General features: G+C 67.9%; 50 protein-coding genes (2 of these 50 cut by a window edge). 28 read left to right on the top strand and 22 right to left on the bottom strand.

Features of this window, described 5'->3' with window-relative positions; translation table 11 throughout:
- The 3 genes from H5399_RS11605 to H5399_RS11595 form a co-directional block, all read left to right on the top strand.
- Positions 1 to 94: the final stretch of a sugar ABC transporter ATP-binding protein gene (locus tag H5399_RS11605; protein WP_182783214.1), read on the top strand. Its footprint begins 1406 nt before the window's first position; the window shows 94 of its 1500 coding nt (coding positions 1407-1500); the start codon falls outside the window, past its left edge; its stop codon occupies positions 92 to 94.
- Between the two features lie 17 nt (positions 95 to 111).
- Entirely contained in the window at positions 112 to 1107 is a 996-nt protein-coding gene (locus H5399_RS11600; protein WP_182783213.1) for an ABC transporter permease, read from the top strand.
- A gap of 71 nt (positions 1108 to 1178) precedes the next feature.
- A complete protein-coding gene (locus H5399_RS11595; RefSeq protein ID WP_182783212.1) occupies positions 1179 to 1784 on the top strand; it encodes a histidine phosphatase family protein in 606 nt (201 codons plus the stop codon).
- Positions 1785 to 2842: 1058 nt separating this feature from the next.
- Here H5399_RS11595 and iolG read toward each other — a convergent pair.
- Positions 2843 to 3829 carry an inositol 2-dehydrogenase gene (iolG, locus tag H5399_RS11590; protein WP_182783211.1) on the bottom strand — a complete coding sequence of 329 codons (987 nt, stop codon included), beginning with the start codon at positions 3827 to 3829 and terminating at the stop codon, positions 2843 to 2845.
- Between the two features lie 175 nt (positions 3830 to 4004).
- On the opposite strand from iolG, the gene H5399_RS11585 reads away from it, so the two are divergent.
- Positions 4005 to 4865 (top strand): TIM barrel protein, encoded by an 861-nt coding sequence (locus H5399_RS11585; RefSeq protein ID WP_182783210.1) that lies wholly within the window; start codon positions 4005 to 4007, stop codon positions 4863 to 4865.
- A 69-nt stretch (positions 4866 to 4934) separates the two neighbouring features.
- On the opposite strand, the gene H5399_RS11580 is transcribed toward H5399_RS11585, so the two are convergent.
- From H5399_RS11580 to iolC, 7 genes are all read right to left on the bottom strand, one after another.
- Positions 4935 to 6062, bottom strand: a complete 1128-nt coding sequence (locus tag H5399_RS11580) for a zinc-binding dehydrogenase (protein WP_182783209.1) — start codon at positions 6060 to 6062, stop codon at positions 4935 to 4937.
- A 100-nt stretch (positions 6063 to 6162) separates the two neighbouring features.
- Positions 6163 to 6555: a phage holin family protein gene (locus tag H5399_RS11575; RefSeq protein ID WP_182783208.1), complete on the bottom strand. Its 393-nt coding sequence runs from the start codon at positions 6553 to 6555 to the stop codon at positions 6163 to 6165.
- Between the two features lie 736 nt (positions 6556 to 7291).
- Positions 7292 to 8485 carry a Gfo/Idh/MocA family protein gene (locus tag H5399_RS11570; RefSeq protein ID WP_220490977.1) on the bottom strand — a complete coding sequence of 398 codons (1194 nt, stop codon included), beginning with the start codon at positions 8483 to 8485 and terminating at the stop codon, positions 7292 to 7294.
- 126 nt (positions 8486 to 8611) lie between these two features.
- Positions 8612 to 10117: a CoA-acylating methylmalonate-semialdehyde dehydrogenase gene (locus H5399_RS11565; protein ID WP_182783367.1), complete on the bottom strand. Its 1506-nt coding sequence runs from the start codon at positions 10115 to 10117 to the stop codon at positions 8612 to 8614.
- A 26-nt stretch (positions 10118 to 10143) separates the two neighbouring features.
- Complete coding sequence (gene iolD, locus H5399_RS11560) at positions 10144 to 12024, bottom strand: 3D-(3,5/4)-trihydroxycyclohexane-1,2-dione acylhydrolase (decyclizing) (RefSeq protein WP_182783207.1); 1881 nt, start codon at positions 12022 to 12024, stop codon at positions 10144 to 10146.
- A 19-nt stretch (positions 12025 to 12043) separates the two neighbouring features.
- Positions 12044 to 12916, bottom strand: a complete 873-nt coding sequence (gene iolB, locus H5399_RS11555; RefSeq protein ID WP_182783206.1) for a 5-deoxy-glucuronate isomerase — start codon at positions 12914 to 12916, stop codon at positions 12044 to 12046.
- On the bottom strand, positions 12916 to 13911 hold the full coding sequence (gene iolC, locus H5399_RS11550; RefSeq protein ID WP_182783205.1) for a 5-dehydro-2-deoxygluconokinase: 996 nt from the start codon (positions 13909 to 13911) through the stop codon (positions 12916 to 12918). Before iolC ends, iolB begins: the two co-directional genes overlap by 1 nt.
- A 147-nt stretch (positions 13912 to 14058) precedes the next feature.
- On the opposite strand from iolC, the gene H5399_RS11545 reads away from it, so the two are divergent.
- Positions 14059 to 14805 carry a GntR family transcriptional regulator gene (locus H5399_RS11545; RefSeq protein WP_182783204.1) on the top strand — a complete coding sequence of 249 codons (747 nt, stop codon included), beginning with the start codon at positions 14059 to 14061 and terminating at the stop codon, positions 14803 to 14805.
- Positions 14806 to 14952: 147 nt separating this feature from the next.
- A complete protein-coding gene (locus tag H5399_RS11540) occupies positions 14953 to 16029 on the top strand; it encodes a transaldolase family protein (protein ID WP_182783203.1) in 1077 nt (358 codons plus the stop codon).
- 244 nt (positions 16030 to 16273) lie between these two features.
- On the opposite strand, the gene H5399_RS11535 is transcribed toward H5399_RS11540, so the two are convergent.
- Complete coding sequence (locus H5399_RS11535) at positions 16274 to 16702, bottom strand: hypothetical protein (protein WP_182783202.1); 429 nt, start codon at positions 16700 to 16702, stop codon at positions 16274 to 16276.
- A 66-nt stretch (positions 16703 to 16768) separates the two neighbouring features.
- Here H5399_RS11535 and H5399_RS11530 point away from each other — a divergent pair, with 66 nt between their 5' ends.
- Positions 16769 to 18205, top strand: coding sequence for an alpha-amylase family protein (locus H5399_RS11530; RefSeq protein ID WP_182783201.1), 1437 nt, complete (start codon positions 16769 to 16771; stop codon positions 18203 to 18205).
- Between the two features lie 716 nt (positions 18206 to 18921).
- Here H5399_RS11530 and H5399_RS11525 read toward each other — a convergent pair.
- From H5399_RS11525 to H5399_RS11505, 5 genes are all read right to left on the bottom strand, one after another.
- Positions 18922 to 19947: a LacI family DNA-binding transcriptional regulator gene (locus tag H5399_RS11525; protein ID WP_220490976.1), complete on the bottom strand. Its 1026-nt coding sequence runs from the start codon at positions 19945 to 19947 to the stop codon at positions 18922 to 18924.
- Positions 19948 to 19957: 10 nt separating this feature from the next.
- Positions 19958 to 20821 carry a sugar phosphate isomerase/epimerase gene (locus tag H5399_RS11520; protein ID WP_255422277.1) on the bottom strand — a complete coding sequence of 288 codons (864 nt, stop codon included), beginning with the start codon at positions 20819 to 20821 and terminating at the stop codon, positions 19958 to 19960.
- Between the two features lie 3 nt (positions 20822 to 20824).
- The gene (locus tag H5399_RS11515; RefSeq protein ID WP_370585759.1) at positions 20825 to 22027 is read right to left on the bottom strand and encodes a Gfo/Idh/MocA family protein; all 1203 of its coding nucleotides are present in this window, start codon (positions 22025 to 22027) and stop codon (positions 20825 to 20827) included.
- Positions 22028 to 22188: 161 nt separating this feature from the next.
- The gene (locus tag H5399_RS11510; protein WP_182783199.1) at positions 22189 to 23298 is read right to left on the bottom strand and encodes a Gfo/Idh/MocA family protein; all 1110 of its coding nucleotides are present in this window, start codon (positions 23296 to 23298) and stop codon (positions 22189 to 22191) included.
- Positions 23295 to 24203, bottom strand: a complete 909-nt coding sequence (locus tag H5399_RS11505; protein WP_182783198.1) for a PmoA family protein — start codon at positions 24201 to 24203, stop codon at positions 23295 to 23297. Before H5399_RS11505 ends, H5399_RS11510 begins: the two co-directional genes overlap by 4 nt.
- 123 nt (positions 24204 to 24326) lie before the next feature.
- On the opposite strand from H5399_RS11505, the gene eda reads away from it, so the two are divergent.
- Together eda and H5399_RS11495 are read left to right on the top strand one after the other, a co-directional pair.
- Positions 24327 to 24953 (top strand): bifunctional 4-hydroxy-2-oxoglutarate aldolase/2-dehydro-3-deoxy-phosphogluconate aldolase, encoded by a 627-nt coding sequence (gene eda / locus H5399_RS11500; RefSeq protein ID WP_182783197.1) that lies wholly within the window; start codon positions 24327 to 24329, stop codon positions 24951 to 24953.
- 1 nt (position 24954) lies between these two features.
- The gene (locus H5399_RS11495) at positions 24955 to 26058 is read left to right on the top strand and encodes a sugar kinase (RefSeq protein ID WP_182783196.1); all 1104 of its coding nucleotides are present in this window, start codon (positions 24955 to 24957) and stop codon (positions 26056 to 26058) included.
- 304 nt (positions 26059 to 26362) lie between these two features.
- Here H5399_RS11495 and H5399_RS11490 read toward each other — a convergent pair whose 3' ends face one another.
- The gene (locus H5399_RS11490; RefSeq protein WP_182783195.1) at positions 26363 to 27508 is read right to left on the bottom strand and encodes a Gfo/Idh/MocA family oxidoreductase; all 1146 of its coding nucleotides are present in this window, start codon (positions 27506 to 27508) and stop codon (positions 26363 to 26365) included.
- A gap of 92 nt (positions 27509 to 27600) precedes the next feature.
- On the opposite strand from H5399_RS11490, the gene folP reads away from it, so the two are divergent.
- The 3 genes from folP (at position 27601) to scpA (ending at position 32654) form a co-directional block, all read left to right on the top strand.
- Positions 27601 to 28488, top strand: coding sequence for a dihydropteroate synthase (gene folP, locus H5399_RS11485; RefSeq protein WP_370585758.1), 888 nt, complete (start codon positions 27601 to 27603; stop codon positions 28486 to 28488).
- 111 nt (positions 28489 to 28599) lie between these two features.
- The gene (gene mutA / locus H5399_RS11480; protein WP_182783194.1) at positions 28600 to 30471 is read left to right on the top strand and encodes a methylmalonyl-CoA mutase small subunit; all 1872 of its coding nucleotides are present in this window, start codon (positions 28600 to 28602) and stop codon (positions 30469 to 30471) included.
- 2 nt (positions 30472 to 30473) lie between these two features.
- On the top strand, positions 30474 to 32654 hold the full coding sequence (gene scpA / locus H5399_RS11475) for a methylmalonyl-CoA mutase (RefSeq protein ID WP_182783193.1): 2181 nt from the start codon (positions 30474 to 30476) through the stop codon (positions 32652 to 32654).
- 393 nt (positions 32655 to 33047) lie between these two features.
- Here the strand turns inward: scpA and H5399_RS11470 are convergent, their stop codons facing one another.
- Positions 33048 to 33233, bottom strand: coding sequence for a DUF5302 domain-containing protein (locus tag H5399_RS11470; RefSeq protein ID WP_182783192.1), 186 nt, complete (start codon positions 33231 to 33233; stop codon positions 33048 to 33050).
- 424 nt (positions 33234 to 33657) lie between these two features.
- On the opposite strand from H5399_RS11470, the gene H5399_RS11465 reads away from it, so the two are divergent.
- The 3 genes from H5399_RS11465 to H5399_RS11455 all read left to right on the top strand — a co-directional run bounded on the left by H5399_RS11465 (position 33658) and on the right by H5399_RS11455 (position 36281).
- Positions 33658 to 34734, top strand: a complete 1077-nt coding sequence (locus H5399_RS11465; RefSeq protein ID WP_182783191.1) for an NADH:flavin oxidoreductase — start codon at positions 33658 to 33660, stop codon at positions 34732 to 34734.
- Complete coding sequence (locus H5399_RS11460) at positions 34710 to 35414, top strand: ThuA domain-containing protein (RefSeq protein WP_182783190.1); 705 nt, start codon at positions 34710 to 34712, stop codon at positions 35412 to 35414. Before H5399_RS11465 ends, H5399_RS11460 begins: the two co-directional genes overlap by 25 nt.
- A gap of 87 nt (positions 35415 to 35501) precedes the next feature.
- Positions 35502 to 36281 carry a helix-turn-helix transcriptional regulator gene (locus H5399_RS11455; RefSeq protein WP_182783189.1) on the top strand — a complete coding sequence of 260 codons (780 nt, stop codon included), beginning with the start codon at positions 35502 to 35504 and terminating at the stop codon, positions 36279 to 36281.
- Here the strand turns inward: H5399_RS11455 and H5399_RS11450 are convergent.
- The 3 genes from H5399_RS11450 to H5399_RS11440 form a co-directional block, all read right to left on the bottom strand.
- Positions 36245 to 36670 carry a hypothetical protein gene (locus tag H5399_RS11450; protein WP_182783188.1) on the bottom strand — a complete coding sequence of 142 codons (426 nt, stop codon included), beginning with the start codon at positions 36668 to 36670 and terminating at the stop codon, positions 36245 to 36247. The two genes, H5399_RS11455 and H5399_RS11450, sit on opposite strands and share 37 nt — an antisense overlap.
- A gap of 97 nt (positions 36671 to 36767) precedes the next feature.
- Positions 36768 to 37721: a ribokinase gene (locus H5399_RS11445; protein WP_255422276.1), complete on the bottom strand. Its 954-nt coding sequence runs from the start codon at positions 37719 to 37721 to the stop codon at positions 36768 to 36770.
- Positions 37718 to 38665, bottom strand: a complete 948-nt coding sequence (locus H5399_RS11440) for a sugar-binding transcriptional regulator (RefSeq protein WP_182783187.1) — start codon at positions 38663 to 38665, stop codon at positions 37718 to 37720. The genes H5399_RS11445 and H5399_RS11440 overlap by 4 nt, the downstream gene beginning before the upstream one ends.
- 145 nt (positions 38666 to 38810) lie before the next feature.
- Between H5399_RS11440 and H5399_RS11435 the strand changes: the two genes are divergently transcribed.
- The 10 genes from H5399_RS11435 to H5399_RS11390 all read left to right on the top strand — a co-directional run bounded on the left by H5399_RS11435 (position 38811) and on the right by H5399_RS11390 (position 50906).
- Complete coding sequence (locus H5399_RS11435) at positions 38811 to 40424, top strand: alcohol dehydrogenase catalytic domain-containing protein (RefSeq protein WP_182783186.1); 1614 nt, start codon at positions 38811 to 38813, stop codon at positions 40422 to 40424.
- Between the two features lie 93 nt (positions 40425 to 40517).
- Positions 40518 to 41234 carry a cytidylyltransferase domain-containing protein gene (locus H5399_RS11430; RefSeq protein ID WP_182783185.1) on the top strand — a complete coding sequence of 239 codons (717 nt, stop codon included), beginning with the start codon at positions 40518 to 40520 and terminating at the stop codon, positions 41232 to 41234.
- Positions 41235 to 41417: 183 nt separating this feature from the next.
- Positions 41418 to 42917 (top strand): sugar transferase, encoded by a 1500-nt coding sequence (locus H5399_RS11425; RefSeq protein WP_182783184.1) that lies wholly within the window; start codon positions 41418 to 41420, stop codon positions 42915 to 42917.
- A 141-nt stretch (positions 42918 to 43058) separates the two neighbouring features.
- Positions 43059 to 43610 carry an acyltransferase gene (locus tag H5399_RS11420; protein ID WP_182783183.1) on the top strand — a complete coding sequence of 184 codons (552 nt, stop codon included), beginning with the start codon at positions 43059 to 43061 and terminating at the stop codon, positions 43608 to 43610.
- Between the two features lie 72 nt (positions 43611 to 43682).
- A protein-coding gene (locus H5399_RS11415; protein WP_370585757.1) for an integrase core domain-containing protein occupies positions 43683 to 45055 on the top strand; the annotation gives its coding sequence in 2 pieces (positions 43683 to 44049 and positions 44049 to 45055; 1374 coding nt in all).
- Positions 45056 to 45219: 164 nt separating this feature from the next.
- Positions 45220 to 45717 (top strand): hypothetical protein, encoded by a 498-nt coding sequence (locus H5399_RS11410; RefSeq protein ID WP_182783182.1) that lies wholly within the window; start codon positions 45220 to 45222, stop codon positions 45715 to 45717.
- 46 nt (positions 45718 to 45763) lie between these two features.
- Positions 45764 to 47707: an acyltransferase family protein gene (locus H5399_RS11405; RefSeq protein WP_182783181.1), complete on the top strand. Its 1944-nt coding sequence runs from the start codon at positions 45764 to 45766 to the stop codon at positions 47705 to 47707.
- Between the two features lie 178 nt (positions 47708 to 47885).
- On the top strand, positions 47886 to 48662 hold the full coding sequence (locus H5399_RS11400; RefSeq protein ID WP_182783180.1) for a PIG-L family deacetylase: 777 nt from the start codon (positions 47886 to 47888) through the stop codon (positions 48660 to 48662).
- Complete coding sequence (locus H5399_RS11395) at positions 48662 to 49708, top strand: glycosyltransferase (protein ID WP_182783179.1); 1047 nt, start codon at positions 48662 to 48664, stop codon at positions 49706 to 49708. Before H5399_RS11400 ends, H5399_RS11395 begins: the two co-directional genes overlap by 1 nt.
- Positions 49709 to 49718: 10 nt before the next feature.
- On the top strand, positions 49719 to 50906 hold the full coding sequence (locus H5399_RS11390) for a glycosyltransferase (RefSeq protein WP_182783178.1): 1188 nt from the start codon (positions 49719 to 49721) through the stop codon (positions 50904 to 50906).
- Between the two features lie 63 nt (positions 50907 to 50969).
- Here H5399_RS11390 and H5399_RS11385 read toward each other — a convergent pair whose 3' ends face one another.
- The 3 genes from H5399_RS11385 to H5399_RS11375 all read right to left on the bottom strand — a co-directional run bounded on the left by H5399_RS11385 (position 50970) and on the right by H5399_RS11375 (position 54180).
- On the bottom strand, positions 50970 to 52094 hold the full coding sequence (locus H5399_RS11385) for a glycosyltransferase (protein WP_182783177.1): 1125 nt from the start codon (positions 52092 to 52094) through the stop codon (positions 50970 to 50972).
- A gap of 2 nt (positions 52095 to 52096) precedes the next feature.
- Entirely contained in the window at positions 52097 to 52975 is an 879-nt protein-coding gene (locus H5399_RS11380) for a hypothetical protein (protein WP_182783176.1), read from the bottom strand.
- 45 nt (positions 52976 to 53020) lie between these two features.
- Positions 53021 to 54180 (bottom strand): IS3 family transposase gene (locus tag H5399_RS11375; RefSeq protein ID WP_182783175.1). Its coding sequence is split into 2 segments (ribosomal slippage): positions 53021 to 53899 and positions 53902 to 54180, totalling 1158 coding nucleotides; the frame shifts between segments, so codons are not numbered across the junction.
- A gap of 640 nt (positions 54181 to 54820) precedes the next feature.
- Between H5399_RS11375 and H5399_RS11370 the strand changes: the two genes are divergently transcribed.
- The 3 genes from H5399_RS11370 to H5399_RS11360 all read left to right on the top strand — a co-directional run.
- Entirely contained in the window at positions 54821 to 55456 is a 636-nt protein-coding gene (locus tag H5399_RS11370) for a glycosyltransferase (protein ID WP_182783174.1), read from the top strand.
- 180 nt (positions 55457 to 55636) lie between these two features.
- Complete coding sequence (locus H5399_RS18555) at positions 55637 to 57445, top strand: ABC transporter ATP-binding protein (RefSeq protein WP_182783173.1); 1809 nt, start codon at positions 55637 to 55639, stop codon at positions 57443 to 57445.
- A 60-nt stretch (positions 57446 to 57505) separates the two neighbouring features.
- Positions 57506 to 57671 carry the beginning of a glycosyltransferase family A protein gene (locus tag H5399_RS11360; RefSeq protein ID WP_182783172.1) on the top strand. The gene runs 698 nt beyond the window's last position, so only the first 166 of its 864 coding nucleotides appear in the window; it begins with the start codon at positions 57506 to 57508; the stop codon falls past the right edge of the window.

Here is a 57671-nt window from a genome sequence, read left to right as displayed (position 1 = left end):
GCACGAAGGCCGCATCTCCGGTGAGCTCTCCCGTGCGGAGGCCAACCAGGAGTCCATCATGCAACTCGCCACCGGCGGCACCGCGGCCGCGTAGGAAGGAACCAACTACTCATGTCTGACACCACTGTCGAGGCCAAACCGAAGTTCAACGCGACGGCGGCCATCAAGAAATACGCCATCCTCCTGATCCTCATCGGGTTCATGGTGATCCTCGCCATCGTCACCGGGGGAACGTTCCTGAGGTCACAGAACCTCATCAACGTCGTCGTCCAGGTGGCCCCCATCGGCATCGTCGCCCTCGGCATGATGTTCGCCATCATCACCAAGGGCATCGACCTGTCGGTGGGCTCCACCGTCGCCCTGGTGGCCGTCGTCTCGGCCAGCCTCGCCCAGGTCCAGAGCGACACCGCGATGTTCCCCGGCCTCCCCCCGATGCCGATCTTCGTCTCGATCATCGTGGGCCTGCTCGTCGGCGCCATCGTGGGCGCCATCGTCGGCACCCTCGTCGCCTACTTCCGCATCCCGCCGTTCGTGGCAACACTGGGCATGATGACCGCCGCTCGTGGTCTGGCGAACATCTACACCGGCGGACGCCCCGTCTCCAACCTGGCGGACGGATTCAACTGGCTGGGCCAGGGCGCCATCCTCGGCATCCCGGTGCCGATGATCATCTTCCTCCTGGTGGCCGTGGTCATCTGGGTGGTCCTCAACCGGACCCGCTTCGGCCGGCACACCTACGCCATCGGCGGCAATGAGCAGGCGGCCCGCGTCTCGGGCATCAGCATCGGCAAGGTGCAGTTCCTCATCTACACCCTGATCGGCCTGCTGGCCGGTCTCGCCGGCATGATCCTCGCCGCCCGCATCGGCTCCGGCCAGCCCACCCTGGGCGTCATGCTGGAGCTCGACGCCATCACGGCCGCAGTCATCGGCGGCGTGTCCTTCAACGGTGGCATCGGCGTGGTGTGGGGCGTCGTCGTGGGCGCGCTGATCATCGGCGTCATCAACAACGGCCTGGATCTCATGAACGTCTCCCCGTTCATGCAGATGGTCGTCAAGGGCGCCATCATCGTCATTGCAGTCATCATCGACGAGCGCAAGAACCGCTAGTCAACACAGCAGTTGCAGGGGCGGGGCCGGTGCGGCTCCGCCCCTGTCGCATGCCCCGGTACGGTGGACCCATGCGCCTGATCCTGATCCGTCACGGGGAGACCGAGAGCAACGTCAACCGCCAGCTGGATACCGCATACCCCGGTGCGCCCCTCAACGAGAACGGGCTGACGCAGGCCCAGGCGCTCGTCGAGGCCATCGCGCACGAGCAGATCGAGGCCCTGTACGCCTCCACCCTGACGCGCGCGCAGCAGACCGCCGCGCCGTTGGCGGAGGCCAGGGAGCTGGAGCTCATCATCGCCGACGGGATCCAGGAGATCGCCGCCGGGATCGAGGAGATGAACACGGACTGGAGCGTGTACGTGGGCATGCTCAATTCGTGGGCGCCGCACAACCTCGACGCGGGGCTGGAGGGCGGCGAGACGGCGCGCCAGTTCCTGACGCGGTTCACCAACGCCGTCGCTGCCATGGAGCAGGCGGGCGACGAGGTGGTCGCGCTGGTCAGCCACGGCGCCGCGCTGCGGGTGTGGGCGATCTCTCAGGACCCGTCGATCGGGGTCGAGAACGCACAGCCGCTGCACAACACTCAGTGGATCGTGCTCAACGGGTCGACCACCGACGGGTGGAGGATCGAGCAGTGGGGTGACTACGTCACCTCCACCGACGACACGGACTGACCCTGACACGAGGCCCGTGCGGCCCTTGTCCCCCGTTGGTTGAGCCGCGCCAAGCCGCGAAGCGGCGCAACGCGCGTCGAAACCGACCCGCGCCCGGTGCAGGGGAGCCCTGACTCCCCGACGCTGGTTGAGCCGCGCCAAGCCGCGACTTCTTCCGCTGGGTGAGCCAGCCGCGGCGCGTAGCGCCCGCTGCTGCGTCGAGGCCTCCAGCGCCCGGTGCAGCGAGCCCTGACACGACGCCCGGGCGGCCGTTGTCCACATTCTCCCTGCTGATCGCGGCAGAATCCTTGGCTGGGTAGACGAGGCCGCCCGGGCCTCGTCTCACTGCTCCCTGCACTCGATTCCCTATGGCGTGGTCACTTCCGGGCGTGCGCCGTCAGGGCGGCCCTGGTGACAGTCTGCCCTGGCGGGACGCCAGTCCGGCGATCCCCGACCTGGGCTTCCCGACGCAGAGCCGCCCTGCCGTCCCCCACCCTCGCATTCACGTCCCGTCCCGTGCCGCGACTGGCGCGGTCGCCTGACTGTCACCTCTGGTGCCGTAGCCGACACTGTCGGTGGCACTTCTGATGCCGTAGTCGACCCCAGAAGTGACGGTTAGAGAGTCCACCCGATCAGGTGTCGCGACACCGCCCCAGCTGGATGGGCCGGGTTGAGCACCGACTGAGGCGAACGCTCAGCGGTCATCTCCCGTCCCGCCCACTCGGACGACTTGATGACCGAACGGGGGGTGCGCACGAAGGTGGGGGACGGCAGGTCGGCTGGGCGCAGGGATGCCCAGCCCGCGGGGCACCCAGAAGAACCCGCCTGAGACAGACCCGCACCAGGGCCGACCTGCCGGCACACGCCTGGACCGAACCACGCCACGCAGGTACCAGTGCAGGGAGACGTGACACGAGGCCCGGGCGGCCTCAACTACCCGGCCCCTCACGACCGGCGGTCGAGGAGCACGAGGTGGTCAAGGGCCGCACGGGCCTCGTGGCAGGGCTCCCGGCACCAGACAGCGCCAGGACCCGGCCAGTGGAGGTCAGGGACCAGGGCAAGTAGGGGTGACGCCTCGGTCAGAGGCGGACGGTGCGACCCTCGTGGGCGCTGACGGTCGCGGCCTCGGCCAGCTTGAGCGCCTCAACGCCGTCGATCACGTTGGGCGAGATGTCGCCGTCGGCCACCACCGCGTCGATGAAGGCACCCAGCTCATCGCGGTAGGCCGCCTCGTAGCGGGACAGGAAAAAGTTGAGCACCGGTCCCCTGGCGTCGGTCTGCGTGGCGCTGGCGGCGCGCACGGAGGTGGCCGTGAGGTTGTCGGCCGAGAGGGAGCCGTCGGCGCCGAACGCCTCGAGGCGCTGGTCGTAGCCGTAGGCGCAGGTGCGCGAGTTGACGATCGTGGCGAGGGCGCCGTCGGCGTTGCGCAGGAGGACCATCGCCTGGTCGAAGTCACCGGCGGCCTTGATCTCCTCGTCGGCGTTGGTGCCGAACGCGCTGACCTCGACGATGTCGCCCAGGAAGAAGCGCACCATGTCGAAATCATGGATGGTCATGTCCTTGAAGATGCCACCAGAGCCGGCGACGTAGCTGGCCGGCGGGCCCTGGGGGTCACGGGAGGTGACGGTCAGCTGCTGCAGCGCGCCGATCTCGCCGGCGGCCACGCGGGCGTTGACCTCAGCGAAGGAGGGGTCGAAGCGGCGGTTGAACCCCAGCATGACACGCGAGGCTTCGGCACCCAGCTCGTCCATACAGCGGTTCGCCTCGTCCATGCCCAGCGCGACCGGCTTCTCGCACATGACCCGCTTGCCGCCCTTGACGGAGCCGAGGATCTGCTCGACGTGCATCGCGGTGGGCGAGCCGATGATGACGGCGTCGACGTCGACGGCGTTGTAGACGTCCTCGACGTCCAGGGTGTAGCGCGCCCCGTACGCCTCCGCCAGGCCCTTGGCGGGCGCCTCGAAGGCGTCGTAGACCAGCGCAAGTGTCGCCTGGGGGTGGGACGCAATGGCGCGTGCGTGGACCTGGCCGATGCGTCCGGCCCCGATGATCGCGAAGCGGATCATGTGTGCTCCTGTGGGTTGGGCCGCGCACCAGCGTCACGGCAGTATGTCAGCACATATGATACTAGACCGCGTGGGCGGCACCCATTCTGGGGGTGGCCAAACATTCCCGAGTTTGGCAGGACATAATGGTTCCCAACGAGCCGCGCGAGGCGGCTTGGCTGCGAAGGAGCTGCACATGAAGATTGCCGGCGCACCCATCAGCTGGGGTGTGTGTGAGGTACCGGGCTGGGGCTACCAGATGTCCCCCGAGCGCGTCCTCACCGAGATGAAGGAGATCGGCCTCACCGCCACCGAGTTCGGCCCCCAGGGCTGGCTCCCAGTCGACGCGGAGGAGCGGGCCGCGGTCGTCTCCCAGTTCGGCCTCAAGCCGGTCGGGGCCTTCTTCCTCGCCGTCATGCACGACCCCGAATTCGACCCCATCCCCATGGTGGAGGCCGAGCTCCGCGCCTTCGAGATCGCCGGCGGCGAGTTCCTGGTGCTGGCCGCCGACTCCGGCCAGGACGGCTACGACGCCCGCCCCGAGCTCGACGAGCAGGGCTGGCAGACGCTGTTTTCCAACCTCAGCCGGATCAGCGACGTCTGCAAGGCCAACGGCGTCACCGCCGTCCTCCACCCGCACTGGGGCACCATGGTGCAGAACGTCGACGAGGTGGAGCGCGTGCTGGACAACTCCACCGTCGGCCTGTGCCTGGACACCGGTCACCTTGCCTGCGGCGGCGCCGACGTGGTGGCGCTGGTCACCAAGTACGCGGACCGCGTGGGCATTGTGCACGCCAAGGACGTGCGCCTGGACATGGCCGCCAAGCTGCTGCCGGGCGAGATCACCTGGTCCGAGGGCATCAAGGGCGGCATGTTCGTCCCCATCGGCGATGGCGACATCGACTTCGCCACCATCGTGCGCCTCCTGGATCAGGCCGGCTTCGACGGGTACTGGGTCCTTGAGCAGGACATCATGATTGACGAGGAGCCGCCTGCGGTCGGAGGACCCGTCGACAACGCGGCCAAGTCCTTCGAGGCCCTCAAGGCCCTCGCCTGAGGCATCCCCGGAACGCGCACAGGGGCGGTCACCGTGATGGTGAACCGCCCCTGTCGTATTGCGCAGAGATCAGAGGCTCATGTCGACGATGCCTCGGCCAGACATGGTGCCCGCTCGCAGCTTGTCGTAGCCGATGTTGACGTCGTCCAGGCTGAACACCTGATGCACCACGTCGTCGACCTCGATGAGGCCCCGCGCGGCCATGTCCACCACGGCCGGGAGGTCGACGCGGGTGCGCGCCCCGTACGATCCGATGATCGACTGGCTACGGCGCACCGTGCGGTTGATCTGCACCTCTGCGGACTGCACCCCGGCACCCAGGCCGATGGGCACCATGCGGCCGCCGTCGGCCAGGATGTCCAGTGCGGTGTTCCAGGTGGCCGGCCTGCCGAGCGCCTCGAACGCAACGTCCACGCCGTAACCGTCGGTCATCTCCATCACAGCCTCGCGGGCGTCTCTGTTCAGGAGGTTGACGGTGTGCGTGGCGCCCATCGTCCTCGCCGCCGCGAGCTTGTCGTCGTCGACATCGAGCGCGATGACCTGTCGTGCACCCATCACCTTGGCGAACTTGAGGATCATCGAGCCCACGCCACCAGTGGCGACGACGGCAACCGTCTCCCCAAACCGGAGGTCCGCCCCGCGACGCACGGCGCCGTAGGCGGTCATGGCGGCGCAGCCGAGGATGGCCGTGTTCTTGGGCGAAAGGTTGTCCGGAATGGGCGTGACCGACGTGGCCGGAACCACGCAGTACTCCGCCAGGCCGCCCATGGAGTACATCCAGATGGGGTTGCCGTCGTTGTCGGCGAGTCGGGTCTCACCGTCGTAGAGAACACCCTTGAGGCGGTTGAGCTGGAAGAAGGGGTAGCAGAGATCGTCGCGGCCGGCCCGGCAGGCTTTGCACTGGCCACACGGCATCAGGAATGCGCCGGCCACGTTCTGGCCGACGGCGAGCTCACCGGTGAGCATGCCGGGGCCGAGTTCGACGATGGTGCCCGACACCTCGTGGCCGAGGACGCAGGGCGTGGGGAAGGCGATGGCGCCGCCGAGGACGTGGAGGTCCGAGTGGCAGAGGCCGCAGGCCGCGACCTTCAGCAGCACCTCGTTCGCGCGGGGTCGCGGGGTGGGGATGGTTTCGATCGACAGCGGTTCACCCGGAGCCCGAAGGACTGCGGCGCGCATCGTGGCAGGAATGTCCATGCTGGCTCCTCATTGACTTTGTGTGGACAAACTCAGTATGGACCATGAGACACCGCGTGTCACTAGCGGGGCGAGATAAATCCGCCGCAACTATTTGTTCTTACATGGAATGATTGGTGGAATCGTTTGCACCCAGCGCCGAGGCCACGAGAGCGGAGATCACGGAGATGATCAGGGAGCCGAACACTGCGTTCCAGAACCCGTCGACGTGGAAGCCGAGGCCCAATTCGCCGGCCAGGTATGAGGTCAGCAGCAGCATGCCGGCGTTGATCACGAAGAGGAACAACCCGAACGTGAGGATGATGAAACAGGCGCCCAGGACGAAGGCGAAGGGGCGGACGATCGCGTTGACGAGCCCGAGGATGACGGCGACGCCGAGGAGGGTGAGCGCCTGGTCGACGTTGGAGTCTGCGGTGAGGGTGATGCCGGGGAGCAGCCACACGGCGACGGCGGTCGCGACGGCGGTGGCGACGAGGCGCAGGAAGAGCTTCATGCGTCTGAGCGTAGGGCTCCGGCCTGTCACGCGCCTCAGGGAACCCCCCGACCCGCTCCCTGAGGCGCTCCACCAGCCAAGTCGCCGGCCCCCGTCTGCAACTTGCGATGTGGAGAGCGGTTTGTGTGCATATACACACAAACCGCGCTCCTGATAGCAAGTTGCAGGTTGCAGACCGGTCCCTCCCCAGCGGCGCTGCCGGGCGAAGCTGGCACCGACCGAGCACCCCAACACCACAGTGAGCCAACGTCGGTTTCGACGCGGGCTGCGCCGCTTCGCGGCTCGGCCCGGCTCAACCAGCGGGAATGGGCGAGGGTGCGGGACGGCAGGGCGGGTGTGCGCAGTGCTGCCCAACCCGAGGATCACCTACTGGCGTCCCGCCTCGCCAGACCAGTCCCTCCCCCGGTCCAGCGGCGGTAGAGGCTCCACCATTGAGGGTGCGGGATGGCAGGGCGGGTGTGCGCAGTGATGCCCAACCCGAGGATCACCTACTGGCGTCCCGCCTCGCCAGACCCGACCCAGGCCCGCCCTGCCGTCGCGTACCCGGACCCGACCACGCCACAGGCAGACGAGTGCGGGGAGACGGGAGGCGAGGCCCGGGCGGCCTCGACTACCCAACCACCGACCCGGCTCACCGGAACATCGAGACCATGGACAACGGCCGCCCGGGCGTCGACTCACGGCTCCCCGCACCCGACCACTTTGGTCAACGTCCGAAACGGGGAGGGCGGAGCGGTCAGAGGCCGAAGGTGGTGACCGCCTCGACCGTCGCGACCTCGTGCCACTGGCCGTCGGCGGCGGACGCCACCACCGCCTCGTCGATCTCGGCGGCGGCCCAGCCGTCGCCCGCGGAGGGCGCGACCTGCTCGCCCGTCGTCACGGAGATGAGGAACTTCGCCGCTTCGACGGCCTTGAGGTCGTCGAAGCCCATCGAGGTTCCAGCGCCCGGCTGGAACCGGTCGAAGTCCGGCATGCCTGGACCAGCCATCACGCGGGTGTAGCCCTGGACAGGGCCCTCGCCGCGGCCGATGCACACGTCGACGTGGTTGAGCGACTCGAAGTTCCACCGCACCGACCCCTCCGTGCCGTACACCTCGACGATGTACTCCGCGCGCGGCCCGACCGAAACCCGGCTGGCCTCAAGCACCCCGACGACGCCGCCGTCGAACCGAGCCAGCACCGCGACCCAGTCCTCGTTGCCCACGGGCCCCTTCTCCTCGCCGACGGTGTAGCCGGAGTGCCCGACCCCGCCGGATCCGATCGGGATGGGGCGTTCCTTGATGAACGTGTCCGTCATCGCCGAGACCGACGAGATGCGTCCCACCAGGTACTGGGCCAGGTCCGCGCCGTGCGACAGGAGGTCGCCGACGATCCCGGCCCCCGCCCGCGCCCGGTCGTACCGCCAGGTCAGCGGCCCGTCGGGGCTGGAGGCGTAGTCCGCGATGAACCACACCCGGCAGTTCGTCACCCGTCCGAGCTTCCCGTCGCGGATCAGCTGGCGGGCGTACTGGATGGCCGGCACATGCCGGTAGTTGAAGCCGACGGCGGTGGCCAGCCCTGCACCGGCCGCGGCCTGGGCGATCTCCCGCGACTCCGTCGCGCTGACGCCCATGGGCTTCTCGATCCAGAACGGCTTGCCGGCCTCAGCGGCCGCCAGCGCGATCTCGTGGTGCAGGAAGTTCGGCGCGCAGATGGAGACCACCTCCACCTCGGGATCGGCGAGGAGGTCGCGGTAGTCGGCGTAGGCGCGCTGGAAGCCCGCCACGTCGACGGCCCAGTCTCGCGTGGCCTCCACCGGGTCGCACGCGGCGACCAGGTCACAGGCGAGCCCGAGTTCCGGGTAGCGCTCAGCGAGCGCCTTGTAGCTGCGGGTGTGCAGCCGGCCCATCCAACCGAGAGAGATGACGCCGACGCCGATGCGCTTGTTCATGATGTCCTGCCTGGCCCTCCGGGCCGTGAAAGAGAGCACTCACCGGGGCCGATCCCGACCGGGCAACAGCGCTCGGTCAGGATCGGCCCCAGGGTCAGTGCTCGAGGTGTGGTGCCGCAAGCGGCCTTACTTGGTGGCGACGAAGTCCAGGCCGATCTTGCCGTGGCTGCCGGAGCCGGCCCAGCGCGTCGTGACCACCTTGGTGCGGGTGTAGAAGTTCACGCCCTCCTGGCCGTGGATCTTGTGATCGCCGAGCAGCGAGTTCTTCCAGCCGCCGAACGAGTAGTAGCCCACCGGCACTGGGATGGGCACGTTGATGCCCACCATGCCCGCGTTGACGTCGAGCTGGAACTGACGCGCCACCTGACCGTTCTCCGTGAAGATTGCCGAGCCGTTGCCGAAGGCGCTGGAGTTGACGATCTCGATGGCCTCCTCGTAGGTGTCGGTCTTCACCACGACGAGAACCGGCCCGAAGACCTCCTCGCAGTACAGCTGGGTCTCGAGCGGGACGTTGTCCACGATGGTGGGGCCCACCCAGTTGCCGTTCGCGGTGCCCTCGACCTCGGAGCTGAACCCGCGACCGTCGAGCACCACGTTGGCGCCCTTGGCTTCCGCGTCGTTGATCCAGGAGAGGATCCGCTCACGGGACTTCGACGAGATGACCGGGCCGAGCTCGTTGGCGGGGTCCGAGCCGGGGCCCACCTTCAGGACCTCGGCGCGCGCCTTGACCTTCTCGATGAGGGCGTCGTGCGCGTCACCCACGGCCACAACGACGGGCAGGGCCATGCAGCGCTGGCCGGCCGCGCCGAAGGCGCCGGAGACGATGTGCTGGGCCGCGAAGTCCAGGTTGGCGTCGGGCATCACGATGGCGTGGTTGTTCGCGCCGCCGAGGGCCTGGAACCGCTTGCCGGAGGCGGCGCACCGGCTGGCGACGATCTTGGCCACCGGGGTGGAGCCGACGAAGGAGACGGCGTCGATGCCGGGGTGGTCGAGGATGTGGGAGACCACCTGCTTGTCGCCGCACACCACCTGGAACAGGCCGTCGGGCAGACCGGCCTCCTTGTAGAGCTTGGCCACCATGAGCGACACGGACGGCACCGGGGTGGCGGGCTTGAGGATGACTGCGTTGCCGGTGGCCAGGGCCATGGGGTGCATCCACATCGGCACCATCATCGGGAAGTTGAACGGCACGATGGCGCCGACGACGCCGACGGCCTGGCGGAGGGTGTGCACGTCGACGCCGGTGGCGGCCTCGACGGTGTGGTCGCCCTTCAGCGCGTTCTGGATGCCGCAGGCGAACTCCACGATCTCCAGTCCGCGAGCGATCTCGCCGAGCGCGTCGCCGCGGGTCTTGCCGCCCTCGCGGACGATGACGTCTGCCAGGTCGTCCTGGCGCTCGATGAGCAGCTGGCGGAAGTTGAACATGACGCGGCTGCGCTTGGCCAGCGACGCGCGGCCCCAGATCTTCTGGGCGGCGCGGGCTGACGCGATGGCGCGGTCGATGAGCTCGGTGCTGGCCTCGGCGACGCCGCCGATGACCTCGCCGGTGGCGGGGTTGTCGATGGGCAGAACCTCGACACCCTCCTCGAAGTACTCGGCGCCGTCGATCCAATGGGGCATGGTGATGGACATATCAGTCATTCCTTTAGTGTGCTGGCTCAGAAGAAGCGGCGCTGGCCCTTGACGGCCTCCGCGTACTCTTCGTAGGCCTTCTGGGTGGATTCGAGCGTGGAGGCGGCCGTGACGGGCACGTCCCACCAGCCCGTGGCGGGCGGGTTGGGCCCGTAGAGGTCGGTCTCGATGTGGATCATGGTGGCCTTGTCGGAGGCCACGGCGGTGGCGTAGGCCTCGCGGAAGTCCGCGATGGTGCTGACCTCGATGACGTCCAGGCCCCAGGAGCGGGCGTTGGCGGCGATGTCGACGGGGATCAGCTCGTCGCTGCGCCCACCGTCGGCGGCGCGCATCCGGTACTTGGTGCCGAACCGCTGCGAGCCGCGCGACTCGGACAGGCCACCGATGGAGGCGTAGCCGTGGTTCTGCAGCAGGACGAAGATCACCTTGGCGCGCTCCTGCACGATGGTGGCGAGCTCCATGGGCAGCATCTGGTAGGTGCCGTCGCCGACGATGGCCACCACTTCGGAGTCCGGGGATGCCATCTTGCAGCCCAGCGCCGCGGGGATCTCGTAGCCCATCGTGGAGAAGGCGTACTCCACGTGGTACTGACCCGGGGTGCGGGCGCGCCACAGGGCCTGCAGGTCGCCGGGCATGGAGCCGGCGGCGTTGATGACGATGTCGTCGTCGCCCAGCAGCTCGTTGAGGGCGCCGAACACCTCGGTCTGTGCCGGGAGCGGGCCGTGGCCAAGGTGGTAGCACTTGTCCGTGGCCTCGGCCCAGGCGGCGCGCTCGTCGGCGATCTTCTGGGAGTAGGCCTCGTCGACGCGGTGCCCCTCAAGGGCCTCGGTGAGCGCGGTGAGCGCCTCGCGGGCGTCTGCCACGAGCATCTGGGCGCCCTGCTTGGCCGCGTCGAAGGAGCCGACGTTGATGTTGAGGAACTTCACGTCCGGGTTCTTGAACTGGGTCTGCGAGCCGGTGGTGAAATCGGAGTAGCGGGTGCCGATGCCAATGATGAGGTCTGCCTCGACGGCCAGCGCGTTGGCTGAGCCGGCCCCCGTGGAGCCCACGCCGCCGACGGCGCACTCGTGGTCCCAGTTGATGCCGCCCTTGCCGGCCTGCGTGTCGGCTACCGGGATGCCGGTGGCGGTGGCGAACGCCCGCAGCTCCTCTGTGGCGGCGGAGTAGATGGTGCCTCCGCCGGAGATGACCAGGGGACGCTTCGCCGCACGGATGGCCTCGACGGCGCGCGCGAGGGCTGCGCGGTCCGGCACGCGGCGGTCGATGTGCCACACCTTCTTGGCGAAGAACTCCACCGGCCAGTCATAGGCCTCGGCCTGGACGTCCTCGGGGAGGCAGACGACCGCGGCACCGGTATCGGCGGGGTCCGTGAGCACGCGCATGGCGCGCGGCAGGGAGACCATCAGCTGCTCGGGGCGGTTGACCCGGTCCCAGAACTTCGACACGGGGCGGAACACGTCGTTGGCGCTCACGTCGGGGTTCGTCGGGTCTTCAACCTGCTGCAGGACCGGATCCGGCATGCGGTTGGCGAAGATGTCCGAGGGGAACAGCAGGACGGGGACGCGGTTGGTGGTGGCCAGAGCGGCACCGGTGACCATGTTGAGGGCTCCGGGGCCGATCGAGGAGGTGACTGCGAGGGTCTGCATGCGCTCGGTCTGCTTGGCGAAGGCGGCGGCCACGTGGACCATGCCCTGCTCGTTGCGGCCCATCCAGTACTCGAAGGGCTCGTCGAAGGCCGGGTCGACCTCGTGCTGCAGCAGCGCCTGGCCCACGCCTGCGACGTTGCCGTGACCGAAGATGCCGAACATGCCGGGGATGAAGCGCTGCTCGACGCCGTCGCGCTCGGTGTACTGGTGCGCCAGGTAGCGGACGATGGCTTGCGCGACCGAAAGGCGGATGGTGGTCATGTGAGGATTTCTCGCTTTCTCAGGCGTCGAGCCGGGTGGGTGCGTAAGGGAGGCGGTGATCGACATCGGTGTCATCCCAGGTCTGGCGGAGCCAGCCGTAGCAGGGGTCGTCCACGGAGAGCCAGTCGGGCCCGCCGGGGCCGGCCATCACGTTGAGGTAGTACAGGTCGTAGCCGGGGGCCGCGACGCACGGGCCGTGCCAGCCGTGCGGAACCAGCGCGGTATCGCCCGTGTTGACGCGCAGGGCGACGTCGATGGGCCGCTCGGGCGTGCCGTAGGTGGAGTGGAACGCCATGCCGGGGCCGTGCTCGTCGGCCTTGATCTCGAAGTAGTAGATCTCCTCGAGCTCGCGCTCGTTCTCGGTGGTCTCGTCGTGCTTGTGCGGCGGGTAGCTGGACCAGTTGCCGCCGGGCGTAATCACCTCGCACACCAGCAGGCGGCTGGTCTGCAGCGTGTTGTTGAGGGCGTAGTTGGTGACCTGCCGCGACATTGTGCCGGCGCCGCGGAGGCCGACGGTGGCCTCGTCGGCCGGGCAGTAGCGCACGTCGAGCGTCTCGCTCGCCACCGCGCTGGGCAGGGCGTAGCGGCCGCCGTCGACCGAGGTGAGAGTGGCCTCGGCGCCGCGGGGGAGGTAGAGGTAGTCGGTGACCTCGCCGAAGATGGTGGAGCGCCCGTTGAGCGTGTGGGTCTCCCCGCCGACGGTGACTGTCGCGGCGCCCTCGAGCGGCAGTACCAGGCACTCGGACTCGCCCGTGCCGAATGCGTAGGACTCCCCCGCGGCCAGCACCGCGACCTTGAGGCCGGAGTAGGCCCAGTTGGCGGATTCCGGGCTCACGTCCACGGCGAGCGGCGGCCGCCCGGTGGAGCCGGCGGGCAGGACATGGTCGGTCATCAGTTCTCCTTGACGCGGTGGCGGGTCTTGGTATCGACGGGGTTGCGGCGCACGGCCGCGAGCAGTTCGGGCTCGCTCGGCATCGCCGTCGAGCATTCGAGGCGGGTGGCGACGAGCGCACCGGCGGCCGAGGCGGCCACCAGGGTGTCCACGAGCGGCCATTCCTTGATCAGGCCGAAGCACAGCGCGCCGCCGAAGGCGTCCCCGGCGCCGAGGCCGTTGACCACCTCGATGGGGGTGCCGGCCACCTCGATCACTCTGTCGGCGTCCATCGCGAGCACGCCGTCGGGGCCACGCTTGACCACCGCGACGTCCACGCCGCGGGCCATCAACGCCTCGGCGGCCCGCTCGGGGTCCGACTCGCCGACGGCCACCTCACACTCGGCACTGTTGCCGACGACGATGTCCACGTAGGGCAGCACCTCGGCGATGGCCTCACGCGCGGCCTCCGGCGAGGGCCAGAACTGCTCGCGGTAGTCCAGGTCCAGGATGGTGAACGGCCTGCGCCCGCGGGCCTTGAGCGCAGCCAGGTGGGTGGAACGGCTGGGCTCGCGACTCAGCCCCGTCGTCGTGATCCAGAAGACCTTCGCCTGGACGATGGCGTCGATCGGAAGGTCCTCGGGGCGGAGCCGCAGGTCTGGCGCGGTGGGGCGGCGGTAGAAGTAGAGGGGGAAGTTGTCCGGAGGGAAGATTTCGCAGAAGGTGACCGGGGTGTTGAGGTCGCCGTCGACCTTCACATAGTCGTCGAACACGCCGAGGTGTCCCATCTCCGCGCGACAGAACCGGCCGAAGGGGTCGTCGCCGACGGCGGTGACGACGGCGGCGGAGCGACGGAGGCGCGCGGCGGCCACGGCCACATTGGTGGCGCTGCCGCCGAGGAACTTGCCGAACGAGGTGACGTCCTCGAGGCCCACTCCGTGCTGATGGGGGTAGATGTCCACGCCGATTCGGCCCATGGTCAGCACATCGACGCTGCGCGTGCCGAAAAGTCCCATGATGTGTCCCGCTTCTTCGAGGAGGTGCCCTCTTATCGTAACCAGTGACGGGCATTTGTCAAGACAAACCGTCAACTCCTGACAAAGGTCTAGCTACAACCTGACATTGGCAGTACAATGTGTGCACACGACGACGTGAGAGACCAGATGCCACACAGCGCCCCGTACATCGCGCAGATCGAGATCGATCGCACCAGCGCCACACCGCTCCACGCCCAGATCGCGGAGCCGCTCGCCAGGCTCATCGAGGACGGCACCATCGAACCCGGCACGCGCATCGAGGACGAGGTGTCGATGGCGGAGCGGCTGAAGGTGTCACGGCCGACGGCGCGCCGGGCCATGGAGACCCTCACCAACCGCGGCCTCATCGTGCGACGGCGCGGCGCCGGCACGCAGGTCACCCCCACCCGCGTCCACCGACCCATGGCGCTCAGCTCGCTCAACGACGACCTCGAGAAGTCCGGCGTGGACCCGCGCACCACCGTGCTGGAGTGGGAGATCGAAGGTGCGGCGCCGGGTGTCGCGGCGGCGCTCAACATCGCTCCCGGTTCCGAGGTGGTGCACATGCGACGCCTACGGATGCTCCGGGACGAGCCCCTGGCACTGATGAGCAACTGGCTGCCGGCCACACTCGCCCCGACCCGGGCAGAGCTGGAGTCCGGCGGCCTGTACGCCCGCCTGCGCGAGCGCGGCGTGAAGGTGACGGTGGGCTTCCAGCAGATCAGCGCCCGCCTGGCCACGGCCGACGAGGGCCGCCTCCTCAACGAGCCCACCGGCGCTGCGCTCCTGACCATGCAACGCACGGCCTATGACGAGCAGCACCGGGCGGTGGAGTTCGGCATGCACGTCTACCGCGCCTCGATGTACTCCTACGACCAGACGGTGATGGCCTGAGTCAAGCCCGGCGCCGCCGTCGCCAAGAAAAGTTCGCCTTGACCTGCGATTTGTTCTGACATATCCTTGACAGGACAAACCAATGTAGTGTCCAATGGTGTCAGGCCTCATCGTCGAGACCGCACCACCGCTTGAGAAGGAACCGCCATGACCATCGAGTACACCGAGGGACCGCTCCTGACCGCGGCCCGGACCACCCCTACCGCCCTGTGGAACGACTCGGCCGACCTTGAGGAGCTCCGCCAGTCGATCTCCTACGGCGGCGTGGGAGCCACCTGCAACCCCGTCATCGGCTACACCACCATCAAGCAGCACAAGGACATCTGGGGCCCCCGGATCCAGGCCATCGCCGCCGCCAACCCCACCTGGGGCGAGTCGGAGATCGGCTGGCAGGCCATCAAGGACATGTCTGTGGAGGCCGCCGAGCTGCTGCTGCCGATCTTCAAGGAGACCAACGGGCGCAACGGGCGCCTGTCCGTGCAGACGGACCCCCGTCACCACCGCGACGCGAAGGCCCTGGCCGATCAGGCCGTGGAGTTCTCTGAGCTCGCCCCCAACATCATCGTGAAGATCCCCGCCACCAAGGTGGGCATTGAGGCCATCGAGGACGCCACCTACCGCGGCGTGGTCATGAACGTGACCGTCTCCTTCACCGTCGCCCAGGTTGTCCGCTCCGGCGAGGCCATCGAGCGTGGCCTGCAGCGCCGCGTCGCTGAGGGCAAGTCCATCGACGACATGTGGCCCGTGGTCACCCTCATGGTGGGCCGTCTCGACGACTGGATGAAGGCAGAGGCCGAGCGCACCCAGCTGTTCATCGATCCGGGCCACATGGAGTGGGCGGGTGTCGCGGCCATCAAGAAGGCCTACCAGATCTTCCAGGAGCGCGGCTTCCGCTCCCGCGTGCTGTCCGCAGCGTTCCGCAACGTGCTGCAGTACAGCGAGCTCATCGGTGGCGACCTCGTCGTCTCCCCGCCCTTCAAGTGGGCCAAGCGGATCAACAACTCGGACTACGTGGCCGAGAGCCGGATCGACGTGCCCGTGGATCCGAAGATCATCGAGTCGCTGCAGCGCATCGAGGACTTCAACCGCGCCTACGAGGAGGACGGCCTGAGCATCGAGGAGTTCGAGAACTTCGGCCCCACCCGCAAGACGCTGCGCCAGTTCCTGGGCGCCGACTGCGACCTCGACGCCCTGGTGCGCGACTTCCTCATCGCCCCCGCCTGATCCTTATCCCCGTCCGGGTGTGATCCCCGGAATCCGAGCCGCGCAAGCCCCGGTCCGCTCCTGACGGACCGGGGCCTGCGTGCGTCCGGGGGTGGGTGGGTGGGGTTTGCGTGTGCCCGGGGGTGGGTGGGGTTTGAGCAAATGGCAGGGGTCACGGGTCGGGTCCCGCTCAGTCTGAGCGTGGGCCCTTCGTGACCCCTGCCATTTGCTCAAACCCACAGCCGCAGAAGCCCCCCGGGGTGGGTCAGCTGGCGCGGGGGTCGTCGGCGGGGAGCTGCTTCTGCAACGACGCCAACCTCTGGTTGATCTGCTCCAACAGCTCCGCGGTCTCCGCGTTCAGCGCCTTCATCGCCTTCCGCCTGGTCCCACCGGAGTTCGCTCCCCAGATGAGCTCACCTTGGACACGCAGCGCCTGCGCGTGTCGATGCCAACCCGCGGGCTCCGTCGCCTCCGGGAACGCCAGCTCGACGGCGTCCGCAGCGGTGTCGATGGCCGCCATCTTCGCGTCGAAGCGGATCTTGGGGTTGTTCGCATCCGTGGCCGACTTCAGCTTCCCCACCAGATCATCGAGACTCTTGGCGATCTGCGGATTCTCCCGCAGCGCGGAGACCAGCGTGACGGTGGTGGCGACCGCGGCGCCGGTGGTCTTGATGATGATGCCGAGCTTGCTCATGCGGCCAGTCTAGGTTCGACGCCAGAACCGGGCGTCCGATCCCCGCGACCGCCTACACTGGCCGACATGCGACGACGCGTCCTCACCCCGGTTCTGCTCCTCGGCGCCGCTGCCCTCGGCGCCTGCACCGCGGCCCCCGAGCCCGCCGTCGAGACCACCCCCACCGTCGGGGTTCAGCTCTTCCAGTGGCCGTGGCGATCCGTGGCCCAGGAGTGCACCGAGGTGCTCGGGCCTCACGAGTTCGGGTTCGTCCTCCTCTCCCCCGCGCAGGAGCACATCGACGGTGAGGCCTGGTGGACGTCGTACCAGCCGGTCAGCTACCAGCTGGAGTCCAAGCTGGGCACGCGCGAGGAGTTCGCCGAGATGGTCACCGCGTGTGGGGAGGCCGGTGTGGACGTGATCGCCGATGCCGTGATCAACCACATGGCGGGGATCGACGGCGGCACTGGTGTCGCGGGGACGGACTTCACGCACTACGACTACCCCGGTCTGTACGGTCCAGAGGACTTCCACGACTGCCCCATGACGGTCTCAGGCGACATCGAGAACTACTCGGACCAGCAGCAGGTGCAGGAGTGCGAGCTGGTCAACCTCGCGGATCTGGACACCGGCAGCGAGAAGGTCCGCGACACCATCGCGGCCTACCTCAACGACCTCACCGAGCTCGGCGTGGCGGGGTTCCGGATCGACGCGGCCAAACACATGTCCGCGACCGACGTGGAGGCCATCGTCGGGCGCCTCGACGGCGAGCCTCTGATCGTCTCCGAGGTCATCCGAGGCGGCGGGGAGCCGATCCAGCCGGAGGACTACCTCGACGCAGGCGCGGTGTTCGCATTCCAGGTGGCCAAGGACATCTCCGGCCTGGTGCCGGGCGGAGCGATCGCCAAGGCGCTGGAGCTGCGCGACGGCGAGGTCCCGTCGGAGCAGGCGTTCACGTTCATCACCAACCACGACACCGAGCGCAACGGCCAGACCCTCACCTCCAAGGACGGTGACCAGTTCAGGGTGGCGACAGCCCTGCTCCTCGGCATCGACTACGGCACTCCGATCGTCTACTCCGGCTACGCGTTCTCGGACCGCGACGCCGGGGCGCCGCAGACGGACGGCCGGGTCGACGACGTAGCGTGCGCGGCGCCGTCGGAGGATCCGGAGGATGGTGCCTGGTTGTGTCAGCACCGGGATGTCGCGGGGTTGGCTGAGTGGGTCGCGGTGGTGGGCGACGCGCCCGTCGAGAACGTGTGGAAGCAGGGGTACGCGGTGGCGTTCGATCGAGGCGACCGAGGCCTCATCGCCGTCAACGACACGAGCACCCCGGTCAGCGCCACCCTCACCACGAACCTGCCCGACGGCGCGTACTGCGACGCGGCTGCCTCGCCGGCCCCGCCCACCGCGGAGGATCGCTGCGAGGAGGGCCCGTTCGTGGTGGCCGACGGCAAGGTCACCGTCGAGATGCCCGCGATGGACGCGGTTGCCCTCCACGTCAACCTCCGCGCGGCCGGTTGATCCCTCTCTGTGGTGTTGAGGGCCAGTTGTGGTCTGGTTTGGCGGCGTGTGGTGGGGGCCGGTTGATCCCTGTCCGTGGCGTGGTGGTCGGGTTGGGCGGCGTGTGGTGGGGGCCGGGCCGCCCATGATGCCGGCGGCGGCGCTTCGTGCTGCCATGCCGTCATCAACGCCCACCCAACCTGCCCCGGCCCCCACCACCCACCGCCCTGCTGGCCCGTCCCGTCGCCTGGCTTACGTCCCGACGCCTGCCTTACGCCTCGACGCCCGTCGTACGCCTCGACGCCAGCCCTGTATCACAGGCGGCCCGGAGCCGCCTGACCTATGTTTGGCAGCCGGCGCTGTAGCGCGGGCGGCCAGACTCAACGCAGGCGCCAGAGGACCCGCTGCCTCGAGACGAGCCGAAGGCGAGATGTCCACGAGGGTGGGGGACGGCAGGGCGGCTGCGCGTCGGGGTGCCCAACCCGAGGTTCACCCAACTGGCATCCCGCCACAACAGACCCGAGCCAGGGCCGCCCTGACGGCGCACGCCTGGAATGGACCACGCCACAGGGAAAACGAGTGCAGGGAGCACTGACACGAGGCCCCGGGCGGCCTCATCTACTCAACCAAGGACCATGCCGCGATCAACAGGGAGAATGTGGACAACGGCCGCCCGGGCCTCGTGTCAGGACTCCCGGCACCCGGTGCCGGACTTGTGCCGCCACCGTTGAGCAGGGTCAGACTGTGAGCGGAGGGGTGCTGTTACGCAGGTGAACCTCGAGGGGCAGGGGCGTCGGCACCCAGTCGGCGTCGATCGCCGCCCTGACCGCCTGATAGCCCACCTCCTCCAACGGGATGCGGACCGAGGTCAGCTGCGGGGTCACGTCGCTGGAGGAGGGGATGTCGTCGAACCCCGCCATCGCCACGTCTGACCCGAGCTCGCGACCCTCCTCGCGCAGTTCCCGCACCGCACCCAGCGCCACCGCGTCGCTCAGAGCGAACACCAGCGTGCCCGGCTCGATGCCGACCGCAAGCGCCTCGCGCATCGCGTCCGCACCGCCCTCACGGGTGAACGCCGCGCGGTGCACCCGGACGATCTGACCACCGCCGGAGGTGAAGCCGTCGGTGAAACCCGCCTGGCGTTGGTCCGTGGTGATCAAGCCTCGGGGCGCGGCAAGCACGACCGCCCGACGGTATCCGCGCGCCGCCAGCGCCACGCCGAGCGCCCTGGCCCCGCCCCAGTTGTCGATGAGCACGGAACGAAGCTCTGAGGCGCCAGGGCCCAGCGCGATGACCCGGCCGCCCATCCCGTGGATGGCGTCGATCTCGAGCTGCACAGGCTCATGGGGAAGCGCCATCCGCGAGGCGGCCAGGATGACCCCGCGAGGCCGCTGACCACGCAGCACCCGCAGCAGCGCGGCCTCCTTCTGCGGATCCCGCCCGGTCGTCGCGATGGTGACGAGGAATCCGGCCTCATCCGCCGCGCGTGCGACGCCGGCGGCGACCTGCGCGAAGTAGGGGTCCGCAATGTCAGCCACCAGCAGCGCGATGAGGGCCGAGGCCCCGCTGGCGACGGCCTGCGCAGAGACGTTGACGCTGTAGCCCAGCTTGTCGGCGGCCGCGCGAACCCGCTCCTGATACGACTCGGCCACCTTCCGCGTCGAGCCGTTGAGCACGCGCGACGCCGTGGCCAGCGAGACGCCCGCCTCCTGGGCGACGTCGACGAGGGTGGCGGTACCGTAGCGGCGCTGCTGGTGGTTCACGGTCATGAGTCTAAGGCCGCAGATGCGGGGCGACCCACCGCCCGAAGGCGTCGACGGTGTCACGCGCCACGACCTCGAAATCGGTTGCCCAGATGGTTGCGTTGAAGATCTCCACCTCGACGTCGCCGTCGTAGCCGGTGGCCTCCACTGCGCGGGTGAGGGTCTCGAAGTCGATCACGCCCACGCCGGGCTGATGCCGGGACAGAAGGACGTCGGCTTCGAGGGGGGCCCGCCAGTCGCACACCTGGTACGCGGCGATCCGGCCCTCGCGGCCCGCACGAGCGATCGCCGGCAGAACGTCCGGATCCCACCAGATGTGGAAGGTGTCCACAGTCACCCCCGCGACACTCGAGTCAAGCCCGGACACGAGGTCCAGCGACTGCCCGAGCGTGGAGACGACGGCGCGGTCCGCCGCGTACATCGGGTGGAGCGGCTCGACGGCGAGCGTCACGCCCGCGGCCGCCGCGTCGGGGGCGAGCTCTTCGAGGGCCTCGCGGACCCGGGCGCGCGCGCCGATGAGGTCCCGCGACCCCTCCGGCAGCCCACCGGCGACGAGCACCAGCACCGCCCGCGACCCAGGCGCCCCGGCGGCAGCCAGCACGGCCGTCTCCTCGATGGCGCGACGGTTGTCGTCCAGCGAGTCGCTCCGCTCGGGTCCCGCCACCGCGGTGAAGAAGCCCGCGCGGCAGTAGGACGACATCCGCAGCCCGGAGTCCGACAGCATCGCGGCCGCCTCCCGGAGGCCCACGTCGGCCACCGGTTCTCGCCAGAGCCCGATCGACTGCATGCCGACGGAGGTGGTCACCGTCAGCGCGTCACGGAGGGTGGCGTGCTTGATGGTGGCCTGGTTGATCGAGAGCCTGGGGTGCGTCAAGGATCAGCCCAGCAGCAAATCGTCGAGGACGACCTTGCAACCTTCGCGGCTGGAACGCAGGCCCGCGTCGGCGAGTTGGACTCCGCGGGCGCCGGCGAGCAGGTCGAACGGGTACGGGGTGCCCTGCACGTAGGAGGCGAGGAACTCCTCCCACTGCTGCCGGAAGCCGTTGTCGAACACCTCATTGGTTGGCAGCTCGGCCCAATCCGCGGCGTAATCATGATCATCGGCCAGGTCCGGGTTCCACACCGGCTTCGGCGTCCCCACTCGGTGCTGGATCTTTGCGCCGAACAATCCCACCACAGCGGACCCGTGCGTCCCGTCGACCTGGAACTCCACCAGCTCGTCGCGGTTCACCCGCACCGTCCAGGAGGAATTGATCTCCGCGACGATGCCGCCGTCGAGCTCGAAGATGCCGTACGCGGCATCCTCCGCGGTGGCCTGATATGCCTTCCCAGCCTCATCCCACCGCTCCGGAATATGGATCGCCGCCTGTGCGTAGACGCTGCGCACCGGCCCGAACAGGTTCTCCAGCACATAATTCCAGTGCGGGAACATGTCGACGATGATGCCGCCGCCGTCCTCAGCACGGTAGTTCCACGACGGACGCTGTGCGGGTTGCCAGTCGCCCTCGAAGACCCAATATCCGAACTCCCCGCGCACCGAGAGGATGCGGCCGAAGAAGCCGGAGTCGACGAGGCGCTTCAGCTTCTGGAGGCCGGGCAGGTAGAGCTTGTCGTGGACGACACCGGTCTTCACGCCCGCAGCGGCGGCGAGGCGGGCCAGTTCGAGGGCCTCCTCGACGGACTCGGCCGTCGGCTTCTCCGTGTAGATCGTCTTTCCCGCAGCGATCGCCTTCCGCAGCGCCGCCCCACGCGCCTTCGTCACCAGGAAATCCGAATAGATCTCCCACCGCGGATCCGCCAGAGCAGCATCCAGATCAGTGGTGAGGTCCTCGATGCCGTGCCTGGCGGCCAACTCGGCCAGCTTCGACTCGCTACGGCCCACGAGCAGCGGCCGGACGGTGACACGGGAACCGTCAGAGAGCTCGATGCCTCCCTGATCCCGGATCGCCAGGATCGACCGCACCAAGTGCTGCCGGTAACCCATGCGGCCGGAGACACCATTCATGATGATCCCGATCTCACGCACGGACCCGGATCCCTGCACCATCTCGGCCGGCGGCGGCTTCAAAGTCGTTGACACACTCAGTTCCTATCTATCACTTGCGTTTGGACGACATTGGTAAACGCTTTCCCCTATCCTGACACGTCACTGCCCCGCGACACAAGAGGACGCCCCAGTTTTGTCCCAAGAAGCTTGGTTGTGAGGACCGTCAAGGATCCTGGGAAACGTTTACCATCGGATCACACTGTTCCCCGGTGGTCACGCTCGACCCGCATGTCGGTGACGGGGCTCGTGAACCCGTGCCGGTGAGTGGGGTGGGCTGCGAGATCAGCGGGGGTGATGGCAGCACCCTCAGCTGCGGCGGAGGCATAGATCGCGGCCACCATCTCGATGGAGCGGGCGGGCTGATCGGCCGTGGGTGGAAGCGGCTCTCCGGCAAGAAGCGCGTCGAAGACGTCTCGCAGCAGAGGCGCATGGTCACTGCGCTCCTCGTACTCGGGGAAACGCCACGCCTCGGCCTCGACTTCGAACCCGGGGGCGGGCGTGATCTGCCAGTTCTCGTGCCCGTGGCCGTAGAGGTGCTCGACGGAGACCGTCGCCTTCTGCGTGTCGATCCGCACCGTACTGACCTGGCGCGGAGAGACCGCGCTGGTGACCACCTGAGCCACCGTCCCCCCGGCGAACGTGATGGTCGCGGTGGAGGCGTCCTCGGTCTGGGTCTCGCGGTCCAGCCGCCACAGACGCCCCTGCACACTGGCCCAGTCACCCAGCAGGAAGCCCAGGAGGTCCAGCTGGTGGATGCCGTGCCCCAGCGTGGTGCCGCCACCCTCGGTGGCCCACTTCCCGCGCCACGGCACGGCGAAGTAGTCGGCTCCACGGAACCACAACGTCTCACAGACCGCGATGAGCGGGCGCCCCAGGGCGCCGCGGGTGAGCAGTTCGCGGACATGCGCCGCGGCGGTGCCGGTCCGCTGCTGGAACACCACAGCCAGCTCCTTGCCGGCAGCAGCGGCGGCCGCGCGCATCTCGTCGAGTTCGTCGAGCGACGGCGCCGGAGGCTTCTCGACGACCACGTGCGCACCCGCGGCGAACGACGCGACCGTCTGGTCGCGGTGGACACCCGGCGGAGTGCAGATCAGCACCACATCCGGATGTTCCGCCGCCAGCAGTTCGTCGAGCGTGTCGTAGACGGCCGGGTTGCCCCACTGGGCGGCGAAGGCGTCTCCCTTGGACCGCGTCTGGTTGGTGACCGCAACGAGCTCGGCCTGGGGATGGGCCTCGACGGCCCGCGCGTGGAAATGAGCCACGGCGCCGGTGCCGACGATCGCGCAGCGCAGTGTCTGGGTCATGCGGATGCCTCGGACTCGGGGGCGGCGGTCGGGCCGACCGATCGGAGCTCGGCGACGAGTTCTGCCCCCGCGCCGGATGCATGGGCGGCCACGTCGGCGGTGCCGATGAGGACCGCTGCGGACAGGACCAGCGTCTCGCCCTGCGGCAGGCGGGTCTCGGTGTAGAAGAACGGCGCCGGATTGAGGCCCGCGTACTCCTCACTGCGGGCGAACCACGGGTTCGGCTCTACCGCCCCGTCGAGCATGAGTACGCCTGCGCTGCGGTCAGGGGCCGTGAAGGCCAGCCACGGGCCTGGCTCGCCCCGCGCCTCGTCCCCTGCGGGCCCCGATGGCGCCGTGATCTCCCCGCCGGTGAACGTGGTGGGGCCCCGCCAGAAGATGCCGCAGTACCCGGCGTTCTCCCTGCCCTTCGACGTCGGCGAGCCGAAGCCCAGTGCCTCGCCCGAGACGTTCGTCAGGGCGCTGCGCCAGGTCAGTGCCCACGTGTCCCCGTCGACGGGGCGGGCGGTGAGCAGGCGCTCCTCGGTCAGCACCAGCGAACCGTCCTCCGCCACCCAGTCCAGCCGCTCCACTACTTCCGCGGTGTGGTCGCCGCCCCCGAGCTCGAAGGACCGGTGCACCTGTGTCCCGTTGTTGGGCAACTGCACGTAGCCACTGCCGTGGACGTAGGTGGGGCCGCCCCAGAAGTTGTGGGGGCCCACCACCGGCAAGGCCAGCGAGAGCCCCTTGTGCCAGACGTGGTCGTCGGGGCGATAGGCGGTGACGTCCGCGCCGGCGCGCGTTCGGAGGAGTGCGTAGGGACGCGGGGACTCCAGCTGCGCGTCGGTCGGCTCGTAGACGTACTCGGCGACGGTGACGTCGCCGTCGACCAGCAGGAGCCGGCCTGGCCGGGTGTCGAACTTCATGGAACCTCCACGGTGAGGATGGGCTGGGTGCCCGCCGCAGCGGGCGGTTCACACACTAGAGGAATCCATGGGAAAGCGCTATCCTTGCTGAGACTTCTTCGCACAGAACCCAAAGGAGGGCTCATGCACGTGGCCGACAATCCGATCATCCCGGTGGTGGTCATCAACCGGGCAGACCGCACCGAAGCGCTGGGTGAGGCGCTGGTCGCGGGCGGCATCCCGATCGCCGAGGTGACGTTCCGCACCGAGGCGGCGCCCGAGGCCATCCGACGCATGAGCGCCAACGCGGAGCTGCTGGTGGGTGCCGGCACCGTGCTGAGCGCCGGTCAGGTGGACCAGGCCCTCGACGCCGGCGCCCGGTTCATCGTCAGCCCAGGCTTCAGCGCCGAGGTCGTCAGGCGCGCCCAGCACCACGGGCTGCCCGTCTTCCCCGGCGCGGTCACCCCGTCGGAGATCATGGCCGCGCTCGATCTGGGCCTGACCACCCTGAAGTTCTTCCCCGCCAACATCTACGGCGGTCCCGCCGCCCTCAAGGCGCTGGGTGCGCCGTTCCCGCAGGTGCGGTTCATCCCCACCGGCGGCGTGGCAATGGGCAACCTCGCCGACTTCCTCACGTTGCCCAACGTGGCTGCGGTCGGCGGCTCCTGGATGGTTCCCGCCAATCTGGTTGACGCCAGCGACATGGACACCATCCGCCGCCTCTGCACCGAGGCCTCTGCCGCGGTCGCCTCGTTCGGAAAGGCGGCCTGACATGGGCACCCTCACCCTCCGCCCCGCCGACGAGTGCCGCTACCAGGCCGTCTCGCTCGGCGAGGTCATGCTGCGCCTCGACCCAGGCGACCTGCGCATCCGCACCGCCCGCTCCTTCACCGCCTGGGAGGGCGGCGGCGAGTACAACGTCATCCGCGGCCTCTCCCGCGTGTTCGGCCTGCCCACCGCGGCGGTCACCGCGCTCGTCGACGACGAGGTCGGCCACCTCGTCGAAGGCTTCATCCTCGCCGGCGGCGTCGACGCCCGATGGATCAACTGGGCCAAGAGCGACGGCGTCGGACGCACCGTCCGCAACGGCCTCAACTTCACCGAACGCGGCTTCGGCATGCGCGGCGCCAAGGGCGTCTCCGACCGCGGCCACACCGCCATCTCCCAGCTGCGCCCGGACCAGGTCGACTTCGACCGCCTCTTCGGCGAGCAGGGCGTGCGCTGGCTCCACACCGGAGGCATCTACGCAGCCCTCTCCGAGCAGTCCGCCGAGACCGCGCTCGCCGCGGTGAAGGCCGCCAAGAAGCACGGCACCGCCGTGTCCTACGACCTCAACTACCGCCCCAGCCTGTGGCAGACCATCGGCGGCCAGGCCCGCGCGCAGGAGGTCAACCGCGAGCTGGCCAAGTACGTCGACGTGATGATCGGCAACGAGGAGGACTTCACCGCGGCCCTCGGCTTCGCGGTCGAAGGCGTCGACGAGAACCTCGCGGAACTGCCGATCGAGGGCTTCAAGGCCATGATCGAGCAGGTCGCGGAGGCGTATCCCACCATGGCCGTCATCGCCACCACCCTGCGCACCGTCCGCTCGGCCTCCACCAACGACTGGGGCGCAGTCGCCTGGTCCGCCGACACCAGCCTGGTGCAGGCCACGCACCGCGAAGGCCTGGAGATCCTCGACCGGGTCGGCGGTGGCGACTCCTTCGCCTCCGGTCTGATCTATGGTCTCCTCACCGGGGAGCCGCTCTCCACCTGCGTCGAGTTCGGCGCCGCCCACGGGGCGCTAGCCATGACCACTCCCGGCGACACCTCCATGGTGACCGCCGCCGAGGTCCTCAAGCTCGCCGGCGGCGGCAACGCCCGGGTTGACCGATAGCGGGATCGTTGGCTGAGGTGGCGCGGAGCGGGGCCCCCACCGTTGGCTGAGGCGCCGCGGAGCGGGCCCCCACCGTTGGCTGAGGTGCCGCGGAGCAGCCCACACCGCTGGCTGAGGCGCCGCGGAGCAGCCCACACCGCTGGCTGAGGCGCCGCGGAGCAGCCCACACCGCTGGCTGAGGCGCCGCGAAGCGGCCTCGAAGCCTAAGAGAGTGTCCTTGTCAGCTCGCCTTTCCCAGGCTTCGAGGCTCGTCGCTCCTCAGCCAGCGGGTGCGGTTCGTCACCCAAACTCTGATAACGATGGTCTACGGGACCCAGCGGGTGGGTGCGGTGGTCGCCCAGGGCGCGTCGACGCGCGAGAACGGGCGGCCCTGGCGCACGGCCCGGCCCAGATCGTCGGCGATCCCGTGGATCACGGGGACACGCGCGTCGCCGTCGCCGGACCAGGTCACGAACGCGGGGTCGACGGGCTGCGGCTCCGGAGCGGTCTGGCTGGCCTCCAGGACGCACATGAACGCGCCCGTCTCCACGAGCGGCACCAGGAGCGCGGCACCATGCTCGCGGTGGTCCAGCAGGTTGGCCAGCAGACCCTGCCGCGACACCTGCTCCGTGCGCTCCGGCTCGCCCTCCAGGCGCCACTCCACCTCGTCGTCGGTGTAGCGGAGGACCACGGAACCGCGATCCCCCACCACCGCGACACTCGGCGACGGATCACCCTTGGACTCCGCGCACAGCGTCAGCGCGGCCTGGACCGGGACGCCCACCGTGGTGCCGACCTCAACCCAGGCAGTGTCGTCGGTGTCGATGTCGTGCGCGCGGTACAGCTCGGAGTCCACCCATCGCACCTGGTCAGCGCGTTGTGCTCCAGCGACGGCAAGGGCCGCGGCCACGGCGTGAGCCAGCGGGTTGGTCACCACGCCGTCGGCCACCCGGGCGCCGTTGAAGACGCGATGCCCTGCCCATGGGCTTCGGCTGTAGTAACCGTCGTCGCGGCTCCACTCCCCCCAGGCCACGACGCGCGCATTGCCCCCGACCTTGCCGTCGGCGAGCACCACCTGCAGGATGTCGATCCCGTCCGAGCCGAGCGCCTGGAAGCCCACCTGCACGGCGCGGCCCGTCCGTTCGGCCGCGTCGAGCAGCGTGCGGAACTCGGCAAGCGAAGCGGTGGGCGGCTTCTCGAGCAGCACGTCGGCGCCGTGCTCCAGCGCCAGGACGGCCAGCGCGGCGTGGGCACCGATGGGCGCGGCGATACTCACCAGGTCGGCGGGATGCTCGGACAGCGCTTGCTGGAGGGTGTCGTAGACGGGCGCGGTGTCGAAGGCGCCGGGCTGCGGATCGACGGCGGCCACCAGCTGCGCCCTGCCAAGGGCCTCCATCTCGGCGATGGCCTCGAGGTGATGCCGGCCATATCCATTGACGCCGACCTGGATGATTCGCGCGGGGGTGCTCACGATTCAATCCTGTCACTACTGCCCTTCCGGCGGCCCCGTTCGCCACGCGGCGGCGCCAGCCCGCACGTGGGGCACCCGCCTAGACTTCCGGCGTGATCCTCCCTCAGCCCGCCCCGCTCGTCCTACGCGGCCTCCGCTTCGACGCCTCCCGGCCCGCCGTGATGGGCATCATCAACCGCACGCCCGACTCCTTCTACGCCTCCGCCCGCTACCTCGACGACGATGCAGCCCTCGCCCGCGCCGTCGAGATGGTGGACGAGGGCGTCGACCTCGTCGACGTCGGAGGCGTCCGCGCAGGCCAGGAGGGTGAGTGGATCGACGAGGCCACGGAGATCGCGCGCGTCCGCCCGTTCGTCCTCGCCCTCCGGGAGCGCTTCCCGCGACTCCCGATCAGCCTCGACACCTGGCGCGCCGAGGTCGCACAGGCCTGCGAGGGCGCCGTCGACCTCGTCAACGACACCTGGCAGGGCGCGGACCCGGATCTCGTCCACGTGGCCGCGACACTCGGCGCCGGCTACGTCGTCTCCCACACCGGCGGGCTCCCCCCGCGGACCGATCCCAGCGGAATCGACTACGGCCCCGGTGAGGCTGTCGTTGAAGATGTCCTCCGCGTCCTCCGCGCCGGCGCCCAGAGGGCACTCGACGCCGGGATCCGCCCCGACGGCGTCCTCGTCGACCCCACCCTGGACTTCGGCAAGACCACGCCCAACTCCCTCGCCTTGGTCGGGGCCACGGACCGCGTCGTCGCGCTGGGGTTCCCGGTGCTTCAGGCCATCAGCCGTAAGGACTTCGTCGGCGAGACCCTCGACCTGCCCGCCGACCAGCGGCTCGAGGGCAGCCTGGCCGCCACCGCCGTCGCTGCCTGGCTCGGGGCAACCGTTTTCCGCGCCCACGACGTGCGCGCTACCCGTCGCACCCTCGACATGGTGGCTTCCATCCGCGGCGACCGACCCCCGGCCATGGCCGAACGCGGGCGCTGAGAATACCAGGAGAGGTCGGTCTGACCTATCACCGCCCCAGCCTCGGAGGGGTACCCCGCTGGTTTAGTGTGGTGGCGTGGGTGTAAACCCCCCGAGACAAGACGGAGAGCGATGAGCGATCAAGCCACCAGTGCGGCCGACATCAGCCTGGCCGCAGACTTTGACACTCCCTCCCAGGCGGACTGGGAGAAAGAGGTCCTGAAGGTCCTGAACCGAAAGCGGCCCGAGGGCAAGGAGCTCACAGTCGAGCAGGCGTACAAGCGCCTGTCGAGCTCCACCGTCGACGGCCTCACCATCAAGCCCCTGTACGTGAAGAGCGACGGCGTGGAGGAGCTCGGCTACCCAGGCGTGGCCCCCTTCGTCCGCGGCACCACGGTGCGTGACGGCGAGATGGACGCGTGGCACATCGCCCAGTTGCATGAGGATCCCGACGCGGCCGAGACCCGGCGCGCCATCCTCACCGATCTCGAGCGTGGCGGCACCGCCGTCTACGTGCGCGTTGATCCCGATGCTGTCGCGGTGGCGGACCTGCCGACCGTCCTGGCCGACGTCCTGCTGGACCTCGCCCCGGTCTACCTGACCTCCAAGACGCAGCAGCTCGAGGCAGCCACGGCGCTGGTCGAGTTCCTCGCCGCCTCGGACAAGGACGCGGCCACGCTCACCGGCAACCTCGGCGTTGATCCCATCGGAGCGGCCGCCCTGGCCGGCACCGACGCGGACCTCAGCGTCCTGGCCCAGGCCGTCGAGCTGGCCAAGCCCTACCCGGGCGTGCGGCCGGTCGTCGTGGACGCCACCGTCTACCACAACGCCGGAGCCGGCGACGTGCACGAACTGGCCTACGCCGTGGCCGTGGGCGTCGAATACGTCCGCGCGCTCACCGAGGCGGGCCTCACCGTCGACGAGGCCTTCGACTCACTCATGTTCCGCGTCTCCTCCACCACCGACCAGTTCGCCACCATCGCCCGCCTGCGCGCGCTGCGCGGCCTGTGGTCGCGGGTGGGCGAAGTGCTGGGCGTCACCGAGTCCAAGCGGGGCGCCATCCAGCACGCCGTCACCTCCGAGCGCCAGATCGCGCGCGACGATGCCTACGTCAACATGCTGCGCGGCACCATCTCCTGCTTCGCGGCCTCCGCGGGTGGGGCCGAGATTCAGACCGTCCTTCCCTTCGACACCGCGGCGGGCCTCCCCACGGACTTCTCCCGCCGCACCGCACGCAACACGCAGGTGGTGCTGGCTGAGGAGTCCAACGTCGGGCGCGTCAACGACCCGGCCGGCGGCTCGTGGTTCGTCGAGTCGCTCACCAGGCAGCTCTCCGACAAGGCGTGGGCCGTGTTCCAAGGCCTCGACGGCGAAGGCTTCGCCGCGGCGCTGGCCGACGGCACCGTCAAGGCCCAGCTGGATGAGGTCAACGCCGCCCGCGCGGCCCAGCTGGCCACCCGCAAGATTCAGCTGACCGGCGTGTCGATGTTCCCCAACCACGAGGAGGCCGCGCTCGAGCGCAAGGCCCGCCCCGCGGCACCGGAGCTCGGCGGCCTGAAGGTGGTCCGCGACACCCAGGTGTTCGAGGACCTCCGCGACCGTTCGGCTGCCGCCCGCGAGGCCGGCAACGCGCCGTCGGTGCTGCTGGCCTGCCTCGGCGCCCGCCGCGACTTCGGCGGCCGCGAGGGCTTCACCTCGAACCTGCTCCATGTGGGCGGGCTCGACACCATCGTCGCCGAGGGCGAGACGCCGGAGGACTTCGCGCGGCAGCTCACCGAGTCGGGCGCGAAGGTCGCGGTGCTGTGCTCCAGCGCCAAGGTCTACGCCGCCCAGGGCGTGGCAGTGGCCGAGGCCCTGCGCGCCGCCGGGGCCGAGACCGTCCTGGTCGCCGGCCAGATCAAGGAGCTGGGCGAGGGCGCCGAGGGCGCCGTCGACGGCAACGTGTTCGACGGCATGAACGTGGTCGAACTGCTGACCACCACCCTGAACAAGATGGGAGCCTGAGCATGACCGTCCCCCGTTTCACAGACATCGAGCTGACCGAGGCGGTCTCGGCTGACGCCGCGGCCAAGTTCGAGGCCATCATCGAGTCCACCGGGCACTCCGCCGGGTGGCAGACCCCCGAGCGCATCCTGGTGCCGCCGCTGTACGGCGATACGGACCTCGCCGGGCTCGACTTCCTCGAGACCGCGCCCGGCATCCCGCCGTTCCTCCGCGGCCCCTACGCCACGATGTACGTCAACCAGCCGTGGACGGTCCGCCAGTACGCGGGCTTCTCCACCGCCGAGGAGTCCAACGCGTTCTACCGCCGCAACCTGGCCGCCGGCCAGAAGGGCCTGTCGATCGCGTTCGACCTCGCCACCCACCGCGGCTACGACTCGGACCACCCGCGCGTGGCCGGTGACGTGGGCATGGCCGGCGTCGCCGTCGATTCCATCCTGGACATGCGCCAGTTGTTCGACAAGATCCCGTTGGATCAGATGTCTGTGTCCATGACGATGAACGGCGCGGTGCTGCCGGTGCTGGCGCTGTATGTTGTCGCGGCCGAGGAGCAGGGCGTCAAGCCCGCGCAGCTCGCCGGAACCATTCAGAACGACATTCTGAAGGAGTTCATGGTCCGCAACACCTACATCTATCCGCCGGCTCCGTCGATGAAGATCATCGCCGACATCTTCGCCTACACCTCGGCGAACATGCCCCGGTTCAACTCGATCTCCATCTCCGGCTACCACATGCAGGAGGCCGGGGCGACGGCGGACATCGAGATGGCCTACACCTTGGCCGACGGCGTGGAGTACATCCGCGCCGGCGAGTCGGTGGGCCTCAACGTGGACCAGTTCGCGCCTCGCCTGTCCTTCTTCTGGGCCATCGGCATGAACTTCTACATGGAGGTCGCCAAGATGCGCGCCGCGCGCATCCTGTGGGCAAAGCTGGTGCGTCAGTTCGGGCCGAAGAACCCGAAGTCGATGTCGCTCCGCACCCACTCGCAGACCTCCGGCTGGTCGCTGACCGCGCAGGACGTGTACAACAACGTCGTGCGCACCTGCGTGGAGGCCATGGGCGCCACGCAGGGGCACACGCAGTCGCTGCACACCAACGCCCTCGACGAGGCCATCGCGCTGCCGACGGACTTCTCCGCCCGCATCGCCCGCAACACCCAGCTGTTCCTGCAGCAGGAGTCGGGCACCACCCGCACGGTGGACCCGTGGGCCGGTTCCGCGTATGTGGAGAAGCTCACCGAGCAGCTCGCCCGCAAGGCATGGGAGCGGATCCAGGAAGTGGAGCAGGCCGGCGGTATGGCCAAGGCCATCGAGCAGGGCATCCCGAAGATGCGCATCGAGGAGGCCGCGGCCCGCACTCAGGCCCGCATCGACTCCGGCCGCCAGCCGGTGATCGGCGTCAACAAGTACAACCTCGACAGCGAGGACCCGCTCGAGGTGCTGAAGGTGGACAACAAGTCCGTCCGTGCATCCCAGATCGCCAAGCTGGAGCAGCTCCGCGCCGAGCGCAACGAGGCCGAGACCCAGCAGATGCTGGAGCGCCTCACCTGGGTGGCAGCGAACCCCGACGCGACAGATCCTGACCGCAACCTGCTCAAGGTGGCCATCGACGCAGCCCGCGCGAAGGCCTCCCTCGGCGAAATCTCCGACGCGTTGGAGAAGGTTTACGGCCGCTACACCGCTCAGATCCGTACGATCTCAGGTGTGTACAACACCGAAGCCGGCTCCAACGAGGACATCGAGACAGCCCGCAAGCTCGTCGAGGAGTTCGAGAAGAAGGAGGGGCGCCGCCCGCGCATCCTCGTCGCGAAGATGGGCCAGGACGGTCACGACCGTGGGCAGAAGGTCATCTCCACCGCCTATGCCGATCTCGGCATGGACGTCGACGTCGGCCCGCTGTTCCAGACGCCGGAAGAGGTGGCCCGCCAGGCCGTCGAGTCCGACGTCCACGTGGTAGGTGTCTCCTCCCTGGCCGCCGGTCACCTCACGTTGGTGCCCGCGCTGCGTCAGGAGCTGGACAAGCTGGGCCGCGAAGATCTGATGATCGTCGTGGGTGGCGTGATTCCGGCCCAGGACTTCGACGAGCTCCGCGAGCACGGCGCAGACGCCATCTACCCGCCCGGCACCATCATTCCGGCGGCTGCGATCGATCTGCTGACCAAGCTGAACGAGCGCCTGGCCGACTGATACCCGGCGAACGACGAGTGGCCCGCCCCCTGAGGGGCGGGCCACTTGCCATTTCCGCTGATCGAGCCAACCGGCCCTACTCCGCTGATCGGGCCGGGCCTACACCGCTGGTTGAGTCAGGGTCGCCCCTCGCGGGGCGCCCGTTCAGCGCGGAAAATGCCGTATTCAGCTAATCGAGCTGACTAGGTGCGACGGGGCATTTTCGGATTAGCCAACCGGCGCGAAGCGCCAGCTGCGTCGAAACCGACCCGCGCTTGTTCATGGGGCTTGGACTGGAGCTTGGAAGGCAGCCCCCGCGGTAGGTGTTCCACCAGATCGGGTCTCGAGCTCCTCAGCGACCCGAGGCCCACTCTGGAGGAACACCCACCGCAGGCTGGCGGGGTGCCGCGGTCGTCAGCCGCCCGACTTCCTCCTGAATTCGCGCTTGCCGCCCACCTTGCCGTGGGTGTGGCCCTGGCCGCGGTCCGCCTCGACGCCCTGCGCGGCCGACAGGTGCTCTGCCGCCTTCTTGCGCTCGAGGGCCTGACGCATGGCCTCCTTGGGATCCAACTTCTCTGTGGGTTGTTCTGACTCTGACATGCGGCCCAGCCTACGCGGACGGCGATGGGGCCGCGGCCCAACCGTCGCTCGCTCCCCCGCCCCCTCGGAGGCCTGGCCTCCCCCCTCGTGCACGACACGCCGTCCGACCCGCTCTCCATGCGCACATGCGACGGCGAGAGGCAGGTGCGACGGCGTGTCGTGCACCCAGGTGCGGGCCGCATCAGGGCGGCACCCTGCTGGATGTATGGTTCACCACCTGCTGGATGTATGGATCGCCACCTGCTCGACTATGGTTCGCGACCGCGGATCGCCCCTCACCCCTCTCCCGAGACTCCTTCCGAGTGAGATTCCGGGGAGATAGGGCACATACGGGGCCATCTCCCCGGATTCTCACTCTCTTCGTCGCCGCCAGGACCGTGGGCCCCCGGCGGGGGCCTCGTGCCCGCCAAGTAGTCTCAGTCTCGTGACGCAGCTCTCCGATTCCCTCGATTTCTCGCACGGCCCCGCCTGGCGCAACCGCCTCGCACTGGCGCCGCTCACCAACAAGCAGTCCAACCCCGACGGCACGCTCTCGGACACCGAGATCAACTGGTTGCTCGCCCGCGCCCGCCACGGCTTCGGCATGGTGATGACCGCCGCCGCGTACGTGGCGCAGCCCGGCAAGGCCTGGAACGGGCAGCTCGGAATCAGCGACGAGTCACACCTGGCTGGTCTCGAGCGGCTGGCCGCGGGCATCCGCGAAGCTGGGGCCGCGTCGCTGGTCCAGATCCACCACGGCGGCGCGAAGGCAGACCCGGACGCATCCGGCGAGCCCGCCGTCGGTCCCTTCGACGACGCCAGCACGGGCGCGAGGGCGCTCAGCACGGCCGAGATCGAGGACGTGGTGGCCCGATTCGCGGCAGCCGCCGCCCTTGCCGAGCAGGCCGGATTCGACGGCGTCCAGCTGCATGGGGCCCACGGCTACCTGCTGTGCCAGTTCCTGGACGCGCACAACACCCGCGAGGACGGCTACGGTGGCGACCTCCACGGCAGGTCGCGGATCATCCGCGAGACCATCGCCGCCGTGCGCGCGGCCACCTCGTCGGACTTCCACCTCGGACTCCGGCTCTCGACGGAACGATTCGGCCTGAGTACCCCCGAGATCGCACAGCTCAGTGGCGAGCTGATGGCCGAGGGCGGCCTCGACCACCTCGACCTGTCCCTGTGGGACGTCACCAAGCTCCCCGAGGGGGCGGCCGACGGCGACGCCCCGCTGGTCAGCCACTTCGTCGACCTTCCCCGCGGAGGCACCAGGCTCGGGATCGCGGGCAAGGTGGGCAGCGGCCCCACCGCGACCGCCGCGCTGGTCACCGGCGTCGACTTCGTCGTGGTCGGGCGCGCCGCCATCGCAGACCAGCGGATCGCCGAACGGATCCTGGCCGACGCCCACTACCCCGGGCCGTCGTTCCCCGTCTCCAAGCAGGAGCTCCGCGACAACTGCGTGGGCGAGCCCTTCGTCGAGTACTTCTCGACCGGGTGGCCACAGCTCGTGGCCAGCTGACGGCCGTGCGCGCGCTGATCGCCAGCGGCACCGGCCGCTACGCGGACCCGTGGCACCCCTTCGACCGGACCACGCCCAGTATCGCCGGGGCGCTCGTCGAGGCCGGCTTCATCGTCGAGGTCGACCACGACGTCGACCACGCCATGACCAGCCTCGACGGTGTGGACCTAGTGGTGGTCAATGCCGGCGACCCGTGGGCGGACACCGACCACCGTCTCTCTCCCGATGCCCCGGGACCCGCCGGGCTGGCGGCCGCACTCGACCGGGGCATCGGTGTGCTGGCGGTTCACATCGCGGTGGCGAGCCTCCGCGACTACCCGGACTGGGCGGCCGCCGTCGGCGCGATCTGGGTGCCCGGGCAGTCCTGGCACCCACCGCTCGACACCGCGACAACCCGGCGCGTCCCGATCGAGGAGAGCGGCCGGCCCAGCGAGTTCCGGGTGGAGGACGAGCGCTACCTCAGCCTTCAGTTCGTGGGCTGGAGCCACGTGGTGGCCACTCACGCCGGCCCCGACGGCCCAGAGCCCACCGCCTGGATCCGCCGGCACGGCGCGGCGCGGATCGCCGTCGACCTCCTCGGGCACGACGAGCGCTCCTACGATTCGGCGGGCCACCGCGACCTCCTCCGGGACCTCGCCGTCTGGTCGGCCAGCGGCTCGGGTCCGCTGCACCACCCCTGACGCCTGCCCCTGCTCCTGGGCCCTGAAGGGTCGCGAACGACCTGACAAGGGTCTCGACATGCGTTGAGTCAGATGGCAGGCTGAACCATGGACTCTACCCAGGTGCTGGTCAGAGCGGCGGCGGACGTCCTGGAGGCGCCGGCAGCGGGTATCGCACGCACACGGCTGGCTGCGGCTCTCCGCGACGCGACCGGCACCGACATCGTGTCGCGGGTGAGTTTCACCCGCCGTTCGGTGAGCTTCTTCGTCGACGGCGCCCCGCCAGCGCCGCCGCCACACCTCCTGCCCACCCCAGCAGACCTCGCTCTGCATCCGCTCACGCGCTTCCACGCCGCCGTCGGCTCAGCCACCCCGGCTCTGATGGTGGACGCGCTGCGGTCCGGCCTCGGTCTTCTCCCCTCCACACGAGGCGTCATCGAACGCCTCGGGCTGAGCATCCACCAGCTGAGCGTGCCACTCGACCCGATGTCGACAGCGGCCCCATACACGGGGTGGGTCCTTGTCTCCGACGACCGGATCTCCGAGCGCGCCGTCGAGACGATGTCGGTGTTCCAGCCGCTGCTGCGAGCGCTTGACCGCCACATCGGCGCCCTCGCCACCGTCGGCGAGACCCCTGATGAGGTCAGCCTCACGCCCCGCGAGAAGGTGGTGCTTGAGCTCCTGGCCGATGGGCTCACCGCCCAGGCGATGGCCAGCCGTCTGGCGGTGTCGCGGCGGACGGTCCACAAACACCTCGAACATCTCTACAAGAAGCTCGGGGCCACAGACCGGCTCACCGCGGTGCTTTGGGCGCAGGGGCGGGGATGGCTCCCCGCCCCCATGCCGTCAGGTCAGTCCGGCAGCTCCGACGCGCACTCGGCCACGTAGCCAAGGAGCGATTCCGTCAGAGACCCGAATTGCGCCTCAGTGAGGTAGCTGAACGGCTTGGGCGCCTTGCCCTTGGCGTATGCGCCGCCGCCGGTGATCGCCTTGGAGTGGATGAGGGGCTCCTGCTCGAGGCCCTCTGCCTCCATGAACTCCTGAACCGCGGTGTCGGCGGCCCAGCCGCAGGCCTCCTTGAGGTGGTCGGGGATGAGGAACTCAGCGCCCATGTCGCTCAGCGACACCCACGCGGTCCCTCCCGCCAGGTGGTGCTGGTAGGCGGCGTCTGCCCATTGGTCCTTGTAGCAGTGGTGTGCGGAGGCCACCGTGGTGGTCCCCAGCAGGATGACGGCGCTGGCCGCCGCCGTCTTCAGCAAGATCCTCTTCGCGCTCATGGTGAGCTCCCCTCTCGTGTCGGGCCCGCTGTCCGGGCGTGGCACCACACTCCCCCAGCGGGGGCGCACGGGAAATACGCACAGGTGCGTATCCCGCTCAGGGCAGCACAGGCAGCTGGTCGTCGAGGCCGGGGTAGGAGTCCTGGGCTCCGGGCCGCGTGCAGGCGAAGGCGCCCACACGCGAGGCGAAGCGGGCCGCGTCGACCAGCGTCTCGCCCGCGGCGAGGCGGGAGACGAGTGCGCCCACGAACGCATCACCTGCTCCGGTGGAGTCGACGGCGGTGACCGGGGCCGACGGGACGGCGGTGAGTTCGGTGTCGCGGCCGACGACGAGCGAGCCCTGTGCGCCCAGCGTCATCACCACGGAGGCCACCCCTGCGCCGACCAGGGCACGCGCCGCCTCAGAGTGGGCGTCCTGCTGAGAGGCCTCGCGTTCAGGGCCCAGCATCGCGAGGACCAGCCCCGCCTCGTGCTCGTTGACCACGAGGGGATCGGCGCGACGGATGACCTCCAGCGGGAGGGCGGTCACGGGAGCCAGGTTCAGGACGAAGCGGCCGGCGGTCAGCTCCGCGGCCCGGACTGTGCCGGAGGCCGGGATCTCGCCCTGCGCGACGACGACGTCCGCGGCCCGGATCGTGTCGGCCGCCTCATCGACGAATGCCGTGTCGACGTGCCCGTTCGCACCCGGCACCACGATGATGGAGTTCTCGCCCACCGCGTCGACCACGACGATGGCCAGCCCCGTCGGTCCAGGAACGATCCCCAGGTGCGTCCGGTCGAGCCCGGCCGCGATGATCCCGGACAGCGCCACCTCGGCGTTCGCGTCGTCACCCACGGCGCCCACCATCGCGACGGTAGCCCCGAGCCGGGCGGCAGCGACCGCCTGATTGGCGCCCTTCCCGCCGGGGCGCATCGACGCGTCCCGGCCCGGCAGCGTCTCCCCCGGGGTGGGGTGCCTGGCCACCTCGACGGAGAGGTCCGCGTTGATCGACCCCACCACCACGACGGTGCCCGGCATGGTCTCGGCCAGGGGCTCCGAAGGCGAGGTCATGGGGGCGTCGGCCGGCCCAGCAGGGCCTGCGCCGTCGGCTCGTCGGTGACCAGCACGTCAAGGTAGCGGCCGGCGATGGCGCCGCGGATGGCCTCCACCTTCTCGGCCCCGGCGGCCACACCCACCACGTTCGGCAGGGCCCGCAGCTCGGCGAGGCTGAGCGAGACCGAGCGGTCCGAGGCGGACCCGGAGATCTCCTCGCCGCGCCGCCCGAACCAGTGCCCAAGCATGTCGCCCACCGCCCCGGCGGCGGCGTAGGCCGCGACGTCGTCGTCGGTCACCATCCCCGTCCGCACCGCGGATCCGCCCGGCCGCACCGCGCCGACGCCGGTGAGGGTGAGCGTGGCGCTCCGGGCGAGGTCGAACACCTGCGCGACGGCGTCCTCCGTCCTCAGCGACTCCGCCAGCTCCGCGCTGGAGACGAACATCGGCGACGGCACGGCGCGGAGGCGACGAACCGCCGCGGGGTTCTCGGAGACGAGTTCGGCGACGTTGTCGATGGTGCCGGCGGCCGAGGCCAGCGTCACGCCGTCGAGCGACTCTGCCGAGAGCATGGTGAGCGCGCGTGCGACGGTGTCGCTCCACCCGACCCCCACGACGACGCCGGGATGCAGGTAGCGCCTGGCGTAGGCCGCGAGCGCGGCCGCGACCCTCTCGTTGGTGCGCTCCCGGCTCATCGGCCCGCTGAGCATGGGCACGACGACCGCATCGGTCAGCGGCGTCCGCTCGCGCAGCTGGGTGGCCAGGCCGAGGGCGGCCAGGTAGTTGGCGTCCATCTCGATCCGCACGATGCCCTGCTGGCGCGCCGTCTCGAGCAGCCGTCCCACCGTCTGCCGCGACACATAGAGCCGCGCAGCCACCTGCGCCTGCGTCAGGCCGTCCTCGTAGTAGAGCCAGGCCGCGCGGACGGCGAGGTCGAGATCGCCTGCTTCCGGGGTCAGCATCGCGCCCGGCCTCCTTCGTCGACCACCCCGGCGGCAGCGCCGTGGGCGGATGCCCAATTGCCTGCCGATAGCTTCTCACGGGGGCGACGCTGGCATAGATTCGAGGGCAATACAGCACACAGTCATGCTCGACGAAGGAGTAGCAGTGACGGAGTTCCCGGCCACGCAGCACGCCATCCAGATCACCGGGGTGGATGAGTTCATCCACAATCCGGCCAAGCCGGTCGACCCCGTCGGCCCCACCCAGCTGCTGCTCAAGGTCGAGTCCTGCGGCATCTGCTTCAGCGACACCAAGCTCCTCCACGCCTTCGATTCCCACCCTCGCAAGGCCGAGGTGGTCTCCGGCATCGACCTCGACGCCCTTGCCGAGATCCCCAGCTACCACCCCGGCTCCGCGCCCGTCGTGCCCGGGCACGAGCCGGTGGCCCGCATCGTCGCCGTCGGCGACCAGGTGACCCACTTCGCCGTCGGCGATCGTGTGCTCGTCCAGGCCGACTGGAAGCACCTCAAGACCCCCGCCTCCAACGGCGCCTTCGGGTACAACTTCGACGGCGCCCTGCAGGAGTACGTCGTCGTCGACGAGCGCTGCGTGGTTGCGCCCGACGGCGAGAAGTTCCTCATCCACGTCACCGACGGCCCGTCCGCCGCGGCCGTGGGCCTCATCGAGCCTTGGGCCACCGTCGAGGGTTCGTACGCGTGGGCTGAGCGCAACCATCCAAAGGCCGGCGGCCGGATGCTCGTGGTGGCCGACGGTGAGGTCGAGGGTGTCGCGGCCCTGACCGCCCTGTACGCGCCCGAGGTGATCGTGCAGCAGGACCCTGCCGACGTGGAGACCCTTGCCGGGGAGGGCTTCGACGACATCATCTACCGCGGCCACGACGTCCGGGTCATCGAGCGTCTCGGCGGGCTGCTCGGCATGCGCGGGGTGCTGTGCGTGGTGCTCGACGGGGGCCGCATCGACGGCCCGGTCCAGCTCGACATCGGCCGCGTGCACTACGACTTCATCCGCTTCTGCGGCACCACCGGCTCCGACCCGGCCGACGGGTACGCCTGGATCCCCGCCAACGGCGAGATCCGCGAGGGCGACAAGGTGGCCATCATCGGCGCCGCCGGACCCATGGGGCAGATGCACACCATCCGCGCGCTGACGTCGGGGATCGCGGGGATCTCGGTGGCCGGCACCGACCTGAGCGACGACCGCCTGGCGCACCTCGAGTCGCTGACCCGGCCGGTCGCGGAGAAGGCGGGCATCGAGCTCACCATCATCAACACCGGCACCACCAAGCTCGAGCCCGGCTACACCCACCTCTCCTGCATGGTCCCCGTGCCGGCGCTGGTGGCCCAGGCCGTGGATCTGGCAGCCGAAGGCGCAATCATCAACGCATTCGCCGGCATCCCGGCCGGCACCACAGGTGAGTTCGACCTGCAGGGCATCATCGAGCGACGCATCTTCATGCTCGGCACCAGCGGATCGGACGTGTCCGACATGCGCACGGTGCTGCGGAAGATCGAGGAGGGGATCATCGACACCCACATCTCCCTCGACGCGGTCACCGGCATGGCCGGTTTCCGTGACGCCATCGAGTCGGTGATGAACCGCACCTCGGGCGGCAAGATCATGGTCTACCCGTCGCTGCACGACCTCCCTCTGACCCGCCTCGTGGACATGGCGGAGAAGCTGCCGCACGTCGCGGCGAAGCTGAACAACGGCGTGTGGACGAAGGAAGCGGAGGAGGAGCTGCTGAACTCCGCCGGCTGAGCCAGCCAGGGCGCGCAGCGCCCAGCTGCGTCGAAGCCCCTCGCACCTGGTTCACGCAACTGACATGATGACCCCGCCAGGGAGAGGAGACCGATGACCAACGTGTGCGTCATCCCCGTCCGCGGGGGTTCCAAGGGAATACCGCGCAAGAACCTGCTGCCGATCGCGGGCAAGCCCCTCGTGGTGTGGACTATCGAACAGGCCCTCGCCGTGCCAGGACTGAGGGTGATCGTCTCGACCGAGGACGCCGAGATCGCCGCCGTGTCCCGCGACGCCGGCGCCGAAGTGATCGATCGCCCCACCGAGCTCGCCCAGGACACGACGGCCTCCGAACCCGTGATCGGGCACGCCATCGCGACGCTGACCGAACGCGGCGAGCGGCCCGACGTGGTGATGTTCCTACAGGCCACCTCGCCGGTCAGGCTGCCCGGCACCCTGGCCCGGGCGCTGGCCGAGTTCGAGGCGTCCGGGGCCGACTCGCTCTTGTCTGTCGTGCCCGAGACGCCGTTCCTGTGGAATCCCGGCCACCCGGCGACGGCGGACTATGACTTCACCCGTCGCCCCCGCCGGCAGGACATCGCCCCTGCGGGCATGAAGTACCGCGAGAACGGCTCGCTCTACGTGACACGCACCGAGATTTACGAGACCCTGCACAACCGCTTGGGCGGTCACATCGAACTGTTCGTCCTCGACGAGGTCGAGGCAATCGACATCGACACCCCAGCGGATTTCGCCCGCGCCGAGCAGGTCCTCAGAAGCATCGATGCAGATGCAGCGAGACCAGTCACCGGCCACACATCAGGCATCTGATCCAAAGGTCGGGCCGATTATGGCCGAACGTCTATGCCCTCTAGGATCTGAACAAGATTGGAGCCTGCGAAGCCGGGGCCGCGAAGCGCAAGCGATTCATGTGCGAGACGAGCGAAACCGGGGGGAGTTCACCCTCACATCGCACCGTTCCATGTCGACTCCTATGGGGGGAGCGAAGTCCACATGACCATCCGCGAAGTCTCGGCAGCCCAAGCGCATGCCATTCCTTACCGCTTCGGCGCGACCAAGCTTGGGTCGCTCAGACTGCCCGGCAACATCGCCGTCCCAACCCAGGTCCTCGGCCTCCTGGTTCTCGACGCACTCCTCCTCGCATGTGCCACCGGCGTCGCGCTGTGGGGCAGGTCCCAACTGGGGTTCCTCCCCGACGCCGCCGATGTGGAAGCCAACGTCCGGCCGTGGGCCGTGGTTCTCACCCTGGGATGGCTGACTGCACTGGGCATCAGCGGGGCTTATCAGACCCGGTTCCTGGGTGCCGGAATGCTCGAGTACCGCCGCGTCCTGAACGCCTCCGTGGTGGTGGCCGCCGTCGTCGGCATCGGTGCCTACCTCCTGCAGTACCCCCTGTCGCGGGGCTTCTTCGTGCTGCTCTTCCTCGTGGGCATCCCACTGCTGCTGGTCGGCCGGCTGGGCATGCGTCGCGGCCTCCACACCGCCCGCATGAAGGGCCATCTGATGACGCCCACTCTGATCGCCGGGGATGAGGCCCACATCGACGACCTCGCCCGCGTCCTGCGGCGCGAAAGCTGGCTGGGATTCGAGATCGTCGGCGCACTCTCCAGCACCCCGCAGGGCGCTTACACCGCGGGTGGGATTCCTGTGGTGGGAAGTCCCGAGGAAGCCCCCGTCGTCCTGCGCACCATGGGCGCCGCGGCCGTCATCTTCGCCACTGGCTCCTTCCCGCGGGCTCACATGTTCAACCGCATGGCCCGTGAGCTGGAAGACCACGACGCCCAGATGATCGTGGTCCCGGCCCTGACTGACATTTCGGCCGAACGCCTGCAGGTGCGCCCAGTGGCCGGGATGCCTCTCGTTCACGTCGAGCAGCCGCGGGCTCAGCACGCATCTCGCTGGCTCAAGCGGATCTTCGACGTCGCCGGCTCGGGAGCGTTGCTGTTCCTCTCCCTTCCCCTCACCGTCGCAGTGGCCACCGCGGTCAAACTTGAGGACTCCGGCCCGGTGTTCTTCAAACAGACCCGGGTGGGCCTCAAGGGCGAGCCCTTCAGCTTCTACAAGTTCCGTTCCATGGCCACCGACGCCGAGGAGCGTCTCCAAGCGCTCTTGGCAGAGAACGGTTCGGACGGCGAGGTCCTGTTCAAGATGACCCACGACCCGCGGATCACCCGTGTGGGCAGATTCATCAGGCGCTACTCGATTGATGAGATCCCGCAGTTCTGGAACGTCCTGCGCGGCGAAATGAGTCTGGTCGGCCCCCGCCCCGCCCTCCCCCACGAGGTTGAGCGGTACGACGATCACGTCCTGCGCCGTCTGGACGTCCGCCCCGGCCTGACGGGCCTGTGGCAGGTGTCCGGCCGCTCAGACCTCCCGTGGGAGGATACGGTGCGCCTCGACCTGTACTACGTGGACAACTGGTCGATGCTGCAGGACCTGACGATCCTGGGCCGGACGGTGACCGCAGTGCTGGCCTCGCGCGGCGCCTACTGAGGGCTCAGGTCCGTCACTTTCCACGTGTCCCGTTTCGGATGTGCAGGTGGCCGGACGAAGTAGCTCAACCGCCCCTGCCATGGCTTAGGCTCTCGAGGACGGAGGCGGCAGGCGGCCGCGGGGGGCTTTGAGGGTGAGGCTTTGACAGGATCGGATGACTCAACCGGCACCGTAGTTCGGCGCGAGCCGGGCCCACGGGCGACGCGGGATCGCTCCCTCGACGTGGCGCGCGGGCTCGCGATCATCGGGGTGGTCGTCGGGCACGCGTTACGAGGGCTATTCGCCGCTGGGCTCGCTGACCCGGCGCAGCCGGTCTGGGCTTTCATGGATCGGGCGCTCTACCTTCTGCACCTCCCGGTCTTTGCCTTCGCGACGGGGCTCCTCATGCCGCGCCCCGTCGAGCGCGACGGGCAGGCGCGCTACCTCCGCGAACGACTCTCCTTGCTCCTATACCTGTTCCTGCTCTGGACCCTCATCGAGGGCACGGCAGAGGTCTTGACATCGTCGGTCAAGAACGTCCCCGTGACCTGGGTGGAGGTGCTGAGCATCTGGACACCCCTGGGCCCACTGTGGTTCCTGCCGCTCCTCATGTTGGCGACCGTTGTGGTCGTGGTCCTCGCGCCGTGGCGCGGCCCTGTCTGTCAGGGTTGGGTGAGGCCAGCGGTTCATAGCAAGTCCGCTCGACAGGGCTAGATCAAGGATCGTCCAACCATGAGCATTTCGACACTGTCTTCCCGACCGGCTGTCACCACCGATGATGGGGTGATGACCGATTCTGTACCCGGCCCTCGTGCGGGTGGCCCGACCCGGCGGCGGGTGTTCACCCCGGCCGAGAAGTTGTCCCATCTGGCCGCCTACGACGCCGCATCGCAGCAAGGCCAGGGTGGCGCCTACCTGCGTGCCGAGGGCCTGTACTCCTCACACATGACCGAGTGGCGACGGCTCCGTGACGCCGGGATCTTGGAAGGCAAAGCACCCGGCCAGAAGGTTGGACGGCCCAGCAAGGACCAGACCGAGATCGCCCGGCTCCGCCGCGAGCTCGACCTGGCGCAACGACGCCTGGCCCGCACCAAGACGGCCCTGGACATCATGGGAAAAGCACACGCGCTCTTGGAGGACATCTCCGAGAGCGCGGAGACCGAGAAGCCGCGCAGCACGTCCTGATGGGCGCCTACGACGACCTGATCGCTGCGGGGACCACGACCCGCGACGCAGCCACCCTCACCGGCGTCCCTCGTTCCACCGCCACCCGCCGCCACGACCATCCGACCCTGCTGATCCGGGAGCCGACAGCTCCGGTGAACGCGTTGAGCAAGGCAGAGCGGGAACATGTCCTGGAGGTCCTCAACACGGCAGAGTTCGTCGACCAATCCCCGACCGCGGTCTACGCCACCCTCCTGGCACGCGGCCAATACCTGTGTTCACCAGCCACGATGTACCGGATCCTGGCCGCGAACGCCCAGGTCAAGGAACGCCGCCGCCAAGCCCGCCACCCCGCCCGGGCCCGACCGGAGCTGACCGCAACCGGCCCAGCGCAGGTGTACTCGTGGGACATCACCAAGCTCCACGGGCCGGTCAAGGGCTCCTACTTCGACGCCTACGTGATGATCGACATCTACTCCCGCTACATCGTTGGCGCCCACGTCCACACCCACGAGTCCGGACCCCTGGCCGAGGAAATGATCAAAGAAGTCTTCGGCGTCCACGGCGTCCACGCCGACCGCGGCACCTCCAAGACCGTCGCGACCCTGCTCGCCGACCTGCACGTCACCCGCTCCCACTCCCGCCCCCACGTGTCCAACGACAACCCCTACTCCGAAGCCTGGTTCAAGACCCTCAAGTACGCCCCCGCGTTCCCCGACCGGTTCGGCACCCTCGGAGACGCCCGCGCCTTCCTCACCGAATTCGTCGACTGGTACAACCACGCCCACCAGCACGCCGGCATCGGCCTGCACACCCCCGCCGACGTCCACTACGGCCTCGCCAGCGCCACCCAAGCCCGACGATCCGCGACCCTGGCCGAGGCCCGCACCAGCCACCCCGAACGCTTCACCACCACCACCGACCCGAAGATCCTCAACCTCCCCCAGACCGTCTGGATCAACCAGCCCGAAGCCCCGCCCCCAGCAGCCGCCTAACTCCCACTGGCCCCACCCACCTTGACAAGTTCCGCGGTGGACGGCTTCGTCTAGTCGCCGTGACCCTCACAGTGCTTGCAAGTGTGGCGTTCTGGGGATGGGAAGGCCAGTACGCCTTCACGAGGGTGTTGCCGCTCGTTGCTTGGTTCGTTCTCGGAGCCTTGGTGACGTTCGAACGGTTCACCCAATGGGCGGCAACGTCCCGATCCTCGGCCTTGGTGGTGATCTTTGCGGCCGGCGGAGTGGTGTGGTTATCGGCGGCATCCGTGCCGTGGGTGACAGTCCCAACCATCATCGACCCCGACCGGGGACTCGTGTCGGTGTTGGCCGGCGTGGCCGGTGTGCTGGGCGCGTTAGCGGCCACGCTAGCCGCGTCTATCCTCCTGGCTCGGCTTCAGACGTCGGGGGGCGTCCTTGGCTATCCCGGGCGCCTTTCCCATCAGATCTACCTGTCCCACGTCATCTTCACGGCCGGCACCCGCGTCGCGCTGGTCCGCATCGGCATCGTCGACCCGGCAACCCATCTGGCCCTCGGCACTGCGGCAGGAATCGCCGGGCCTTTGGTGCTCGAACAGGTGACGCGCGGCTTGCCCTGGCTCTTCGCTCCCCCGTGTGCCACCAGGAGAGCGGCCACCACAGTCGCGGGCCCCCGCCATGGGTAGCACCCTGGCACAGCACTCCGAGCCCGTCCCGTTAGGATCAGGGACCATGTCGAGCCCACCCAACAGCCAGCCGACGCGTGCCCGCCTTCGGGACCTCCAAGGCCTGCGCGCAATCGCCGTGCTTGCGGTCATGGCCGGACACGCGGGGCTCGGGTTGAGCGGTGGCTTCATCGGCGTCGATGTCTTCTTCGTCCTCTCCGGTTTCATCATCACGCTGATGCTGCTGCGGGAGCATGCCACCACTGGAACCATCTCCTTCCGCCGCTTCTACATCCGCCGGATCAAACGGCTCGCACCGGCCTTGGCGGTCACCAGCATCGCCACGGTGCTCCTGGCCCTGCTGTTCCTGTCTCCACTGGGGCCGCAGGAGACAACGTTCAAGACCGCGCTGGGCGCCACGTTCGGAGTCGCGAACTGGGTGATCGCGGCCGGCACCGGTGACTACTTCGGGACCGCGGCAGAGCGAAACGCGATGCTGCATACCTGGTCGCTGGCGGTGGAGGAGCAGTTCTACCTGGTCCTACCAGCGCTCATGCTCTTCACGCTCGCCCTGGGCTCCAAGATCGGCAAGCGGTGTGGCTGGCTCGTCCCCTTCTCGATTCTGGGGCTTCTCGCAATAGGCTCCCTCGCCTCGATCCGCGTGGGCACCGTGTTTCCCCTCGGCTACTACGGCCCGGTGACCCGAGCCTGGGAGTTCCTCGCAGGCTGCCTTCTGGCTCTCGTCATCGCCCACGTTCGACAGCTGCCCCGGATTCTCTACCCGCTGTTAGGCCTTGTCGGTCTCGGGCTGATGCTGTGGGGCCTGATCGCGATCACCCCTGAAACGCCGTTCCCAGGCAAGTGGACTCTGGTTCCTGTCGTGGCGACCCTTCTGCTGATCGTTGCAGGCCAGGGAGGCCCGAACATCGTCTCCGGGGTCCTGTCCACGAAACCCATGGTTGCCATCGGCGACTGGTCGTACTCCCTCTACCTGTGGCATTGGCCGTTCATCGTGGTGGCGAAGGCCATCTGGCCCTTCTCCAGCATGGCGCCCATCGCGGCGGCCGCGGTGTCCGTCATTCCGGCGCACCTCAGTTACCGGTACGTGGAGGAACCGTTCCGGCACCTCCAGGTCAGGGGCGTCCGTCAGGTCAGCAGGGTGGTGGCAGCCATCCTGCTCCCACCCACGGCCGCCGCCATGGCGGCGTGGCTCGTTTTCGCGCAGATCCTGACGCCCGCTTTCGGTCTGGATGAGGCCAGCGCGAAGGACCCACTGACTCCAGCAGAGGCGACGGCGGATGCCGGGCTCATTCCGTGCCGCGACCCGCTCATGCTGCAGCTCGCGAACGGCCTCTGCGGGACCACGCGGACGGGTGCACCAACCGTCCTACTTGCCGGGGACAGCCATGCGGAGCACCTGCTACCCGCGTTGACCGACGCCTTTCCCGACCTCAACCTCGAGATCATCAGCGTGCGGTCCCCCAAGCCGTTCGGCTCCAGCGCTGGAGCGCAAGCCGTCGTCGACTACGTGGCGCGTCAGCCGAATATCCGGGCCGTCGTCTACAGCCGTAATCTGGGGCGAGACGGCCGGGGCCTCTCAGAGGACGAGGAGGCCGGGATGCGGTTGACCGTCGAAGGCATGTCGAAGCTTGGCCGCCCAGTGTTTGTTCTGGACGACAACCCATTGTGGCCCCTCGACATGTTCAGCTGCACCCACCGCTTCTCGCTGGCTGTCCCCGGGATTGTGTGTGAGTGGGACCGCGATTACTTCGCGCCGCGAGAGTCCGCGATCAGGGAGGACCTGAACGGCGTCCTCCGGGACATTGAGGGTGCGAAGGTGGTGGAGGTGCACGGGGCGCTCTGCGACGCAAACGTGTGTCGCCGTGCCCAAGACGGCGAGCCCCTCTACTCCGATGCGAACCACGTGACCGCGGTGGGTGCCGCCTTGATGGTGTCGTACGCCCTCGAGCGCCACCCCGACTTCCAGGCCGCATTGAGTCATCCCTCCTGACGCCGAGGGCAGTCGCCGTCCGGAAAGATCCTGACTAGGCAATATTCGTCGCGCCTGACTCCACCACCGGCATAGGTCCCCCGCTGGACGATCAGAGCCGAATAGGATCCACATGGAGATCAGAGCTGGCATGCGCACGCCATGACCTACGACAGCGCTGACAGAATAGGAGGAAGGGATGAGACGGAACTCGGGTACCTCCGGCCTTCGTGCGCTGTTCGTGGTCCCCCACCAAGACGACGAGATGCTCACACTCGGTGCCGCTATTAAGGCCGACGTCGCCGATGGCTTCACCGTCGACGTGATCCTCGTCACCGATGGCAAGGAGGACCCTGCACGCACTGGACTGACGGCCGAGTCCCTGGGACGGATCCCTGATCAGCAGGAGTTCTCGGCCGCACGGGACCGTGAGTTCGAGGCTGGCGTACGGCAACTCGGAGGGAACCCCATCCTTCCTCCCCTCCCTGAACGCCAGCCGGACGGGGGAAGCACCGTCTCAGGAGTCATGGAGCTGGTGGTGCGGTTCGCGATGCCTGATGCCACCACCCATCTCAGAGCGACTTCGACACACGACTACCACTCCGACCACCGGAACTGTGGTGCGGCTGTCTCGTTGCTCGTCGCCAGGGGCCAGGGAACCGATCCCCGCCTCTTCATCTCCCGCTACAAGAGCCATCTGTGGCCGCGAGGCATGACGAAGATGGGAAACCACGGCGGCGTCACCTTTGAGGACCAGTGGCCATACCGCCTCAAGGCCCCGGATGACGGTTGGTGGGGCATCGGCTACGACTCCGCACCTGACTGGTTCGACTACCTCACCACCATCGACGGCGCTTCCTACTGGCACAGGCCGAAATGGCGGTCCCGCATCAGGCAGTTCGTGGGTCCTTGGGCACGAAAGTCGGGGCTGACGACGGTCATCTGGCGCCTGCAGCGCCGAGGGCGGCTGGGCTGATGGCGACGTACTTCATGGCCCCCGATCGAGCATCCGCCACGGGCGGCATCAGGATCATGTACGGCATCGCACGGGCTCTCAGAGAGAGCGGCCTAGAGGCCCGTGTCTGGCACAGCGCAAGTGCGTCCCACCCGGAAGCGATATGTGCCAACCGACTGACGTTACAGCCGGGAGACAGGATCGTCGTAGCCGAAGTGGCGCCTCCCGAGACCCGAAAAGCGCTCGAAGGCCTGCCCGTCATCGTGATCAACCAGGGCCACTACTTCACGATCGGAATCCATGCCGATTACCCGGACATTCAGGCGCCCTACCCGGGATGGCCGGACGCGGTGGCGGTCATGGCTACTTCTGAAGCCATCCACGAATACCTTAAGATGATCAAAGTCCGCACCCCTCTGCTCCCCCTTCGCCTTTACGTGGATGAAGTCTTCCTGGAACAGGACATTCCTTTCACCGAACGTGATCGGATCATCGCGTACATGCCGAGGCGGCGGGGAACAGAGCTCAACGCTCTGATCAATGCGGCAAAGCGAGCTCCGGAGTTTGAGGGCTGGTCCTACCTCCCCATCGACGGCGTGTCTACCGAGGGGGTCGCGGCGGCCTTGGGCGCGTCCAAGGTCTTCTTGCATGGCGGCATGGCTGAGGGTCTTGGGCTCCCCGGCATCGAAGCGATGGCCGCCGGTACCTTGGTGATCGGGTTCCCGGGGGATGGCGGGCGCGAGTTCTTGACCGACGATTGGGGTGTGCCTCTGCCGGACGGTCACCTAACGGAAGCGACGCTCAAGTTCCTCGACACCCTGCGGGCGATCGAACGAGATGAGGCTTCGATCGCGTCCAAGGTGCAGGCGGCCACCAACTTCGTTGGCGAACGCTACGGATGGGATGGCTTCGTTGAGAGGGTGTCGCACACACATGAGCAACTTGGGAGCGAGACTGCCATTGATAAACGAGTCGTGATCGAGCACACGACCCACGTCGCCCGCAAAGCCCAGAGCCTCCCATTACGGAAGCGGCTGGGGATGATCCGCCGCGCAATCACGCCGTGAGAGGGATCCGATGACCACTGGTCACCCGATCAACTCCCCAACGCGCCGGCTGCTGATGATCACGCAGGCCGTACCGCGCACTCACACAGGCAACGCCGGCCAAAACTACCTGTCGGCGAGAGCGCAGCACTGGCAAGGCGAGTTCGAGGTGAAGTGCCTGCTGCTGCCGGGGAGGTCGGCGAGAGAGGATCTCCCTGCTGCTCTGTGCGAGACTCACGTGCTCCAGCCATCTCATCGGAGCAAGCTCGTCCAGATTGTGAGCAACCGTATCCGCCGTACTTTTCCTGGGCTCGCGGATCCCGCAATTGCCGCGGATCTCAAACGTGATCGGCGGGCCGTCGCTTGGCTCTCCGAAGCGGACGTGGTGGTCCTCGAATGGCAAGAGATGGCTGGCCAGGCGAGGACAATCAGGAGACTGGCACCTGATGCCAGGATCGTCAGCGTCTTCCATGATGTCGTCTCCCAGAGTGTCGAACGAAAGCTCTCGCAGGCCAAAGGGCTCCGTGAGAAACTCAAACTCCGTGCGGTCCGGTCGGTCGCGCGGCTGAGCGAGCGCTGGGCCGTCGCCACGAGTGACGTCGCCGTGGTGCTCAGCACGAAGGATGCCGCCCTGCTGCCCAGGGGCAAGGCTCGCATCGCTGTGGTTCCGCCCGCGATTACCGCCCCCACGCAGCCAGCACGAGACTGCGATGCCCTAAGGGTCCTCATGGTCGCCGGGTGGAGGCAAGAGGACATAAACGGGCTGGACTGGTTTCTGGACCGTGTGCTCCCCCTTGTGAACAGGGCTGGCTTCTACCCCACTGTCCACCTCGTGGGGCGCATGCCGGAAGAGCTTCGCACCCAGTGGGCGGGCCGGTCCGTCACCATTGATGGCTTCGTCCCCGACCTCACACCTTCCTACGCGCGAGCATCCGCCGCCATAGTCCCGCTTCTGCTAGGAGCAGGGGTGAAGTTCAAGACTGTGGAAGCGATCCTGCACCGAGTTCCCCTCGTGACCACGCCAGTAGGTGCCGAGGGTGTACAGGGACTCGAGCACACGAAGCTCGTGAGCCACGACTCAGCCGAGTTCGCCGATCGCTTGGTCAGAATCTTCAAAGATCCTGTCGCTGCTCAAGAAGAAGCCGACGCCTTGGCGCAGGAGGTGGCCCAGCACCACGGCATGGATGCGTTCCGCAGAGCGATGAATGAGTTGCTCTAGGAAAGGCTCACCTCGGCGGCCCCCACCAACCCACTGCACGTGAATTGGCTGACCGCACCCGAGTCAAGCGGCTCCATCCACTGCTCTCCTTCTCAGGGCTTCGCGATATGCAGCAATCCACTGCTCCACGACAACGGCGCCCGAGGTCGCGGCAGCGTTGCGAAGCGCAGCCACCGACAGCTCGGCCCTCAGGCTCCCATCATCCATCACCCTTCGCAGCGCTTCCGCCAACTGGTCCACGTCGCCCAACTCCACGAGGAGACCGCCCTCGCCCACTGCTTCCCGAATCCCTCCTGGGCAGTCATAGGAAACGGTCGGCACGCCGCAGGAGGCCGCCTCGAGAACCACCATTGGGTAGCCCTCGAACTTCGACGCCAGCGCAAGTATCCCCGCGGATTGCAGCACCGCTGTCGGATTGTCTGTTAGTCCCTCCAAGAAGATGTTGGGCTCATTGGTCACCAGGGCTTGCAGTTTCCGTCGCTCCGGGCCCGACCCATGGATGTGCAGTGACCAGTCTCGGCGCCCAGCGCGACGAAACGCCTCGACAATGTGCGGGATCTGCTTCTCCTCCGAGAGCCTGCCCAGATAGACGACGCGCTTCTCCGGACTTCCAACCTGAATCGGGGGTGAGGCATTCGGAATGAGGATGGGTTCAGCTCCTCTGGCAAGCTGGTCACGGCTCTCAGCGTCCAATACATGCACAAAATCGACATTCGGAAGCTGCGACAAGACCTCGGCCTGTAAGCCCGCGGCGCACGAGGTGAACGACGAGTGCATCTGAAGCACCCTCACCGCAGTCCTGGGCGCGGCCACGCTTGCGAACTCAAGAGCTCGTGGGCTCGCCGCGATGAGCAGCCCTCCGTCGCCCATTCGCGCCATGAAGCGTTTCATCGCGACCTTGACACCCGCTCGCCACAAAGGCGTGATCGCGTGCCTGGGAGCACGCAGATACCACTTCGAGAGTTCGTATCCATCCATCTCCGTGGTGAAACGCCGCAACCTCCTCGGTTGGAACACGTTGAAGCGTCTTTCGAACTCGTCATCCACATGATCCAGGACCACGTAGGACACGGGAATGTTGAGACGCTCGAACTCTGAACCCACTGCGGTGACCGCAGTCGGTACCCCGCCGGGTCGAGTGAGGTTTTCGACGACGAAGATGATGCTTCTTGGCAACGCTTCCTGCATGGCTACTGATAGTCCTGGAAATCGAGAAGCAGGTCGTCGTCCTGTCTCACGTGTGACAGGTATTTCAACTGGAGCGGGTGAAGCACGCCTCCCAGCAGTCGGGTCCAGGAAACCGGATAGCCCTGAGGCTCACCACGGATACCGCCCGGGTACTCGGCTGCTTGAGGGCCGTAGTAGTCCATCCGGCGCTCCACCTCACGGAGCCACTCGGCCGTCAGCGGCGTGTAGGAACGGACGAACATCGCGCCCAGACCAACGAGGCGCGGATGATGCATCGCAACATCGAAGCCAAGAGGGCCTGCTAATCGGACGACTGACGCTGCGGTCAACTCCGTGTAGCCGGTGAGCCACGCGTCGGGATCGGCGGCGGCCCGCCGGTAGGCCTCTCCCCATGAGTGCAGCGGGGCCTTGATACCTGAGTAGCCACCGCCGTGATGATGCATGAGGTAGGCCTGAAGGTAGTCCGACCGATGGACGAGGGACAGATGCTCGTAGGCGGGATGAATTGGGTGTCCGTCCACCACCCAGTCGCGGAGGTTGTCGGGGGTGACCAGCTCGACCGGGAGGCCAACAGTCTCCCTCATCCGTGCGAGGTTCCGTGCCCGGTTAGGTGTCAATTGATTCGCGCCAGTCCAGGCCACCAGGATGCGCCGGGGCAGTTCGCTGGGGTGATTTAACTGAGGTGGCTCACGGAAGAGGAAGGTCCGCCGATAGCGCTCCCGCTTGAACGCATAGGGGCGGGTCTTGGAGTAAGGCCCAGCCGCCACCGTCGCGGCTCCGAACTTGACGGAGCGAGCAGCGATCTTGCCTCGCTTGGCTGCGACGAAACCGACATGCTTCATTTGTCGCGCGACGTCCAACAGCCTTGAGCGAATCGACATGCTGAGATAGTACGGGACTGCTGCACGTCTTGGTGACAGGTTGGGTTAGGCGGCCTGGAGGGCCGTTGTGGTCATGATGGTCTCGTATTCGATGGGGGTCAACCGGGCGAGTCGGGTTTGTCTGCGGCGGCGGTGGTAGGTCCGTTCGATCCAGGTGATGATCTCCAGCCTGAGGTCTTGCCGGGTGGCCCACCTTCGTCGGTTCAGCACGTTCTTCTGCAGCAGAGCGAAGAACGATTCCATTGCGGCGTTGTCACCGGCGGACCCGACCTGTCCCATCGACCCTGCCAAGCCATGGTGTCGGATCGTGGCGAGGAACCTGCGGGACCGAGATTGAGACCCGCGGTCGGAATGGACGATGCAGCCGGCGACGTCACCGCGCCGTGCGACTGCCATGTTCAGGGCGTCGACCGCGAGCCGGGCCTGCATCCGGTCACTGATGGAGTAGCCGACGATGCGGTTGGAGAACACGTCCTTGATGGCGCACAGGTAGATCTTCCCTTCACCGGTGTGGTGTTCGGTGATGTCGGTCAGCCACAGCTGGTTCGGCTTGGCAGCGGTGAACTTGCGTTCGATCAGGTCGTCGTGGGCGGGAGGGCCGGGTTTCTTGCCGCTTGCGCCGCGCTTCTTCCCGAACGCAGACCACCACCGGTTCGCCGCGCAGATCCGCCACACCGTCCGGTCACAGCGCTGGTGGCCCAGGCTGCGGACCTCGTCTGCCAGGAGGCGATACCCGAACTCCGGGTCGTCGCGGTGAGCGTCGAACAGGGCGTTGGCTAGATAGGCGTCGTCGAGTTCACGGTAGCTGACCGGTGCGCTCAGCCAGCGGTAGTAGGGCTGGCGGGCGAGCTTGAGGACCCGACACGTGACCGTGACGGGGATCCCGTCGGCGGCCAGCTCACGCACGAGCGGGTACATCATTTTCCCGGCAGGTTCGCCTGCGACAGATACGCAGCCGCCCTGCGCAGGACCTCGTTCTCCTGCTCCAGCAGCCGGTTGCGGCGCTTCAACTCCCGCAACTCCGCTGCCTCAGCGCCGGTGACTCCCGGCCGGTGACCGTCTGCGACGTCGGCCTTGGCGAGCCAGTTGCGCAGACAGGACTCGCTGATGCCGAAGTCCTTGGCGATCTGGGAGAGCGGGGACTCGCCGCGACGGGCCACCGCAACCACGTCGTCTCGGAACTCCTTGGGATGGGCTTTGGGCATGGTCTACATCCTTCCAGCAGGACCTCACGGCCCCACACATTGGATGTCACCTATTCATGCAGCAGTCCCTACGCATCCGTTCTGGAGGGCGGGCGCGCGACTCGGTCGCCCCACGGTCAGGTGGGCGGTCGGCTAGCATGCATGAAATGGTCCATCGAGCTCGATCGTGTCTTCGACGGCAACCCAGGATGGGGGCTTCATAGTGACCCGGTCTGGACGACGACCCAACCACGATGTCAAGGTGCTCATCCTCGGCGGCGATCATCGCCAAGGGCCTTACGGGGTCGACCGCCTACCTCGCTTTGGCTTCGCGCCTTCCGGCGTGCCGCCGCTCCGGAATCGTTACGCGAAGAAGGCGCGGGACGTCGTTGAACACCGAAGCGGAATCCTGCTTGATCTACCGTTGAGGAGCGCGCCACTCGCGTTTGGTACAGACCTCACACTCGGGCTCCTTGAACCATCCAGTCGCTTCGCCGCCTCAATGCGTCGACGCCGTGTTCCACCCTACGGCGATCACCCCATGGTCATGATCACTTGCTGGCTGAGCGAATGGATCCGTCAAGCTCCCCCGGAGGGTCGACAACGCCTTGTGCGCCAGTATGGCGGGGCGGATCTCTTGCTGCCGTTGAGCCGCAATCAAGTGGATATCTTGGTCGATGCGGGCTTTCGGGAGGACCAGGTAGCCCCCATCCCCTTCGGCTGCGCGCCCGGACTGTTCGCGGGGCCGGAGTTGGAACGAGACATTGATGTTCTCGCGGCCGGGTTCGACGCGGGGCGAGACTACGAGACCTTCTTCGCGGGCATTAGCAGGCTCCCCGTCACCGTGGACCTTCTGTGCAGCCCCAGGAATCTCGAGGGCCTCCAAGTCCCGTCGAACGTGAGAGTTCATGGGGTGGTTCCCTACGATCGCTATCGCCACATGATGCGCCGGTCAAAGATCGTGGCCGTCCCAACCCGAGAACTTGCCTATCCCACTGGTCAATCTGTGGCTCTGGACGCCGCAGCGGCGGGCGCTGCTCTCGCTGTTACTGGGACGACCCCACTCAAGGAGTACTTCTCAGAAGACAATGCCGTCCTAATCTCTCCCGGGGACTCCAACGGCTGGGGTGAGGCACTAGCCTCCCTCCTTGCGAACCGAACCCGCCGAGAGGCCCTCGCGGCGGCCGCGGGCATCCACGTCCGCACGAACCACGACTACGACAACATGTGGATCGCTTTCACCAGACAACTGCGGGCCCATGGGCTACCCGCGCCGCAGTCAGACTCGCCGGCGTGAGGGGTTGCCATAGGTCGTACTACCATCGGCTACCAGGACGGCTAGGCGACGGAGGGGTGGCGCCAGTGATCACCGCATGCTCGACCGAAGCTCCGATCAGACCTCAAGGACTTCCGATGACGCGACGACATACCCCGCAGTGCTGTTGTGACGACCCCGCCCGACACGGGGGGAGGGCCAGTGCGCGAGATTCGTGAAGTCCTAGCAGACCTGCGCCTCGCGTTCACTCTCGTACCTTGGAGGATGCGCCCCAAGCTACTTGGCATCCTGATTGGATCCCTGGCGATCGCAGCCTTCGACCTCGTAGCGGTCGTCATCACACTGCCACTCATGCAGGTCATCAGTGGCATGACTCCCGAAGACTCAGCGGTTCTGCGTTGGATCGGTAACGTCACCGGCCTTCGGGACCAGCAAGGATTGCTCATCACTATCCTCGTCGCCGTAGTCGTCACGATCCTGCTGAAGAATCTGGGAGCTATGGCCTTCAGATGGTGGAACCTAGGGGTCGTCGCGAGGGCGACGTCAGATGCCAGCTATTCAATGCTAACGCTGTACACAACGTCACCATGGGTGTCGCACCGTCAACGCAAACGGGACGACATCTACCAGACAATGACGGGCTACGTGCCAGGGGCTTTCGCCACTGCAGGCGATGTGATTCTCCTCGCCGTCGACATCTTCTCAGCGTTCGCGGTCATGGCCGCCTTGCTCATGGTCTCCCCAAACGCAACCTTGGTGGCCCTGGTGTTCTTCGGCGGAGCAGCATGGGTTCTTCAAGCTGTCTTGAAGAGGGCTCAACTCAGGCTCGGTGAGACAGCCCGTGTCGCGAACGTCAAGAGTTGGTTCTTCCTGCAGCCTGCGATCGACGGATTCAAAGAGGCGCGCATCGCCAACGCGAGCGCTCGTTTCTCACGGGACTACGCCTCCACAAGATACGACGCCAGTGTGGCCAACCGCAGCGTGGGCGTGCTGGGCGAGGTGCCGCGATTGGTTCTTGAACTCCTCATGATCCTTGGCATCATGGTTGTTGCCGGGTTCCTCTTCCTCACGTCAAGCCAGGAGGAAGCATTCGCGTTTCTGGGAGTCTTCGCAGTCGGTTCGTTGCGGATTGTTCCTTCTCTCAACCGAGCTGTAGCTACCCTGGGGCGCATCCGCACCGCGCTTCCTAGTCTGCGCGCTCTCACACACGAGATCCGAACCCTGCGGCTGGAACCGCGGCCGACTCAAGCGGGCAGTGATACTCACTCATTTCCCATGGCCGATATCGTGTTCGACCAGGTCACATTCACGTTCCCCGATGCGGATGAACCCGTTCTGGACCGAGTCTCCGGCGTGATTCCGAAAGGCCACACCGTGGCCTTGGTCGGCTCCAGCGGCGCAGGCAAGACCACATTCGTGGACATGCTGCTGGCCCTCTTCACTCCGGATCAAGGATCGATGACCGTCGACGGAGTAAGCATCCACGATCACCCCATTGCGTGGTGGCAGCAGCTCGGAATGGTGGCTCAGGACGTCTTCGCCATGCCGAGATCCATCCGCGAAAACGTCGCCTTCGGTTTCGAGGAGGGTGAGATAGATGATGGGCGCGTTCGAGAGGCTCTCCACCTAGCCCAGCTCGACGACTTCGTCGCGGACATGCCTGAGGGGATCCACAGCCTCCTCGGCCAGCAGGGGCTTCGCCTCTCGGGCGGACAGAGGCAACGCATCGGCATTGCGCGTGCGCTCTATCGTCAGCCACAAGTGCTGATCCTCGACGAGGCAACGTCGGCGCTCGATAACGAAACAGAGTCCCGGATCACGCAGACCCTCAAGGGCCTCCATGGGAAGGTCACGATCGTGGTCGTCGCCCATCGGCTGTCCACCGTCAAGCATGCCGACCAGATCCTCTTCTTCTCGCAGGGAAGGATCGCGGCACGCGGCACCATGGCCGAACTGGTGGAATCGAACGAGGAGTTCGCCAACCTCGTCCGGCTCGGCCAGTTGAACTAGGCTCAAGAGACAACATCTCGCCTCGCGTCCCTCAGGCGCCCGACCGAACCGGTGATGCCAGTGACCGTCGACATCGTCGTCATCATCCCGTGCAAGAACGAGGCCAGCCGTCTCCCGCGGCAGTTGACCGCACTGAACAACCAGACCGATCTGAATTTCAAGGTTGTGGTCAGCGACAACGGCTCGACGGACGCGACTGTCCTGCTGGCTTCGGGCTGGGGAGCCC

The sequence above is a fragment of the Tessaracoccus sp. MC1627 genome, from assembly GCF_014164725.1.
In the GTDB taxonomy this organism is placed as follows: Bacteria; Actinomycetota; Actinomycetes; order Propionibacteriales; family Propionibacteriaceae; genus Arachnia.
Note: the sequence above shows the minus strand (reverse complement) of the source record. Positions and strands in the feature narration are given on the sequence as shown.

What these genes read in the sequence shown, in the direction of transcription:
- H5399_RS11600 (WP_182783213.1), top strand. Translation starts at nt 112, where the DNA reads ATGTCTGACACCACTGTCGAGGCCAAACCGAAGTTCAACGCGACGGCG.
- H5399_RS11595 (WP_182783212.1), top strand. Translation starts at nt 1,179, where the DNA reads ATGCGCCTGATCCTGATCCGTCACGGGGAGACCGAGAGCAACGTCAAC.
- iolG (WP_182783211.1), bottom strand. Translation starts at nt 3,829, where the DNA reads ATGATCCGCTTCGCGATCATCGGGGCCGGACGCATCGGCCAGGTCCAC.
- H5399_RS11585 (WP_182783210.1), top strand. Translation starts at nt 4,005, where the DNA reads ATGAAGATTGCCGGCGCACCCATCAGCTGGGGTGTGTGTGAGGTACCG.
- H5399_RS11580 (WP_182783209.1), bottom strand. Translation starts at nt 6,062, where the DNA reads ATGGACATTCCTGCCACGATGCGCGCCGCAGTCCTTCGGGCTCCGGGT.
- H5399_RS11575 (WP_182783208.1), bottom strand. Translation starts at nt 6,555, where the DNA reads ATGAAGCTCTTCCTGCGCCTCGTCGCCACCGCCGTCGCGACCGCCGTC.
- H5399_RS11570 (WP_220490977.1), bottom strand. Translation starts at nt 8,485, where the DNA reads ATGAACAAGCGCATCGGCGTCGGCGTCATCTCTCTCGGTTGGATGGGC.
- H5399_RS11565 (WP_182783367.1), bottom strand. Translation starts at nt 10,117, where the DNA reads ATGTCCATCACCATGCCCCATTGGATCGACGGCGCCGAGTACTTCGAG.
- iolD (WP_182783207.1), bottom strand. Translation starts at nt 12,024, where the DNA reads ATGACCACCATCCGCCTTTCGGTCGCGCAAGCCATCGTCCGCTACCTG.
- iolB (WP_182783206.1), bottom strand. Translation starts at nt 12,916, where the DNA reads ATGACCGACCATGTCCTGCCCGCCGGCTCCACCGGGCGGCCGCCGCTC.
- iolC (WP_182783205.1), bottom strand. Translation starts at nt 13,911, where the DNA reads ATGGGACTTTTCGGCACGCGCAGCGTCGATGTGCTGACCATGGGCCGA.
- H5399_RS11545 (WP_182783204.1), top strand. Translation starts at nt 14,059, where the DNA reads ATGCCACACAGCGCCCCGTACATCGCGCAGATCGAGATCGATCGCACC.
- H5399_RS11540 (WP_182783203.1), top strand. Translation starts at nt 14,953, where the DNA reads ATGACCATCGAGTACACCGAGGGACCGCTCCTGACCGCGGCCCGGACC.
- H5399_RS11535 (WP_182783202.1), bottom strand. Translation starts at nt 16,702, where the DNA reads ATGAGCAAGCTCGGCATCATCATCAAGACCACCGGCGCCGCGGTCGCC.
- H5399_RS11530 (WP_182783201.1), top strand. Translation starts at nt 16,769, where the DNA reads ATGCGACGACGCGTCCTCACCCCGGTTCTGCTCCTCGGCGCCGCTGCC.
- H5399_RS11510 (WP_182783199.1), bottom strand. Translation starts at nt 23,298, where the DNA reads ATGACCCAGACACTGCGCTGCGCGATCGTCGGCACCGGCGCCGTGGCT.
- H5399_RS11505 (WP_182783198.1), bottom strand. Translation starts at nt 24,203, where the DNA reads ATGAAGTTCGACACCCGGCCAGGCCGGCTCCTGCTGGTCGACGGCGAC.
- eda (WP_182783197.1), top strand. Translation starts at nt 24,327, where the DNA reads ATGCACGTGGCCGACAATCCGATCATCCCGGTGGTGGTCATCAACCGG.
- H5399_RS11495 (WP_182783196.1), top strand. Translation starts at nt 24,955, where the DNA reads ATGGGCACCCTCACCCTCCGCCCCGCCGACGAGTGCCGCTACCAGGCC.
- mutA (WP_182783194.1), top strand. Translation starts at nt 28,600, where the DNA reads ATGAGCGATCAAGCCACCAGTGCGGCCGACATCAGCCTGGCCGCAGAC.
- scpA (WP_182783193.1), top strand. Translation starts at nt 30,474, where the DNA reads ATGACCGTCCCCCGTTTCACAGACATCGAGCTGACCGAGGCGGTCTCG.
- H5399_RS11470 (WP_182783192.1), bottom strand. Translation starts at nt 33,233, where the DNA reads ATGTCAGAGTCAGAACAACCCACAGAGAAGTTGGATCCCAAGGAGGCC.
- H5399_RS11455 (WP_182783189.1), top strand. Translation starts at nt 35,502, where the DNA reads ATGGACTCTACCCAGGTGCTGGTCAGAGCGGCGGCGGACGTCCTGGAG.
- H5399_RS11450 (WP_182783188.1), bottom strand. Translation starts at nt 36,670, where the DNA reads ATGAGCGCGAAGAGGATCTTGCTGAAGACGGCGGCGGCCAGCGCCGTC.
- H5399_RS11445 (WP_255422276.1), bottom strand. Translation starts at nt 37,721, where the DNA reads ATGACCTCGCCTTCGGAGCCCCTGGCCGAGACCATGCCGGGCACCGTC.
- H5399_RS11440 (WP_182783187.1), bottom strand. Translation starts at nt 38,665, where the DNA reads ATGCTGACCCCGGAAGCAGGCGATCTCGACCTCGCCGTCCGCGCGGCC.
- H5399_RS11430 (WP_182783185.1), top strand. Translation starts at nt 40,518, where the DNA reads ATGACCAACGTGTGCGTCATCCCCGTCCGCGGGGGTTCCAAGGGAATA.
- H5399_RS11425 (WP_182783184.1), top strand. Translation starts at nt 41,418, where the DNA reads ATGACCATCCGCGAAGTCTCGGCAGCCCAAGCGCATGCCATTCCTTAC.
- H5399_RS11405 (WP_182783181.1), top strand. Translation starts at nt 45,764, where the DNA reads ATGTCGAGCCCACCCAACAGCCAGCCGACGCGTGCCCGCCTTCGGGAC.
- H5399_RS11400 (WP_182783180.1), top strand. Translation starts at nt 47,886, where the DNA reads ATGAGACGGAACTCGGGTACCTCCGGCCTTCGTGCGCTGTTCGTGGTC.
- H5399_RS11395 (WP_182783179.1), top strand. Translation starts at nt 48,662, where the DNA reads ATGGCGACGTACTTCATGGCCCCCGATCGAGCATCCGCCACGGGCGGC.
- H5399_RS11390 (WP_182783178.1), top strand. Translation starts at nt 49,719, where the DNA reads ATGACCACTGGTCACCCGATCAACTCCCCAACGCGCCGGCTGCTGATG.
- H5399_RS11385 (WP_182783177.1), bottom strand. Translation starts at nt 52,094, where the DNA reads ATGCAGGAAGCGTTGCCAAGAAGCATCATCTTCGTCGTCGAAAACCTC.
- H5399_RS11380 (WP_182783176.1), bottom strand. Translation starts at nt 52,975, where the DNA reads ATGTCGATTCGCTCAAGGCTGTTGGACGTCGCGCGACAAATGAAGCAT.